Genomic DNA, 55,672 nt, shown 5'->3' with positions numbered 1-55,672 from the left:
CAGCACCTTGGGCTGGATGTGCTCCAGCATGTGGGTGGCGGTGATGTAGGCCATGTCGAAGGGCGGGTCCTGGCGCATCAGCACCACGTCCATGGTCGACAGGTCGACGATCCGCGGCTCGCCCAGCGTGTAGTGGGCGCCCTTCTGGCGGACCACGGTCATCTCGCGCAGGCGGGCGGTCAGGACGTTGCCGGTCAGGCTGAGGTCGCGCGGGTGGTAGTGGTAGAGCGTGTGCCCGCGCTTCTGCGCCTCAAGCGCCATCATGAAGCTCGAGTCGGTGTCGATGTTGATGGACTCGATGGGGTCCATCTGGAAGGCGACGGCGAGGCTCATCCTGCGGGTCTCCGAAACGGGCTTTTGAAGTGGGGTCAGTTCAGTTGGTTCTTGAGCTGCTGGATCAGCGCGGCGACCTGATGGCGGTGCCGTTCGCTGGCGGTCAGCTCCAGGAAGGTTTCCAGCGCGGCGATGGCGGCGGCGAGGTTGCCGTTGTGGGCCTCCAGAAGGCCGGTCTCCCGCCACAGCGACGCCTCGGCCGGGGCGAACAGCCGCATCGCCTCCAGCACCTCCAGCGCGCGCGGCACATCGCGGGCGGAGAGGTGGCGCAGCTTGATGTTGTTCTGCAGCCGCAGCAGGATCTCGCGGTTGGACACCGTCTGGTAATGGCCGGGCTCCAGCTCCGCGGCGCTGCCGGCGGTGGCCTTCAGCAGGTCACGCAGGTCCACGGCGGTGCGCACCTGCCCCTCGTTGAAGGGGTCGAGGATGGCGCGGGCGCCGTCGGCCTCCAGCCGCACCAGGAAATGGCCGGGGAAGTTCAGCCCCAGCATCGTCCAGCCCTGCGAGCGGGCGGCGTGCAGGTACAGGATGCCCAGCGCCACCGGCAGGCCGCGGCGGCGGTCGATGACGCGGAGCAGGTTGGCGTTCTGCAGGTCGTCGTAGGTCTCGTGGTCGCCGGCGTAGCCGTGGCGCTCCACGATGACCTCGTGCAGCCAGGAGACGCGGGCCTCCAGCCCGTCGAGGGTGGGCGAGACGCGCTCCGCCAGATCGTGGGCGATGTCGGCGAGGTGGCGGCGGTAGTCGGCCAGCGCGGCGCCCGGCACCTCCAGCGCGCCCAGCGCCAGGGCGGCTTCGGCCAGATCGATCTGCTCGTCCGGCTGCTGCCCCACGCGGCGCAGGATGTCACGGGCCTCGGCGCGGCTGGTCACGGGCGGCGTCCTTCCTCTTCTTCAGCCTTCGCGTCAGGCCCGCCACGCGTCCGGCACGTGGCGCGGCCAGGACCAAGGGGTAACGAGCATGACGTCGAAGCGCAAGACATAGCCCGCATACTGCGGGTTGGCCCCCAGATAGGCGTGGGCGGCGCGGGCGAGGCGGCCCCGCTGACGGGCGTTGACCGCCTCGTTCGCGGTGTCCCAGTCGCCGCGGGCCTTGACCTCGACGATCGCCAGAGTGTCGCCCCGCCGGGCCACGATGTCGATCTCTCCCATGGGTGTGCGCAGGCGGCTTTCCAGGATGCGGTAACCCTTCAGCCGCAGCGCCAGCCGGCAGAGCTGCTCGGCGTAGCGGCCGTAATTCTCCGCCCGGCGGCGCAGCGCACCCGGAGCGCTCATGGTTTCCCCTCCCGCGACAGCTCCAGCGCGCGGGCGTAGACGGCGCGCTTGTTCTGGCCGGTGCGGGCGGCCACGTCGGCGGCGGCGTCGCGGACCGACAGGCGGGTCAACGCCTCGCGCAGCAGGGCGTCCACGTCGGCCTCGCTCGGGGTGGCCTCCTCGCCGGGCGGACCGATCACCAGCACGACCTCGCCCTTCGGCGGCCCGGCCTCGGCGTAGTGGGCGGCCAGCTCCGGCAGGGTGCCGCGCCGCACCTCCTCGTAGAGCTTGGTCAGTTCCCGCGCCACCGCGGCCTCGCGCGCGCCGAGGATGTCGGCGAGGTCGGCCAGTGACTCGGGCAGGCGCTGCGGCGACTCGAAGAAGACCAGCGTGGCCGGAACGTTCTTCAGTTCCCCGGCGGTGGCGCGCCGCGCGCTGCTCTTGTTCGGCAGGAAGCCGGCGAACAGGAAGCGGTCGGTCGGCAGGCCGGACAGCACCAGCGCCACCAGCGGGGCGGAGGCGCCGGGCAGCGTGGTGACCGCCACCCCCTCCGCCACGCACTCGCGCACCAGCTTGTAGCCGGGGTCGGAGACCAGCGGCGTGCCGGCGTCGGTGACCAGCGCGATGGATTCGCCCGCTTTCATGCGGCCGATGAGGACCGGACGCATCTTCGCCGCGTTGTGTTCATGATAGGAGACGAAGGGCGTGTGGATGCCATGGATGCCCATCAGCTTCGCCGTCACCCGCGTGTCCTCGCAGGCGATGGCATCGGCGCGGCGCAGCGTGTCGAGCGCGCGCAGCGTGATGTCGGCGGCGTTGCCGATGGGGGTGGCGACCACATAAAGGCCGGCGCCGAGTTTACTTGCGGCCCTCGGCTCGCTACCTTCAGCGTCACCAGAGACGCCGGGCCCGGAAACGGGTTCGGGCGCCGGACCGGATGTGGAGATCGTTGGTGGCACGCTTGACGACACCTTTCTCGCGCGCTTGGGGGCAGCGGGCTGCCGCCGCCCTGTTGGTCGTTGGCACGCTTTCGGCCTGCTCGACTGTAAAGGCCCCGGCGCCGCCGACTCAAGCGCCGCAAGCGCCCGTCGCCGCCGTTCCGGCCGCCCCGCAGACCCTGAAGGTGGCGATCCTGCTGCCGCTGTCCGGGTCCAGCGCCGCCATCGGGCAGGCCATGCTGGAGTCGGCGCAGATGGCGCTGTTCGATCTGGCCGGTGACCGGTTCGAGCTGCTGCCCCGCGACACCAAGGGCACGCCCACCGGCGCCGCCGATGCGGCGCGGCAGGCGATCGCCGAGGGGGCGAGCCTGATCCTCGGCCCGCTGTTCGCCGCCGACGTGGCGGCGGTGAAGCCGGTCGCCCAGGCCGCGGGCGTGGACGTTCTGGCCTTCACCAACGATTGGACCCAGGCCGGCAACGGCACCTACGTGCTGGGCTTCGTGCCCGCCGATCAGGTCACCCGCGTGATCGGCTTCGCCCGCTCGCGCGGTGCGACGCGCTACGTCGCGCTGGCCCCGCGCACCGCCTATGGCGACGCCGTGGTCAACGCCGTGCAGGCCGCCTCGCGCCAGTTCGGCGGGCAGGTGGCGCAGGTCGAGCGCTACGACCCGGCGGTGACCGATCTCGCCCAGCCGGCGCGGCAGGTGACCCAGGCCGGCGTGCAGCCGCAGGCGGTCATGCTGGCCGAAGGCGGGCCGCGCGCCCAGGGCCTGGCGTCGGCGCTGTCGGCCAACGGGCTGAACACCCAGCAGGTCAAGCTGCTCGGCACCGGCCTGTGGGACGAACCCGGCCTGGGCCAGGAACCCGCTTTGGCCGGCGCCTGGTTCGCCGCCCCGTCCCCGCAGAGCCGCGCCGACTTCGAGGCGCGCTTCGAGAGGACCTATGGGCGCAAGCCGCCGCGCATCGCCACCCTGTCCTACGACGCAACGGCCATCGCCGCGGTGCTGGCCAAGATGCCCGACGCGTCGGGCCGCTTCGACCGCGCGGCGCTGAACAACCCCAACGGCTTCGAAGGCATGGACGGCGTCTTCCGCCTGCGCGCCGACGGCGTCGTGGAGCGCGGTCTGGCCGTTCTGGAGGTCACCCCCGGCGGCCCACGCGTGATCGATCCCGCCCCGTCCAGCTTCGAAGTGCTGGGGCAGTGATCGCAAAGCGCTGAAACAGAAAGTTCTTAACCTCGAAGGCACAAGAGCACGAAAAGTTCGTGTCTTTGTGCCTTCGTGGTGAACCGCAACCTTATCCGTGCTGCTTCGCCAGACGGCGGGCGTTGGCGCGGACGGTGCGGTAGGCAGGGGTCATGCCGGCCTGGGTCAGGGCCGTGGCCGACTCGACCATGTAGAGCGCGGCGTGGATCCCGGCCTCCACCGACTCGGTGACGGTGCGGCGCTGCAGTTCCATCAAGTCGGCGGGGTTGCGGCACTGGCCGAGGCCGGTCACCATCACCATGGCGACCTGAAGCTGGCCCTGCATGAGGGTCATCCAGGCCTGCTGCATTTCCCCGATGCCCTTGGCGACGGCGTGGGTGGCCTCCACCATCGCCTCCACCTTCTCGGAGCCCATGCGGACGAACTCCGGGTTGGCGAGGTCGATGGGGTTGTTCATGGCCGCCGCCATCATCGCGGTTCGGTAGCCGATCGTCTGGGCCGCCGCCACCCCCATCTCGCCCGTCTTGACGCCGGTCCGGGTCAGATCGCCCGCCACCGTCAGAAAGCGTTGCGTCGGTTCGCCGTTGCCGGCCTTGCGTCTCGCCATTCGCTCCACCTCACCAAAGGACCCGACCGGACCAAAAGCCCCGGCCGGGCCAAAAAAACCGTGACCCGGACGCCAACGCTGCACTGCAGCATTTGGTTCCGGGTCCAGTCTTTACAGGGAAGCGAGCGCGCGGTCGAGATCTTCAACGATGTCCTGGGCGTCCTCCAGCCCGACGGACAGGCGGAGCAGGTTCGGACGGATGTTCGCCGCCGCCTTCTCCTCGACCGTCAGCTTGGAATGGGTGGTGGTGTCGGGGTGGGTGATCAGGCTCTTGGAGTCGCCAAGGTTGTTGGAGATCATCACCATCCGCAGGTCATTCAGGGCGCGGAAGGCCTCCTCCTTGCCGCCCTTCAGGAAGATCGACAGCATGGTGCCGCCGCCGGTCATCTGGCTGCGGACAAGATCGTGCTGCGGGTGGCTGGGCAGGCCCGGGTAGAGCACCCGCTCCACCTTCGCGTGGCCTTCCAGGAACTCCGCCACGGTCAGGGCCGCCGCGCTCTGCGCCGAGACGCGCAGTTCCAGCGTCTCCAGCCCCTTCAGAAGCAGCCAGGCGTTGAAGGGCGAAATGGTCGGGCCGGTGTGGCGCAGGTAGGGATGGATCACATCCGACCCGTACTGCTTGTCGTTGGTCAGGATGATGCCGCCCAGACAGCGGCCCTGGCCATCGATGTGCTTGGTCGCCGAATAGATGACGACGTCGGCCCCCATCTCGAACGGGCGCTGCAGCACCGGCGTGGCGAAGGCGTTGTCCACCACCACCTTGGCCCCGGCCTTGTGGGCGAGAGCGCTGACGGCGCGCAGGTCGACGACCTCCAGCCCCGGGTTGCTGGGTGTCTCCAGGAAGACGACCTTGGTCGGCTTGGCCAGCGCCTCCTCCCACTGGGACAGGTCGGTGCCGTCGACGAAGACCGCCTCGACCCCGAAGCGGGCCGACAGCTCCTTGATCACCCAGTAGCAGGAGATGAACAGCGAGCGCGGCGCCACGATGCGGTCGCCGGTGCGCAGGTTCGACCACAGGGCGCCGTGCACCGCGGCCATGCCGCTGGTCGTGGCGTAGGCCCAGGCCGCCCCCTCATACTCGCACAGCCGGTCCTCGAACATCGCCGTGGTCGGGTTGCGGAAGCGCGAATAGACGTGGCGGGAGCCGTCGTTGACGAAGGCGCTCTCCGCCTCCTCGGCCGAGCCGTAGACGAAGCCGGAGGTCTGGTAGAGCGCCTCGCAGGTCTCGTCGAAGGACGAGCGGCGGACGCCGCCATGGACCAGACGGGAACGCGGGCGAAGCCCCGCGACGTTCGGATTGCGATGATCGGTGCGCGCCATGGCCGCTTTGTCTCCTCTGTCCGCCGGCGGGGCAGACCGGCAAAACAAAAAACGCCCCGACCGATCGGGTCGAGGCGCGGACGCGGCTCGGACCTTTTTAGCGGGTTGTTTTACGTGGCCCGCAAGCCGGTCGACCAAATCACCACGTGCCTCCGCTTGTAGGACCGCCGCGGCGCGGCGTCAAGGGACAAGGAGGCCGTGACAAAAAGAGGGCGACCTGCGTCAACATCGCGCAGGACCGCAGGCCGCCGCCCGCTTGCCCAGCGAAGGCCCGGACCGGATCATGGCCGCCGGACGTCAGGAAAGGGTGCGGACCGTGCAGTATCGCAAGGAGCAGGAGCGGCACTTCACCCGTCTGGTGTTCACCGGGCGCTTCACCAGCCAGGACGCCGGTCCGGTGCGGCAGGCCATCGCCGACGTGACGGGCGGACCGGAGCGCCGCCACCTCCTCGACCTGACCGGGCTGGAGTTCATCGACAGCACGGGCGTCGGCCTGTTGCTGGTGATGAATGGGGAGGCCCTGTCGGCGGGCAAGGCCCTGTCCCTGCTCTGCGCGTCCGGGCAGGTGCGCAAGGTGGTGGACCTGACCCGCATCGCCATGATCATCCCGGTGTATGAGACGGTGGCCGACTACATCGCCGCCAGCGTGCCCGAAGCCCTGCTGGTCGCCACCCATCCCTGCGCGCCGGGCGAGGACCCCATGGCCGTCGCCGCCCGCGCGCTGCACGCCAAGCCGCTCCTGCCACCCGCGAGCGCCCCACCGGACGCTTCCGATCGGGACGGCGCTTCGGGATAGGGCGCTCGCAGCGCGGGCACGGGCTTCCCATCTGAAGCATCGGACAGAGTCCGTTCCGCGTTGGGGGAGGCACCGAATGGTTCATCTGCACAAGTCGCTGGAATCCGAAGCGTCGAAGGCCGCCGAGCGGGAGGGCCGCTCGCTCGACCAATTCGTGAACGAGGCGGTGGAGGAGAAGCTGCGCCACGCGCAACGCCCCGCTACCCAACGCCACGTCACCCCTATCCATGACCGCGGCGCCCCGATGGACGAGGACGCCGTGGAACGGGCGTAGCGCCCATGGAATGACCCTGGGGATGGGATTGCGGCGGCTGTGGTTCAGCGCTATATTTCCCGTACCAGTGGTCAATAGACGACACCTCCGGTACCGCGCGCTCGGAAAGGCCGATGGCCGGAACGGCGTGCACACGAAAAGAGGGGCGGCGTTGCAGCGCCGCCCCTCCGTCGTCTGGGTTACAGCACGGCGACGAGCAGCGCGAGGATTGCGACGACCGTCTGGATGACCGTGCAGATCACCAGCACCTTACCAGGGGTCAATAAACACACCCCCTTCCCGCCGCTTGGATGACAACGCCCCTTGCCCATGGCCCGGGACGCTGCGGCGGCGGATTTTCATACAATGACGTGTGTTCCGTCGCAAATATTCCCGTTCAACGCATCAAACCCCTCAGGCGATACAACTCATCGAGCGCCTGCCGTGGCGTCAGGCTGTCCGGGTCGATGGACTTCAGCGCCTCCTCCACCCGCGATGGCTCCGGCGGGGCGGCGGGGGATGCCGCCGGGACCGGCGGCGGACGCTTCAGGGCGGCGCTGAACAGCGGCAGATCCTCGGCCAGGCGATGGATGGCGGCGTTCTGGTCCCCCGATTCCAGGATGGTCAGCACCTCCTCGGCGCGGCCCACCACGGCGCCGGGCAGGCCGGCCAGCTTCGCCACATGGATGCCGTAGCTGCGGTCCGCCGCCCCCGCCGTCACCTCGTGCAGGAAGACGACGTCGCCCTGCCATTCCTTGATGCGCATGGTGTGGCAGGACAGGCCCGGCAGCTTGCCGGCCAGCATGGTCAACTCGTGGTAGTGGGTGGCGAACAGCGCGCGGCAGCGGTTGACGTCGTGCAGATGCTCCACGCAGGCCCAGGCGATCGACAGGCCGTCGAAGGTCGCCGTGCCGCGCCCGATCTCGTCCAGGATGACCAGCGCGCGGTCGCCGGACTGGTTCAGGATGGCCGCGGTTTCCACCATTTCCACCATGAAGGTCGAGCGGCCGCGCGCCAGATCGTCGGCCGCACCCACGCGGCTGTAGAGCCGGTCCACCACCCCGATGTGCGCGCTCTCCGCCGGCACGAAGCCGCCCATCTGGGCCAGCACGGCGATCAGCGCGTTCTGCCGCAGGAAGGTCGATTTGCCGGCCATGTTCGGGCCGGTCAGCAGCCACAGCCGGTTGTCCGGGGCGAGGTCGCAGTCGTTGGCGACGAAAGGCCCGGCGTTGCCGGCGTCGAGCACCGCCTCCACCACCGGGTGTCGCCCGCCCTTGATCGAAAAGGCGAGGCTGCCGTCCACCACCGGCCGGCGGTAGCGCCGCTCCGCCGCCAGCTCGGCCAGCGAGGCGGCGACGTCGAGCGCGGCCAGCGCGTGGGCGGCCTGGGCGATGGCCTCGGCGCGGCTGGTCACCTCCTCCACGAGGTCGTTGAACAGTTCCAGCTCCACGGCCAGCGCCTTGTCGGCGGCCTCGGAGATGCGGCGCTCCAGGTCCGACAGCTCGACCGTGCCGAAGCGCACGGCGTTCGCCATGGTCTGGCGGTGCATGAAGACCTCGCGCCCCTTCTCGGACATCAGCTTGTCCGCGTGGGTCGCCGTCACCTCGATGTGATAGCCGAGCACGTTGTTGTGCTTGATCTTCAGCGCCGGCACCCCGGCGATGCCGGCGTATTTGACCTGAAGCCCGGCGATCAGCCGCCGGCTCTCGTCGCGCAGGGTCACCAGCTCGTCGAGCGCGTAGGAATAGTCGCGCGCGATGAAGCCGCCGTCGCGGGCGAGCAGCGGCAGCTCCGGCGCCAGCGCCTGGGTCAATTGCTGGACCAGCTCGCTGTGCTCGCCCAGCCCCTTGGCCACGGCGCCCAGCCCGTCGGGCAGCGGGCCGCCGGGATGGCCGTTGAGCAGCAGGCGGATGGCCGAGGCCTGGGCCAGACCGTCGCGCACGGCAGCGAGGTCGCGCGGACCGCCGCGCCCCAGCGTCAGGCGGGACAGGGCGCGCTCTAGGTCCGGGCAGCGGCGCAGCGCCTCGCGCAGGTCGCCGCGCAGCCGCTCCTCGTTCAGCGCGAATTCGACCATGTCCAGCCGCTTGGCGATGGCCGCGGGGTTGGTCAGCGGCGCCGAGAGCTGGGCGGCGAGCAGACGCGCCCCCGCCCCGGTCACCGTGCGGTCGATGGTGGCGAGCAGGCTACCGCGCCGGTCGCCCGTCAGGGTGCGGGTCAGCTCCAGGTTGCGGCGGGTCGCCGCGTCGATCTCCATGACGGCGCCGGGGCCGAGCCGGCGCGGCGGCGACAGGCGCGGCACGCGGCCCTTCTGCGTCAGCTCCACATAGGCGACCAGGGCGCCCGCCGCCGCCACCTCGGCGCGGGAGAACGGACCGTAGGCGTCCAGCGTGCCGACGCCGTAGAGGGTGAGCAGCCGCTGCCGCCCGTTCTCGCTGTCGAAGCGCGGGGTCGGCTGCACGGTCAGGCGGGACTTCCATTCGCCCCACAGCTCGTAGAGGTCGGGGCTCTGGCACAGCTTCTCGGAGACCAGAACCTCCTGCGGGTCGAGGCGGCCGAGCGCGGCGCCCAGCCCGGCGCGCTCCACCGGCTGCACGACCAGCTCGCCGGTGGACAGCTCCAGCCAGGCCAGCCCGAGGCCGCCCGCAGCTTCCGCCACCGCGGCCAGCCAGTTGGAGGCGCGGGAGTCGAGCAGGCTGTCCTCGGTCAGTGTGCCGGGGGTGACGATGCGGATGACGCCGCGCTTCACCACCGACTTGGAACCGCGCTTCTTGGCCTCCGCCGGGTCCTCCATCTGTTCGCAGATGGCGACGCGGAAGCCCTGGCGGATCAGGCGCTGCAGGTAGGATTCATGGCTGTGGACCGGGACGCCGCACATCGGGATGTCCTCGCCCAGATGCTGGCCGCGCTTGGTCAGCGCGATGTCCAGCGTCCGGGCGGCGTTCACCGCGTCCTCGAAGAACATCTCGTAGAAATCGCCCATCCGGTAGAACAGCAGACAGTCGGGATGGGCCTGCTTGATCTCCAGATACTGCGCCATCATCGGGGTGGCGTCGGGAGGAATGGCGGGGGGCGAAATGGCGGCGGGCGCGTCGGACACGGGTCTTCAACCGGTTGCGTTGTGTCGGGCAAGGTCGGGGCGGCACCCTAGCACGCCTGCGCTGGTGCCGCGATGACCGCTTCGTTAGACTGTTCGATGCCCGTAGAACGAGCAAGCCGAAGCTGAAGGAGACCGCCGTGACGCAAGCGCCCGACAACACTGATGGCCGGACCACGAACGGCCAGGACACCGTCCGGGAGGTGCGCGAGGTCGTCGCCCTGTTCAAGACCCGCGAGGCGTTCGACAAGGCCGTGGCCGCCCTTCTGGACGCCGGCTTCGACCGCGACGACCTGTCGGTGCTGGCCAGCCACACCTCGCTGGAGGTCGCCGACCAGCGCCCGCAGGCCCCGTCGGACGAGGCCCTGACCGGGCTGGTGGGCGAGCTGAAATACGCCTTTCCCCTGACCACCGCCGGGCTTCTCGCCATCGTCGGCGGCCCGATCGCCGCGCCGCTGGCGGCCATTGTCGCCGCCGGCCTGGGCGGCGTCGCCATCAAGGATTACCTGGACGAGCTGACCAGCCACCCCGACACCGACGAGTTCAGCCGCGCGCTGGAGGCCGGCGGCGTCATCCTGTGGGTGCGCACCGCCGAGGTGGAGGACGAGGTGGAGGCCGCCGAGATCCTCGAAAGCAACGGCGGCGCCAACATCCACCTGTCGGTGCGCGAGGAGTAGGCGGGGAAGGAAACGCCGTCCGTCAGGCGGCGCAGGCGCGCCTCTCGCCTCCGCCGCCGACCACGGTCAGCCCGCGCAGGCGGAACTGCGCCCGCACCACCGCGGCCCAGCCCTTGCGGATCTGGGCGATCTTGATGGCGTCGGAGGCCTTGGCGTCGGTGGCGGTGCCGCAGATCTCGAACAAAAGCGCGTCGCCGATGGAGCCGGGGCACAGCGCCAGGGCGTGCACCAGCCAGGCCATCAGCTCGGCCGGGGTGTGACGCGGCAGACCGCGCTCCGCCAGGGTCAGGGCGTTCCCGAGGTTCGCCAGCTCCCGCCGTGCCGTTCCGGGGTTCGGGATCATCAATGGCCTCCCTCGCGCGTGTCTCACGGACGACTCCTTACCTCTTTGGAATGGAGCGCGTCAGTGACGGCCATCACAGCACGACCGTTCCAGCACAGCCGTCGCAGCAGCGCTCCCAGTTGGATCATGCAGGAAACAGACGGCAGCCTCTTTTGGTGTGCCGCGTGCGAATTATCCTCTTTCCCGTTATAGTCGGGACGCCGCACGGTTCGTCGCACCCCTCGCATCCCTGGGAAGGCTCACGTTTTGTCGATGCTCTCCACCCGCGCCGCCTCCGCCGACGCGTCCGACGCCAAGGACGCCGGCACCGCCAACATCCCCAACAAGCGCGCGATCCTGTCCCGGCGCAAGCTGGCGGAGGACCTGGAGAAGCTGGTGGCGGAGCATGGGACCGGCGACAAGCTGCGCCCCGCCCTGATCGCCCGGCTGCGCGGCGCGCTGAACGACGGGCGGGCGGAGGTGCGCGCCCGCTTCGAGGCCAAGGGATCGGGTGAGGACTGCGTGCGGCAGAACTGCTACCTCGCCGACGGGGTGGTGCGTTCGCTGGCCGACCTCACGGTCACCCACATCTTCCCCTCGCCCAACCCGACCTCCGGCGAGGTGTTCGACATCGTCGCCACCGGCGGCTACGGCCGGGGCGAACTGGCGCCCTTCTCCGACATCGACCTGCTGTTCCTGCTGCCCTACAAGCGCACCCCGCGGGTGGAGCAGGTGGTGGAGTACATGCTCTACATCCTGTGGGACCTCGGGCTGAAGGTCGGCCACGCGGTGCGCAGCGTCGACGACTGCATCCGCCAGTCCAAGGCCGACGTGACCATCCGCACCGCCATTTTGGAATCCCGCTACCTCTGGGGCCCGCGCAAGCTGTTCACCGAACTGCGCCGCCGCTTCGACCGCGAGGTGGTGGCCGGCACCGGGCCGGAGTTCGTCGAGGCCAAGCTGGCCGAGCGCGACAACCGCCACCTGAAGCTGGGCGACAGCCGCTACGTGCTGGAACCCAACCTGAAGGACGGCAAGGGCGGCCTGCGCGACCTGCAGACCCTGTTCTGGATCGCCAAGTACCTCTACCGCGTGGAGGACGTCGACGATCTGGTCGGCAAGAAGGTGCTGCTGCCGGAGGAGGCGCAGCGCTTCGCCAAGGCGCAGAACTTCCTGTGGACCGCGCGCTGCCATCTGCACTACCTGACCGGTCGCATGGAGGACCGGATGACCTTCGACGTCCAGACGTCGATCGGCAACCGCATGGGCTACACCGACCACGCCGGGACCAAGGGCGTGGAGCGCTTCATGAAGCATTACTTCCTGGTCGCCAAGGACGTGGGCGACCTGACCCGCATCTTCTGCGCGGCGCTGGAGGCGGAATCGAAGCGCCCGCCCAAGTTCAACATCCTGCGGCTGGCCGCACTCGCCCGCCGCAAGGACGTGGACGGCTTCGTGGTGGACGGCGAGCGGCTGAACGTGCGCAGCGACCGCCAGTTCAAGGACGAGCCGCTGGACATGATCCGGCTGTTCCACACCGCCCAGCAGAATGACATCGACATCCACCCCAACGCGCTGCGCGCCATCACGCGCTCGCTGTCGGTGGTGGGGCCGAAGCTGCGCGCCGACCTGGAGGCCAACCGGCTGTTCCTGGAGATCCTGACCGGCCGCAAGGACCCGGAGATCACGCTGCGCCGCATGAACGAGGCCGGGGTGCTGGCCCGCTTCATCCCCGACTTCGGCCGGGTGGTCGCGCAGATGCAGTACGACATGTACCACGTCTACACGGTGGACGAGCACACGCTGTTCGCTCTCGGCATCCTGCACAAGATCGAGATGGGCGAGCTGACCGACGAGCTGCCGCTGTCGTCGGAGGTGATCCACAAGGTGGTGTCGCGACGCGCGCTCTACGTCGCCGTGCTGCTGCACGACATCGCCAAGGGCCGCGGCGGCGACCATTCCATCCTCGGCGCGCGGGTGGCGGAGAAGCTGTGCCCGCGGCTCGGCCTGACGGCGGAGGAGACGGAGACGGTGGCTTGGCTGGTGCGCTGGCACCTCGCCATGTCCTACACCGCCTTCAAGCGCGACCTGGAGGACGACAAGACGGTGCGCGATTTCGTCTCGCTCGTCCAGTCGCCGGAGCGGCTGCGCCTGCTGCTGGTTCTGACCGTGGCGGACATCCGGGCGGTCGGGCCGCAGCGCTGGAACAACTGGAAGGCCACGCTTCTGCGCGAGCTGTACAACCGCTCGGAGGAGGTGATGTCCGGCGGCCTGTCGGTCGAAGGGCGCGGGCGCCGCATCCAGGCCGCCCAGGCGGCGCTGCGGGCCGAGTTGTCCGACTTCGACGATGCCGATTTCGAACGGCATCTCGCGCTCGGCTACCCGGCCTACTGGCTGGCCTTCGACGCGGAGACGCTGGGCCGGCAGGCGCGGCTGGTCCGCGAGGCGCTGCGCGACGAACGGCCGCTGACCGTCAACACGCGCATCGACCGCGGCCGGGCGATCACCGAGGTGACGATCTTCGCCACCGACCACCACGGCCTGTTCTCCCGCCTCGCCGGGGCGCTGGCGGCGGCGGGGGCGGACATCGTCGACGCCCGCATCTTCACGATGACCAACGGCATGGCGCTGGACGTCTTCACCGTGCAGGACGCGGCGGGCGGCGGCGCCTTCGAGAGCGGCGACAAGCTCGCCAAGCTGTCGGTGATGATCGAGAAGGTGCTGTCCGGCCAGTTGAAGCCGCTGCACGACCTGACCAAGCGCAAGGCCCCGCACGCCAGCCGCACCCGCGTCTTCCACGTGCCGCCGCGCGTGCTGATCGACAACAACGCCTCCACCACCCACACGGTGATCGAGGTCAACGGGCGCGACCGCCCCGGCCTGCTCTACGACCTGACCCGCGCGCTGACCAACCTGACCCTGCAGATCTCCTCGGCGAAGATCTCGACCTACGGGGAGAAGGCCATCGACGTCTTCTATGTGAAGGACGTCTTCGGCCTGAAGGTCACCCACGAGAGCAAGCTGGCCCAGATCCGCGAACGGCTGCTGCACGCGCTCGCCGACCCGGCGGGGTGAGGACGGGGGTGACGCCCGTTCCTCAGGACAGTTGGTCCTCCACCCAGCCGTCGATCACTTCGGCGGCCAGACCGGCCAGCACGCCCGTCGCCATGCCGGCGGCATAGTCGGACGCCCAGTGCCGTTCGGTGGCGAGGCTCGACCAGCCCACCGCCGCGGCGAAGCCCAGGCTGACCATGGTCGCCGAGGACAGGCCGCGGTTCAGCCCGACCGCTGTGGTCAGCGCCGACACGTTGATGGCGTGGCCGGAGGGGAAGGAGGCGTGCTTGCCGTCGGCCTTGCCCCAGCGGCTGGGGTCGCGGCCCTCGTTCGGGCGGGCGCGGCAGACGACGCGCTTAATCCCCTTGCCGGCCACCGTCCCCAGCGCGATGGCGAGCAACCCCTGCCGGGCGAGGCGCGACCAGCCCGGCTTCTCCATGCCCAGCCCGGCGGCCCACAGCGCCCCCAGCGCCGGCATCAGCACCATGCGGGAGCTGGGCACCTGGAGCCCGTCACGCAGGGCCGGCACCTCCGCGCCCAGGGCGACGGCCTTGCGGCGGGCGGTTCCGTCCAGCCCGTTCACGCCGTCCAGAACGCGGTCCGTGAAACCCTCATCGCTCATCTCGCGGATCTCCCAAAGCACGCCCCCAATCACCGCGGAGGCCAAGCGTAAACAGCCGCGCTGGCGTTTCGTGCCCGCATGGCCCCGCAAGGCAGAAGTGCCCGGCGCGGAGGGGCGCCGCCTTGGCAATCGCCGACCATGCCGCTTCCCCTCACCCGCCGAGGAGAGGGAGGAGTCGGCGATTGCCAAACCGGCCCACCGTGGCGCCTTGGCAATCGCCGACCGCCGGTCCAGACACCGGCCAGACATCGCCAAGATCACCCCATGAAATCCCGAGTCGCGACTCGCCCGCTCCACCCCGCCTTGGCAATCGCCGACCAATGCCCGAGTCGCTTTAAGTCTGGGCCGAGTCTCCGATGATTCCCACACGGTCCCTTGGCGAACGCCGACGAGTCTTCTGGCAATCGCCGACGCACCCCCGAGTCGTCCCCAGGCAATCGCCGACCTAGCAAATAGACTCCAGCAATTAGGTCTCAATTAGCCTCGTCGGCGATCGCCAAATGGACTCTCCGGACGGTGCATGATCGACTGCAGGCAGAATGGACGGGGGGATCTATGGGCGACGTGCACCAACTCATCATGACGCATGGCCGGCGCGAGGCGCGGAACCTCGTGGACCCGAAGCGGGCCAGCGTCGTCGATGTCGCGGCGGCGGTGCTGGAGGACGAGTCCAACGCGCTGGGCATCACCTACTCCGGCTTCTGCCTGACCAGCCTGCCCCACCGGAAGCTGGCGCCGGACGCCGAATGGCGCCGCGACCAGGGCCGCGTCACCCTGCTGGTGGAACCGGGCAAGGAGCGCAAGCGCGACGGCAGCCTGATGCCGGTCGGCGTCCCCTACGGCGCCAAGGCGCGGCTGATCCTGCTCTATCTCCAGACCCGCGCCATCCAGGACAACAGCCGCGAGATCGAGCTGGGCCGCTCGATGAACGACTGGCTCGACCGCATGGGCGTCTCGGCCGGCGGGTCCACCTACAAGGCGGTGCAGGAGCAGGCAACCCGCATCAACCTGTGCCGCCTGACCTTCTTCTGGGACAAGGACGGGGCCGAGGGCTTCGCCAAGGAGAACATCGTCAACGGCGGCATCCGCCTGCGCGACGACGACGGCCAGGGCACCCTGTGGCGCGAGACGGTGCAACTGTCGGAAACCTTCTTCGCCGCGCTGAAGCGCTCCCCCGTCCCGATCTGGGAGCCGGCGATCCGCCACATCGGCGGCTGCTCGATGGCGATCGACGTCTATGTCTGGCTGGCCTACCGGCTGCATGTGCTGCGCGACCCGATTCCGGTGACCTGGAAGGCGCTCTTCACCCAGTTCGGCGGCGGCTACAAGGAGCTGAAGCACTTCAAGCCGGAGTTCCGCGTGGCGCTTGATCTGGCGCTGGCCGTCTACGAGGCGGCGCGGGTGGAGTTCTCCGACACCGGCGTCCTGCTCTACCCCTCGCCCCCGCCGATTCCGGAGCGCAAGATCCTCCCCGCCGCGCGCGGGTGAGTCGGCGGCGGGTCAGTCGGCGATTGCCAACCCACCCGGCTCCGGAATCGGAGTCGGCGATTGCCAGAGCCCCAGCGGCCGAGGCGACGCCTACCCCGCCTTGAAGGCCTGCACGTTGCCGCCTTCCCGCGTGTAGACCTGCATCGGGCGGCAGCTCTCGTCCATCTTGACGATGAGGACGCCGGCCTTGTCGCGCGGATAGAGCCACATCTCGTACTGCGACACCCGCGCGCTCGGCCCGGTGCGCGCTTCGCTGTAGATCGCGGTCCGGAACTGCCCGACCGGAATCCCCTCCCCGGCCAGAACGGAGGCGACGGGACGGTTGCAGGGTCCCTTCACCATGCCGTCCAGCGCCTCCACCGCTCCAGGCGCCGGCTCCGCGGTGCGCGGCGGCCCCAGCGAGGCGCAGGCGCCGAGGCCGAGAAAGCTGGCGCACAGGATGATCCCGGCGGTCCTGCGAGTGCGCAAACGGCGTCCGGCGTGGCGATGCATCGCGGCCTCCCTGCCCAATGACGGTGTGCAGTTACCTCTGCGCAAACACGGTGGCGGGGAAAAAGGTTCACACCGGTCCTTGGCAATCACCGACCCTCTGGAGAATCGGGCGGGCCGGGAATCAGGCGGACAGAAAAAAGGCGGGGCACCGCGGCCCCGCCTTCCTTTCCGAATCGGCCGGATGGACTCAGTCCACCTGGACCTTCTCGCCGTTCTTCCAGGCCCAGAACACATAGCCCGGCTGCTTCAGGTCGCCCTTGTCGTCGAAGGACAGCGACCCGACCACCGTGTCGAAGGACGGGCCGGCGCGCAGCGCCTTCGCCACGGCGTCGGACTTGGCGCTGTTGGCCTTCTGCACGGCCTCGGCGTAGGTCTGCACCGCGGCGTAGGCGAACAGGGTGAAGCCGTCGGTGCGGATGTTCTTGGCCTGCAGAGCCTCGACCACCGGCTTGGCGGCGGGGTTGCGCTGCGGGTCGGGCGAGAAGGTGAACAGCGTGCCTTCCGCCGTATCGCCGGCGATGTTCCAGTAGGACTGCGGCTGGATGCCGTCGGCGCCGATGATCTGCGGGCGGAACTGCTGGTCGGCGGCCTGGCGGGCGATCAGACCCAGCTCCTGGTCGTAGCCGCCGTAGTAGAGCACGTCCACCCCGTCCGACTTCAGCCGGGTGATGAGCGCGGAATAGTCCTTCTCGCCGGCGGTGATGCTGGTGAAGGCGGCCTCGGTGATGCCGGCGGCGTTCAGGCGGCGCTTCACGTCGTCGGCGAGGCCCTGGCCGTAGGCCTGCTTGTCGTGGACGATGGCGACCTTCTTGCCCTTGTAGCGGTCGGCGATCAGCTTGGCCGCCACCTCGCCCTGCTGGTCGTCGCGGCCGCAGACGCGGAAGACGTTCTTCAGGCCGCGGTCGGTGAGCTGCGGGCTGGTCGCGGTGGGGGAGATCATCACGATCCCCTCCTCGCCATAGACGTTGGAGGCGGCGATCGAGGCGCCGGAGCAGACATGGCCGATCACCGCGGCCACGTTCTGGCTCACCAGCTTGTTGGCGGCGGCCACCGCCTGCTTGGCGTCGCAGGCGTCGTCGGCGATGGTCAGGACCAGCTTCTGCCCGAGCAGCCCGCCCTTGGCGTTGATGTCGGCCACGGCGGCCTCGACGCCGGCACGGGTCTGCTCGCCATAGGCGGCGGCGGCGCCGGTCATCGGACCGGCCAGCGCGATGGTGATGTCGGCCTGGGCGGCCCCGGCCCACAGGCCGGCCCCCAAGGCGACGGCGGCGGCGGTCACAGCCAGCTTCGCACGGATCATGGGTGGATTCCTCTCTCCGGGAACAGGTTCTTTTTGTCGAACGCTTTCGGGTCGGAGACCGCGGACGCTGCCTCCGAAACAGGCAAACAAGCAAAGGGACGGGTTCGACGCAATGGGCAAACAGGCACGGGCTGCCGCACGCCCGGCGCATGACACGGCCTTTAGAATGGCAAAGGGCTGGTTCAGTCGACCAATTCGCGCGACGCCGCGCCGGACGGCGTGGCTGGCGCCGGTGGGGCCAGCGCGGCCGGGGCCAGGGCCAGCGCGATGGCCCGGCGCAGATCGTCGGCCAGGACGGGCTTGTGCAGGATGCTGAACTTGCCGGCCTCGGCCTCCGCCAGACGCTCCGGGGCGGTGTCGCCGGTCACCAGGATGCCGGGGATCGGGCGCTTCGACCGCCGCCGCACCTCGCGGATGGTTTCGGTGCCGGTGTGCCCCTCGCCCAGCCGGTAGTCGGCGACGATCACGTCGGGATCGGGGTGACGGCGCAACGCCTCAACCGCCTCGCCGAAGCTGGCGGCGGGAAACACCTCGTGCCCCCATTGCCGGATCATCGCGCACAGCCCCTCGCGGACGATGGGGTCGTCCTCGACCACCAGCACGCGGGCACCGGCCCGCATGCGGGCGGTCACGGGGAAGTCTCCCGGCAGCGTCTCGGCCGGGGCCGGAGCATCGGCGAGCGGCACCTCCACCCGGAAGACCGATCCGCGCCCCGGTTCGGAGCGCAGGCTGACCGGGTGGTTCAGCATGCCGGCCAGCCGGCGCACCACGGCGAGCCCGAGACCCAACCCCTGGTCGCGGTCGCGGCTGGCGTTCCCGACCTGCACGAACTCCTGGAAAATGTCCTCCTGCCGGTCGGTCGGGATGCCGATGCCGGTGTCCCACACCTCGATCCGCAGCACCGCGCCGCGCCGCCGGCAGCCGACCAGGATACGCCCGCGGTTGGTGTAGCGCAGCGCGTTCTCGACAAGGTTCTGCAGGATGCGGCCGAGCAGCATCGGGTCGCTGTCCACATGGGCGCCGCAGGGCATGATGTGCAGCAGCAACCCCTTGCGCACCGCCACCGGGCGGCTGTTGGCGGCGATGCGGTCCAGCAGCTCGGTCACCGGGAAGACCGCGCGCTTCGGCTCCACCGCCCCGGCCTCCAGCCGCGACACGTCCAGCAGCCCGTCGAGCAGCATCTTCAGGGCGCCCAGCGCGCGGTCCATGGTGGTCAGGATCTTGCGCATGGCGGGATCGGTGGCGCGGGCGGACAGCGCCTCCATCAGCAACATCAGCGACTGCACGGGCTGGCGCAGGTCGTGGCTGGCCGCCGCCAGGAACTTCGACTTGCCGATGTTGGCGCGGTCGGCCTCCCGCCGCGCCTCAGCCAGCGCGGCCTGGGCGGTCTTGTGCTCGGTGATGTCGCGGACGGTGGCGATCACGCTGACCAGCTTCCCCCCGGCGCCGCGCACCGGCGAGGCGCGCAGCTCCAGCCAGACCTCCGGCGCACCGGGACCCGCGGCGCCGCCGGGACGCAGGAACTCCGCGCTCATGTCCCCGGCGTCCTCGGCGCCGTCGCACAGCGGGCCCAGCCCCGCCTCGTCCCCCATCAGCCCGGCCAGCACCTCCCGCGCGGCGCGCCCGTCGGCGGCGCCGGGGCCGATCCCCATCAGCCGGGAAAAGGCGGGGTTGGTGTAGACCACCGGCACGCCAGGCCGGGTGGCGTCGGCGATCAGGATGCCGTCGCCGCTCCATTCCATCGCACGGTTGCGGATGCGCAGCGCCCGGTCGCCGTGGCGCCGCCGCTGAAGCTCCACCAGGAAGGCGGTTGTGAACAGCAGGATCACCGCGGTGGCGGCGGCGGCCCAGATGATGGAATAGAAGCGGTTCTGCCGCCACGCGCCGAACACCGTCTCCACCGACTCGCCGACCACCGTCATCAGCGGGTAGTCGGCGGAGGCGCGGAAGGCATAGATGCGCTCCACCCCGTCCACCGGGCTGACGACGCGATGGTGCCGGACCGTTCCGCTGCCGGCCTCCGGCCACAGGCCGGAGCCCCGGAAGCTGCGCCCGAACACCTGATCCTGAAGGGCCTGGCGGGCCAGCAGGGGCCCGTCTGCGCGGGCGATGGCGACCGAGCTGTCGCGCGGCAGGTCCAACCGGCCATAGAAGCGGGAGAAGATCTCCGCCGGGACGTCCACCACGGCGACGCCGCGGAACGTCCCGTCCGCCCCTTCCAGCCGGCGCGACACCGGGATGAACACATCCGACGTGCCCGGGCTGACGAAGGGCAGGCCGATGACGAAGCCCTTCTGATTTCCCTTCCGGTGGGCGTTCGACTTGTGCCGGGCGAACTCCTCCCACTCCAGCACCGGATTGCGGGTGGTGGTCCGCCCCAAGCCCATGGACAGCCAGCTGTTCGCGTCGTAAATCCGGATGGAGGCGGCCAAGCCTTCCTCGAACGACCGCCGGGTGGGAATCAGGAGCGGAATGTCCTTTTCGACATGGGAGGCGACGTCGATCAGAAGATCGTCCAGCCGGCGGAAGGTGGCGATGGCCTGTTCCTCGACCAGCTGCGCCATCGCCGCCGTGTGCTGGCGGGTCGTCTGGTCGAGGAAGCGTTCCTCACGGTCGATGCGGGTCAGCAGCGTCCACCAAAGCGCCGCGATGGCGACGGCGACCGCAACGGCGGGAAAAACGAGACGAGCCTCCATCCCCCGCGGAAAAGCGATCCATCGTCGCACTGCCGACCTCAAACACTGCCTAATGGTCATTATGCGCCAGCCGACTTCCCCCTTCAATGGACAAACCGGCGACCAATGATACAGGAAATAGAGATCAATCAAACTTTTGCGGGTTCTTTGGTACCGCCGCCGCAAGGATCGGCGCCGAACGGGATGGTCGGCGGATGAGTTTCGCCCGCGCCATCGCAACCGTCGGCAGCCTGACGCTGCTGAGCCGGCTGGCCGGCTTCGCCCGCGACATTCTGACCGCGGCGGTGCTCGGCGCCGGGCCGGTGGCCGACGCCTTCTTCGTGGCGCTGAAGCTGCCCAACTTCTTCCGCCGCCTGTTCGCGGAGGGGGCCTTCAGCGTCGCCTTCGTCCCGCTGTTCGCGGCGGAGCTTCAGCGCAACGGGCGCGCCGCCGCGGTGGCCTTCGCCGAGCAGGCGCTGGCGATCCTGCTGACGGTGCTGCTGCCCTTCACCGCCCTGGCCATCCTGGGGATGCCCGCGCTGATGCATGTCCTGGCGCCGGGCTTCGTCGACGAGCCGGCGAAGTTCGCGCTGGCCGTTGACATGGCGCGGCTGACCTTCCCCTATCTGACGCTGATTTCGCTGGTGGCGCTGCTGGGCGGCGTGCTGAACGCGCTGGACCGCTTCGGCCCCTTCGCCGCCGCCCCCATCGCCTTCAACCTGACGCTGATCGCCGCCTTGCTGACCGCGCCGCGGCTGGGGCTGGAGCCGGGGCGGGCGATGGCCGCGGCGGTGACGCTGTCCGGCGTGGTGCAGCTGGTCTGGATGGGCTGGGCCTGCCGGGCGGCGGGGGTGACGCTGCGCCTGAGCCGGCCGCGGATGACCGAGGGGATGCGCCGCCTGTTCCGGCTGGTCGGGCCGGGGGCCATCGGCGCCGGGGTCATGCAGATCAACCTGTTCCTGAATGTCGTTCTGGCCTCGCTGCTGCCGTCGGGCGCGGTGTCCTTCCTCTATTACGCCGACCGGCTGAACCAAATGCCGCTGGGCGTCATCGGCATCGCCATCGGCACCGCCCTGCTGCCCGTGCTCGCCCGCCACGCCGCGGCGGGGGACGAGCGGATGGTCCGCCATTACCTCAGCCGTGCTTTGGAGTTCAGCCTGCTGCTCGGCCTGCCGGCGGCGGTGGCCCTGGGTGTCGCCGGGGCGCCCATCGTGTCGGTGCTGTTCGAGCGCGGCGCCTTCGGCCCGGCGGAGGCGCAGGCGACGGCCTGGGCGCTGGCCGCCTACGCCATCGGCATTCCCGCCCATGTCATCGTCAAGGCGCTGAACGCCGCCTTCTTCGCCCGCCAGGACACGGCGACCCCGGTGCGCGTCGCCGTGGTGGTGACCGTCGCCAACCTGGCGCTGGGCATCGCGCTGATGCCGGTGTTGGGGCATGTGGGGATCGCGCTGGCGACGGGGCTGACCGCCTGGTTGAACCTCGCCCTGCTGGGCCACGCGCTGCGCCGCCGTGGCTTCCTGCAGCTCGACGGGCGCTTCCTCGGCCGCGCGCCGCGCATCGCCGCGGCGGCGCTGGGCATGGGGGCGGCGCTGCTGGCCGGCGCGGCGCTGCTGGCGCCGGGGCTGGAGGCCGCGTCCACGCTGGTCCGCTTCGGCGCGCTGGCCCTGCTGGTCGGCGGCGGCGTGGCGGTGTTCGCGGCTCTGGCGCAGCTGACCGGCGCCACCGATCTGGCCGACCTGAAGGGCTTCCTGCGCAAGGGGACTCCGGAATTGGAGCCGCCCGTGTCTTGACCCCGCCCGGTTCCGGGGCGATAACAGCCGCCTTCCAGAAGTTTCGAGCGAGAGTCCTCCCGTGAACCGCATCTTCTCCGGCATGCAGCCGACCCGGCAGCTTCACCTCGGCAACTATCTGGGGGCGCTGCGCAACTGGGTCGAGCTGCAGAACAGCTACGAGTGCATCTTCTGCGTCGTCGACCTGCACGCGCTGACCATCGATCAGGACGCGGAGGTCCTGCGCAACAACATCCGCGAGGTCACCGCGGCCTACATCGCCGCCGGCATCGACCCGGAGAAGAACATCCTTTTCAACCAGTCCTTCGTCCCGGCCCATTCGGAGCTGGCCTGGATCCTCTCCTGCCACACGCCGCTCGGCTGGCTGAACCGCATGACGCAGTTCAAGGAGAAGGCCGGCAAGCAGAAGGACATGGCGAACCTCGGCCTCTACTCCTACCCGGTGCTGATGGCCGCGGACATCCTGCTCTACAAGGCCACCCACGTCCCGGTGGGCGAGGACCAGAAGCAGCATCTGGAGCTGGCCCGCGACATCGCCGGCGCCTTCAACCGCCGCTACGACACCGAGTTCTTCCCGCTGCCCGAGCCGCAGATCCTCGGCGAGGCGACGCGCGTGATGTCCTTGCGCGACGGCACCAAGAAGATGAGCAAGTCGGACGAGTCCGAATATTCGCGCATCAACATGACCGACGACGCCGACACCATCGCGACCAAGATCCGCAAGGCCAAGACCGATCCGGAGCCGCTGCCGGACAATGTGGCCGACCTGGAGAAGCGTCCGGAGGCCGACAACCTCGTGACCATCTACGCCGCCCTGTCCAGCCAGACGCGCGAGCAGACGGTGCAGCAGTTCGCGGGCGCCCAGTTCTCCGGCTTCAAGGCGGCGCTGGTCGACCTGTCGGTCGCCAAGCTGGCCCCCATGACCACCCGCATGAAGGAGCTGCTGGACGACAAGGCGGAAATCGACCGCCTGCTGCGCCGCGGCGGCGAGCGCGCGGCGGCCATCGCCGAGACGAACCTGAACGGCGTGAAGGACATCATCGGCCTTCTGCGTCCTTGAGCTAAAATGATTGGGTTCAGCCTTCTTAGCCCTCTCCCCTCTGGGGAGAGGGTGGCCCGAAGGGCCGGTGAGGGGGTTGCGCTTTTGCCGGACATATCGACACGCTCAACCCCCTCACCCTAACCCTCTCCCCAGAGGGGAGAGGGGACTTGGAATGCCATAGCCGCAGTTCTTGACCACTCCGACCGAAAGGCGTCCGCCGTGACGGCTCCCATCCTGCTCACCGGGTTCCAGCCCTTCGGGGATCACGCCGTCAACCCGACGGCGCTCCTCATGGAGCGGCTGGCCGGCGAGCCGGGGATCGTCACCGCGGTCCTTCCCGTCGAATACGACGCCTGCGGCGCGGCCTTCGCCACCCTGCTGGAGGAACACCGGCCCGCCGCCGCCCTGTGCTTCGGGCTGGCCGCCGGGTCCGAATACATCAAGATCGAGCGGTTGGCCTGGAACCGCGACGAAAGCGAGCAGGCCGACAACGCCGGCGTGGTGCGCACCGACAACGTCATCGAGCCTGACGGGCCGACCGCCTACGGCTCCACCCTGCCCGTCCCCACGCTGATCCGCGAGCTGGCCATCGCCGGCCTGCCGGTGACCTTCAGCGACCACGCCGGCGGCTTCGTCTGCAACCACCTGTTCTACCGCGCCCGCCACGTGATCGAGACGGTGGACCTCGACATTCCTATGGGCTTCATCCACCTGCCGCCGCTGCCCGAGCAGGTCGCCGACCAGCCCGGCCGCTCCGGCCTGACGCTGGACCAGCAGGAACGGGCGCTGCGCGTGCTGGTCGGGCTGCTGCGCCAGGGGCTGGGAATCGCCGCCTGACCCGGCGGCGCCGCTGCGATCAGGGGGCCGCGATCAAGGGCGCTGCGCCAGCCGCTCCATCTCCTTGGCCCAGCCCGCGTAGTTCTTGTGGAACTCCGCCAGCGCCGGATCGGTCCGGGTGCGCTCGGCCATCGCCTGCATCAGCGGCGCCTGGGCCGCCGCCAGCTCCCGCGCGTCGGGCCGCCGCGTCGCGGTCAGGAAGGAGGACAGGCTGGTGACCAGTTTCCCCCCCGCCGGGGCCGTTGCCATCTTCGCCAGTTCGTTGACGATCCAGGGCATGTATTTCAGCATATAGTCGGCGTAGACGCGCATGACCGGCGCCTGCTCCAGCAGCTCGGCGCGCTCGCGGTCGAAGTCCGCACGGTCGAGGATGGCGTGGTTGCGGTAGACGACCGGCGCCTCCGCCGAGACGTCGCACTCCCAACCCTTGCGCGGAACCAGCAGGTCGGCTTGGTCCTTTTCCTCGCGGTAGGGGTAGAAGGGCATGGTCCGGCAGCGCGACGGCTTGTCGGCGTGGATGCCGCAGAGATTGTCCGGCTGGAGCGCCGGGCAGGGTAAATGGTTCGGCAGGTAGGCGGTGGGTTGGATCAGCACAGCCACCGTCTTGCGGTTGGGCAGGCGCACGGTGGTGCCCAACCGGGTGGCGAGGTCGTAGGATTTGGCGTTCGACCGCACCACCGTCCAGACCAGCGCCAGCGGAAAGCGGACGGCGTGGACCACCGCGTCCGTGAGCGTCAGCGGCAGCAGCCCGTGGCAGCATTTTCCGCAGGCGGTGCAGGCGAAGCGCGGTTCCATGATCCGGGTTCGCCCTCAGCGGCCGCAGCAGGCCTTGAACTTCTTCCCCGACCCGCAGGGGCAGGGCTCGTTGCGGCCGACCTTGACGACGCGGCGCGGCTCGCCCTTCGGGTTCACCTCGCCGGCGCTGTAGAGCCACTGGCCGTCCAGGCGGCGGAAGGACGCGCGCTCGTGATGGCGCATGTCCTGGCCGTCGCGGCGGAAATGGATGAGAAATTCGACGGTGCCCTCGTCGCCTTCCTCCGTCGCGCCCAGCACATCGAGCCGCTGCCAGTCGCACTCGTCGGCCACCCGCTCCGCCTCGGCGCGGTTGAAGTCCTCGCGGATCTCCGGCGCGTGGGTGCGCTCCACATGGTCGAGGTCGTGGCGCACGAAGGCGGTGTAGCGCGACCGCATCAGCGCCTCCGCGGTCGCGGCGGGCGCGCCGGCCAGGATCGGGCCGCAGCAGGTCTCGAAGGAAAGGCCCGAACAGCAGGGGCAGGCGGAGGAGGTCATGGCGCGCGGGTCCGTCGGTGGGTCCGGGGCTGGTGTGGCAGGATGGACCACCCCGGTCAAGCGCTGCGGACCGAACACAACGGATGGGCAGGTGGACTCAGGCCGAACGGGCGCGGCGCGGTTCGGACGGGGTGTGGACCGCCGGCTTCACGATGGCGCGCAGCTCCTCAAGGAAGGCGCGGCCGGTGTCGGTGAGCGTGACGATCTTGCGGCGGCGTTCGCGCGGGTCTTCCTGGGCCTGGACGAGGTCGAGTCCGGCCTTCCCGAAGCTGTGCCAGCGGCTGAGCGCCGCGACGTTGCGCGACGCGGAGGATTGGGCGATGCCCAGGCGTTCCGCAAGCTCGCCGATGGAAATCCCTTCGTTCTGCGCGATCGTCATGAAGGACAGCGCGTACTGGATCGGCAGGTCGGGATCGAGCTTGCGAAACGCCTCGAGCACATGGACGACGGTAGTCACCTCGTCAGGGCGAACGTGGGCCGGCATCAGCGACCCTCCCCGAGCGAGGACCCCATCGGGCCGGTGTGTAGATGATGTTCAGGCGTCCAAGCCATATCACGAATTCCCCGTTATCCCGCCGGGCGTCGAAAAAACGATCCGGAGAGGCCCAATGGGCGTGCTCAACGAAGACCGAACGACCGCAAAACCCCAAAAAGACACACATGGCTTCCTCTCGTTATCCGGAATTCGCGTTCCAATGCGCTGGGTTGAAGAAGGGAGCCGTTAGCTCGCTGGGTGGTATGGGCGGACCAATCGCCCTGTCGGCGATTCGGGGTGGTGGGTACGATGGCTTTCATCGTCGTCTCCGTGGGTTGAAGAAAGGCAGGGGTTGAAGGAAGGCGCGGCCCCGAAGGGAACCGCAGGATCGGGTATCGCCTGTCAGCGATACGCTTGCAACGTCAAAAATGACCGGGCATCCGAAAGGTTCCGCTCCCGGATGTGTTGGGCCGGAATATAGCCCGCTTCGGTTCCGTCCAGCCCGATATCGCGCCGCAAGTGGGCACTCAGCGTCTCCACGCCGGCATCGTCGCCGTCGCGGTCCAGCCACTGCCGCAGCAGGGCGTTCCACAAGGTTTGCATGACTCCTCTCCTTGGTGCAGAGGAGCAATTAATCCGCTATCGGATGATTTCCGTCAAGCCCGATTTCCGCGTGCCGGACCAAGCGGTTGGATGACAGGGGACGCTTCCCCGAAATCTCAGGTGGCCGGGTGGCCGCCGACGCGGGCGTCCCAGCCCAGCATCGCGACCTCGGCCACGGCCTCCAGCTCGGCGCGCTCCGCGCCGTCGCGGGCGAGGATCGACATGCCGGCCTGCACCGTCTGCACGAAACGGGCGAGCGCGTGGAGATCGACCGAGGCCGGAATCTCGCCCTCGGCCACGGCCCGCGCCATACGCTCCGTCAGGATATCGACCGCCGAGGCGCGCGCCGATCGCACCACCTCGCCCAGTTCGGCGTGCCCCTCGCTGCCGACCGCCGACAGCGTCACCATGCAGCCGCGCGGGATGTCGCCGCGGCAGCCGGTGAGCGCTGCGGCCGAGTCCATCAGCAGGCCCCTGACCGCCTCGCGGGCGGTGCCGGCGGTGAAGAAGCGCCCCCAGACCAGCCCCTCGTAGCTTTTGCGGTAATGGTTCACCGCCTCGACGTAGAGCGCCTCCTTGGAGCCGAAGGCGGCGTAGAGGCTGGGCGAGCCGATCCCCATGGCCTCCGTCAGGTCGGCGATGGAGGTCGCCTCGTAGCCCTTGGTCCAGAATAGGCGGGTCGCCTGGGTCAGGGCGGCCTCGCGGTCGAAGGCGCGCGGCCGGCCGCGCCCGCGGGCGGGTGGCGTGCCGTCCGTCTGGACGGTCCTGTCGTCGGTGGGCGGGGTCGGGCGTGATTTCTGCATCGATCACTATTTAATCCCGCCGACGCGTGGGGGCAATGACCTCGGACAGGGGCGTTCTATTGCGGCGTTCTATTTTTGTGTCGATCAATACAAAAAACATTGACCGCGGCACCGAACGGCTCTAGCTATTTTTGTATCGAACGACACAGAAAGTCCGGAACATGGTTGAGCCGAGTGGTGAGTTGGTTGGCAAGCGCGCCCTGGTGACGGGCGGTTCCCGGGGCATCGGCGCCGCCATCGCGCTGGCGCTCGCCGACAAGGGGGCGGATGTGGCGATCTCCTACGAGCGGTCGGCCGAGCGCGCCGCCGAGGTCGTCCGGGCGATCGAGGCGAAGGGCCGGCGCGCGGTCGCCATCCAGGCCGACAGCGCCGATCCGGCGGCCATGGCGGCCCTGGTCGGCCGGACGGTGGAAGCGCTCGGCGGCCTCGACATCCTGGTCAACAACGCCGGCATCGCCCGCCAGGGAATGGTCGCGGAGATGAGCCTCGCCGACATCGACGCGCTTCTGAACGTCAACGTGCGCGCGGCGGTGCTGGTGGCGCAGGCGGCCATCCCGCATCTCAAGGAGGGGGGGCGCATCGTCTTCATCGGGTCGTGCCTCGCCGACCGCATCACCGCCCCGGGCGTCACCGTCTATTCGATGACCAAGTCGGCGCAGATCGCCCTGACGCACGGCCTCGCCCGCGAGCTTGGCCCACGCGACATCACGGTCAATCTGGTCCAGCCGGGGGCGACCGACACCGACATGAATCCCGCCGACGGCGCCCATGCCGAAATCCTGCGCTCGCAGACGCCGCTCGGCCGTTACGGCCAGCCGGAGGATGTGGCGGCGGCGGTGGCCTTCCTGGCCAGCCCGGCGGCCCGCCAGATTTCCGGGGCCACCCTGACGGTGGACGGCGGCCTGAACGCCTGAGGCCTGAACGCCCGATGCTGGAACCGGTTCGGGGAAGCCTTTGTTCGAAAAGGCTCTCCCGGACGGCTTCGGCCAAGGATTAACGATCCGTTAACGCCGAATATGGGGCGACCCGAGGAGCGCCCACACCAGCGACGGAGACGCGACAGATGCGCCACGCACCGATGAAAACGGCCGTTTCCCCCACAACCCGGCCGCCGCGGCGGAGCGTTGCCCAATGAGCCGCTCCGCGACGCTCGACGGGTTGCGGGGGTATTTCCTCGTCTTCATGATGGTGAACCATGTGGTGCTGGCCGGCGGCGTGCTGCTCGCCAAGGTCAACCACGCCGAACTCGGCTATGTGCAGGACGCCCAGGGCTTCGTTCTGCTGTCGGGCATCGTCGCCGGGATGTACTACACCCGCGTCTGGACCCAGCGTTCACCCGAGGCGGCCCGGCGGCGCCTGTTCGCCCGCGCCCGCGAGCTGTACGTCTCGACCATGCTGGTGATCGCGCTGGTCACCGCCATGGTGGTGCTGGTCCCCGGCGCGCGGGAGCCGCTGGGCGGCTTCCTCGGGCATCTGGCCTGGCTGGAGCCCGGCACCCTGCTGGCGAGCGCGCTCCTTCTGCATTCCCCGACCTTCACTGATCTGCTGATCCAGTACATCCTCTACCTCGCGGCGACGCCGCTGCTGCTCCGCCTGATCCTCGACGGCCACGCCCGCAAGGTCGCGCTGGGCAGCGCCGCGCTGTGGGCCGCCGTGCAGATGGGCCTGCATGTGCCGGTGCTGACCGCTCTCGACGCTGGCCTGGGGCGGCTCAGCGACGGGCTGGCGGTGCGCGGGCCGTTCAACCCGCTCGCCTGGCAGGTGCTCTACGTCGCCGGGCTGCTGATCGGCAGCGCCGTGCAGCGGGGCCGCTTCGACACCGACCGCTGGTTCCCGGTCGAGCGGCCGCCCTGGCTGGTTCCGGCGCTGGTCACCGTGGTGGTCTGCGCGGCCTGGCACCTGTCCTTCGTCCATGAGCTGGTCAGCCCGATTGTCGGCGAGCGTTTCCTGCGCTACGTCGACCGCACCGAGTTCAGCCTCGTCTACCTCGCGAATTTCGCGGCGCTGGCCTATGCCGTGTCCTGGCTGCTCATCGCCGGGCCGCGGTCGTCCCACCCGGTCGCCGCCGGCACCGCCCGGCTGCTCACCGCGCTGTTCAACCTGCCCTTCCTCCGGCTGCTGGGACGGCACTCGCTGCAGGTCTACCTGTTCCACGTCCTGGTCGCCTACGCGATCCTGCTGATCGACCTGTTCGGCGGCCCCTTCAACCAGCTCACCAAGGCGGTCCTGCTGCTCGCCAGCGTCGCCAGCCTCGCCATCCCCGCCCTGTGGCGGGAGCGGAGCCGCGCCAAACCGGCGGAGCGGGGCGCCGTCCGGATGGGCCCGTCCCGGGGCTGAACGCGCCGGGGCCTGGACGGACGGAATTCCTCTTGTCCTGGACAAGCCCGCCCCGCTGGGTCAAAGAGATAGCATCAAAAGTGGTGGGACCGGTGGATGGGCCATCGCCCGGCCGATCCCCGCCCGCCCTTTCGCTGCTGAGGACGATCGACCCGCGTGACGAGACGCGCCCATCATCGGTGGTTGGGGACTCTCTCCGCCGCCCTGCTGGCGGTGGCGCTGGCGCCCGCGCTTGCTCCGGCGCCGGCCAAGGCCGACCCCCGCTTCGTGCCCGGCCCCTGCTGGTTCTCCGTGCCGGAGGGTGAGGCCGCGCTGTGCGGGACCGTCGGCGTGCCCGACCGGCGCGACCGTCCGGCGACGCGGGCCTTCCGTCTGCCGGTCGTCGTCCTGCTGTCCACCGCCAAGCAGCCGTCCCCCGACCCGGTCCTGTTTCTGGAGGGCGGCCCCGGCGCCTCCCCCTTCGGCAGCGGCGAGGCGGTGGAAGAGCGGATGGAGGTGTGGTGGTCGCTGACCGCCGGCTTCCGCCGGTCGCGCCACGTCGTGCTGTTCGACCCGCGCGGCGCCGGACGAGCGGAGCCGGACACCGACTGCCCGGAGCTGGACGTGCTGGGCGCCTCGCCCCGCCTGCGCCCGGTGTCGCGGGACCGCCGCGCCGCGCTGGAGCGCACCGCCATCGCCGCTTGCCGCGACCGCTTCACCGCCGCCGGACTGGACGGCGCCATGTTCACCACCCCCATCGCCGCCGACGACGCCATGGACGTCGCCGCGGCGCTGGGCGCGCAGCGGGTCAACCTGTTCGCCGTGTCCTACGGCACGCGGGTGGGGCTGGAGATCCTGCGGCGCCACGGCGGGCGGGTGCGCACGGCGGTGCTCGATTCCATCTACCCGCCGGACGTCAACGCGACGGAGGAGGCGCCCTGGCTGGCGCACCGGGCGTTCAAGCGGCTGTTCGACGATTGCGCGGCCAACCGCGTGTGCCGCGCCGCCTATCCGGACTTGGAGCGCCATCTGCTGGAGCTGGTGGAACGGCTGGGCAAGGCCCCGGTGGACGTGCCGGTGGGCGATCCGGAGATTCCGCGCTGGGCGCGGCTGGACAGCGGCGCCGCCCTATCGGCCCTGCTGGAGGCGATGGCCGAGGGCGAGAGCGTGCCCCGCCTGCCCGCCCTGATCGAACGGGCGTGGCGGGGGCGGTACGACCGCCTGTCCGACTGGGTGCCCGCCCCCTGGCTGGGCGACCCCGACTCGGCGGAGGGCATGGCCTTCTCCATCGAATGCCGGGAGACGGTGAACCCCGCCGACCCGCTGCGGCTGGCCGACGCCGCCCGCCGCTTCGCCCCCTACGGCGCCGTCACCGCCGACGATCCCGGCCGACGCGTCTGCGCCCAATGGCCCGCCGCCGCGCAGGAGGCGTCGGAACGGCTGCCGGTGGCCAGCCCGGTGCCGGTGCTCCTGCTGTCCGGCGCTTACGACCCGCTGACCCCACCGGAATGGGCGGAGCGCGCCGCGGCGACCCTGCCGAAAAGCCGGCATCTGGTCTTCCGCAGCGCCGGGCATCTGGTCACGGCGTCGGACGACTGCGCCGTGTCCGTCGCCGCACAGTTCGTGGATTCGGAAACCCTGCCTGCCAACGCCTGCCCGGCGGCGGCCAAGCCACCGGGGTTCCAGCCCCCCTGAGCCCTATTTCAATGAGCCCTACTTCAGCGCGTCCAGCATGAAGGCCGGAAGGGCGAAGCTAGCGACGTGGATGTCGGGCGTGTAGTAGCGGGTGGTCAGCCCCGCCGCCGCGAAGCGCGGGCGGATCGCCTCCGCCGTCTGGCGGCGCAGCGCCGCGTCGTCGGTGGCCCAGCCGAAGGCCATGAAGCCACCATAATAGCTGGGCACCGGCGCCACGAAGAAGCCGGCGTCGCCGAACAGCCGGCCGAGCCGCCGGTGACTGTCCTTCAGCTCGCCCGGCTGGAGGAACGGCACGCCGTTCTGGGTGACCAGCACACCGCCGGGGGTCAGCCGGGCCTTGCAGTCGGCGTAGAAGTCCTCGGTGAAGAGGACGGCGCCCGGCCCGTGGGGGTCGGTGGAATCGACGATGACGACGTCGAACCGCTCCGTGGTCTCCTTGACGAAGGCGCAACCGTCGGCGATCACCAGATCGGCGCGCGGGTCGTCGAAGGCCCCGGCGCTGATCGACGGCAGATGGGCGATGGACAGATCGACCACGGAACGGTCGATCTCCACCATCGTCACCCGCTCCACCGCCTTGTGCTCCAGGCAGCGGCGCAGCATGCCGCCGTCGCCGCCGCCGACGATCAACACGCGGCGGACGCGCCCATGCGCCAGGATCGGCACATGGGTCAGCATCTCGTGATAGACGAACTCGTCGCCTTCGGTGGTCTGGACGACGCCGTCGAGCGCCATCACGCGGCCCAGCACCGGGTTCTCGAAGATCACCAGGTCCTGGAGGCCGGTGCGGTCGCGGTGCAGGACGCGGCCCATGCGCAGGCGCTGGGCCACATCCGTATGCAACGTCTCGTCGTACCAGCCGGAGCCGGAGTCGCTCATGACCCGGTTTCGCCGCGCAGCAACTCGTCGCACTTCACGCCCGTGGGCTTGAAGGCGCGCTCCAGCACCGGGATGGCCTTCATGGGCTGGGCGTCGCCGCACATGAAGATGTCCAGCGCGGCGTAGCCGCGTTCCGGCCAGGTGTGGATGCTGATGTGCGACTCGGCGAGCACCGCCACGCCGGAAATGCCGCCGTTCGGCGTGAAATGATGCAGGTGGATGTGCAGGAGCGTCGCCCCCGCCACCTCCACGGACTCGATCAGCGTGGAACGGACATGGTCCAGCTCGTCCAGACGTTCGGCACCCCACAGATCGACGATCAGGTGGGTGCCGGCGCAGACCTTGCCATCGCGGACGATGAAATGGTCCTTGCGGTCGTCTTGAGATTCCCTCCAGGGACCAGAAGTCACGTTGGTCCGGTTGGAGATTTGACCTTCCGTTTGGGCTTTCCTTGGATCGCTTCCCAAGTCCATCCCCAATTGGAAGAGAGAAGCGGTCTTCGCCATCGTTCTCCCCCATCAGCAGATGTTCCGCGCAGATGGCGCGGAGGAGGGCGGCATATGGGACAAATTCGCATGCGAATCAACACAATTCTGTCCCCGCATCCCCTTTGTGCTTGGCGGCGGGCCTCTGGCGCGGCGCGCGGCGGCGGCGCATAATCGCCCGTCCGCCGCCTTCCGGAGCGGTCCGGAATCCTGTCTGGAGGTCCTCCCCGCCATGAACCGCAAGCCGCTGATCGGCGTTCCCGCCTGCACCCGCATGATGGGCGAGCATCCATTCCACGTCGTCGGCGACAAGTATGTGCGCGCGGTGTCGGACGGGGCCGGCGGCATGCCGCTGCTGATCCCGGCGCTGGGGACGGCGCTGGACATGGACGAGGTGGCCGGACGGCTCGACGGGCTGCTGGTCACCGGAAGCCCGTCGAACGTCGAGCCGCACCGCTACGGCGGGTCGCCCAGCGAGCCGGGCACCCTGCACGACCCGGAGCGCGACGACACCACCCTGCCGCTGATCCGCGCCGCGCTGGAGATGGGCGTCCCGCTGCTGGGCATCTGCCGCGGCTTCCAGGAGCTGAACGTGGCGCTGGGCGGCACGCTGCACCAGCGGGTGCACGAGGTGCCGGGCTACGCCAACCACCGCGAGGACAAGGAGGCGCCGCTGGCCGTGCAGTACGGGCCGTCGCACAGCGTGAGGCTGACCCCCGGTGGCGTGCTGGAAAGGCTGGCCGGCGGCGAGGCGGCGGTGACCGTCAACTCCCTGCACGGGCAGGGCGTCGACCGGCTGGCCGACGGGCTGATCGTGGAGGCGATGGCCGAGGACGGGCTGGTCGAGGCGGTGCGGGTGGCAGGGGCGCCGGCCTTCGCGCTGGCCGTGCAGTGGCACCCGGAATGGCGGTTCTGGGAGAACCCGCTGTCGGCGGCGATCCTGCGCGCCTTCGGAAGCGCCGCCGCCGACCGGGCGCGGCGGCGCCTTTCCTGAAAGATGGTTTCAGGACAATAGATTAGGTCAACAATCGGCGGGTGCCGCGTGCCCAAAACTTGGGCACGCCACTCTCAGCCCATCAGCTTCAGCCGGCCCGCGAGATGCGGCGGAGGAAGTCGATGAGCTGCGCCTGCTCCTCGGCCGAGAGATCCTTCACCATGGCCTTGTCATGGGCCTGGATGCGCGGAATCAGCTCGTCCAGCAGCTTCTCCCCTTCCGGGGACAAGCGGAGCGCGTAGGAGCGGCGGTCGTTGGGCGAGGGCGCCCGGATGACCAGGCCGCGCGACTCGAGCCGGTCGATGACCGCGACCATGGTCGAACGGTCGATGCCCACCGCCGAGCCCAGGTCGGACTGCGACAAGCCCTCGTTCTCCTTGATCATGATCAGGACGCCGAATTGCCCCGGCGTCATGTCGTGGGGCGCCACGGCGTTCTGGAAGCTCTGGAACACGGCCACCTGCGCCTTGCGCAGATTGTAGCCGACGAGCTCGGGCAGAGGGCCAAGGGCCATCTTTCCGGACTTGCTCGGACGCTGGCGGGTGCGCCGGTCCGAGGGGGTGGGGCGGTCGATGTCGGTCAACGTGAAAGCCGTCGTTTATTGACTAGTCTATTGGTCGTGTAAAATGCAGGCAGGTGCCGATTTTGTCAGCAAGAACCACACAATCCGCCTCGTATGCATAGCACCCATTCCCGTTACGCATTGGTTCCACCCGGAAGCGGCTCCACCTCTAGCCCTATGAAGTGATCGCGCTCCTGACCCCGGCCCCCCCGGAAACAGGCATGCCGGCGCGGTTGCCCGCCGACGGTTCATTCCCCTGCCGCAGACGGGTTCCGAAAACGGAGCTTCCGACGCCCGGTCCCCCCCAGGCCGGGCGTCTTCGCGCCAAAGCCCCGGCCCAACGGCTGGGGCTTTTTTCTGGTGCTCTTTCCGGTAGGGTGGTTGCCCAAACCGCACCCCTCCGAAAGAAAGGCGCGCCATGGCCTACGCCATTCCCCTGTGGCCCCAGCCCACCGTTCCGGTCGCCGGCGGCGATCCGTTCCCGGTCCGCCGCATCTACTGCGTCGGCCGCAACTACGCCGCCCACGCGCGCGAGATGGGCGCCGATCCGGACCGCGAGCCGCCGTTCTTCTTCATGAAGCCCGCCGACGCCATCGTCGCCGACGGCACCGCCATCCCCTACCCGCCCCGGACCGCCAACCTGCACCATGAGATCGAGCTGGTCGTGGCCATCGGCACCGGCGGGCGCGACATCCCGGTGGAGCGCGCGCTGGACCATGTCTACGGCTATGGCGTGGGGCTGGACATGACCCGCCGCGACCTGCAGAACGCGGCCAAGAAGGAAGGCAAGCCCTGGGACATGGGCAAGGGCTTCGACCAGTCCGCCCCCTGCGGCACTCTGCGTCGCGCCACCGACATCGGGCACCCCGACAAGGGGTCGGTGACGCTGTCGGTCAACGGAGAGCTGCGCCAGAAGGGCGATCTGGCCGACCTGATCTGGTCGGTGTCCGAAACGATTTCCTACCTGTCGGGTCTGGTCGAGTTGCAGCCGGGCGACCTGATCTACACCGGCACGCCGGAGGGCGTCGGCCCGGTGGTCGCGGGCGACCGGCTGGAAGGCGCGGTCGAAGGCGTCGGCTCCATCGCCGTCACCATCGCCTGACATCGGCAATACGGATCACCGGACGATGCGCATCGCCACCTGGAACATCAACTCCGTCCGCATGCGGATGGACCTGCTGCTGCGCCTCATCGACGAGGCGCAGCCGGACGTCATCTGCCTGCAGGAGACCAAGGTCGTCGACACCGACTTCCCGATGGCCCCGCTGGCCGGGAAGGGCTACGTCCACGCTCACATCCACGGGATGAAGAGCTACAACGGCGTCGCCATCCTGTCGAAGCTGCCCTTCGCGTCGCGCGACGTGCAGCACTGGTGCGGCAAGCAGGACTGCCGCCACGTCTTCGCCGAACTGCCCGGCGGGATCGAGCTGCACAGCGTCTACATCCCGGCGGGCGGGGACATTCCGGACCCGGAACAGAACGACAAGTTCGCCCACAAGCTTCAGTTCGTAGACGAAATGACCGAGTGGTGGACGACCCGGCGCAGCCCGGACCGCCGCATGGTCATGGTCGGCGACCTGAACATCGCGCCGCTGGAGAACGACGTCTGGAGCCACAAGGAGCTTCTGAAAATCGTCTCCCACACCCCGGTGGAGGTGGCGAAGCTGACGGCGATGCAGAAGTCCATCGGCTGGGTCGACGCGCTGCGCCATTTCGTTCCGCCCACGGAAAAGCTCTACACATGGTGGAGCTACCGCGCGAAGGACTGGGCGGCCTCCGACCGCGGCCGGCGGCTGGACCACATCTGGGTCACCCCGCCGCTGAAGGACGCGCTGACCGGCCACCGCGTCCTGCGCGAGGCCCGCGGCTGGGAGCCGAAGCCGTCCGACCATGTGCCGGTGATGGTCGATCTCGCCGTGTGATCTGGACTTATGATCCGCTGAGTCACCGCGCCGCCAGCGGCACGTTCATCGCCACGACCGACGGCGTCCCGTCCTCCGCCACCCGGAAACGGTGGGCGCAGCCGTCGGTCAGGCGGTGGGCGGGCTTGCCAACCATGTCCCAGCCGGTGGCCAGCGCGTAGAGCGCCCGCATCACCCCGTTGTGGGCCACCGCCCCGGTCGGCACGCCTCCGGCGCCCACCTCGGCCAGCCAGGGAATCAGCCGCGTCTGCACGTCGCGCGGGCTCTCCCCGCCCGGCGCCCGGAAGTCGAGGCCCATCCGCTCGCGGTCCGCGGTCAGGGCGCCGCTCGACCGCAGTTCCTCCAGCAGGCGGCCTTCCCACTCGCCCCAGCCCATCTCGACCAGACGCGGTTCCGGCACCGGGTCGAGGCCAAGCAGCCGGGCGGTCTCCCAGGCCCGCCGCTTCGGGCTGGCGACCCAGCGGTAGCCCAGAACGTCCGGCGGCAGCCTCCAAGTGGCGACTCGGGCGCGGCCCTCGTCGGACAGCGGCTCGTCGATGCCGCCCTGGAGACGGTGCGCGGCGTTCCAGGCGGTCGGCCCGTGGCGCAGGATGATGAGGTCGGTCATGGATTCCCTTTCCGCGCGGCGCGCCGGACGACGGTGTCCAAAACCTCCATCGCATTGCTCAGATCGTGCTCCGCAGCGGCGATGCGACGTGCGGCCTCGCCGAAACGGCGGCGTTTCCCCGGGTCGTCGAGCAGCACCCGGACGGCGGCGGCGAAGGCCTCCGCGTCGCCCACCGGCGGCAACAGGCCGGTCACCCCGTCGCTCACCACGTCCGGCACCCCCCCGGTCCGCCCCGCCACCACCGGCAGCCCGGCGGCCTGGGCCTCCAGCAGGGCCATGCCGTAGGCTTCGTTCACCGCCGGCCAGACCATCAGGTCAGCGGCGGCGTAGAGCGCGACGAGGTCCGAAGAGCCTTGCTGGCCGAGGATTAAGACTCCCTCCCCCGCCCAGCGGGGGAGGGTTGGGGTGGGGGTAAGTGCGCCTCCCCCGAACAGCGCCTCGATCCGGGAACGCGCGGGACCGTCGCCGGCGATCAGCAGATGCGGACTCGCCCCCACCCCGGCCCTCCCCCGCTGGGCGGGGGAGGGAGAGAGGGCTTCGGCCAGGATCTCGTAGGAGCGTTCCTTGTCGCCGCCGCGCATCATGCCGACGGCCAGCAGCCACGGAACGTCCGGGTTCAGGCCGTAACGCTCGGCCAGCTTCGCCCGGTGCCGGTCGCGCTCCGCAGCGGCGGCCGCGAAGGGGCGCGTGTCGAGGAAAGGCCGCAGCCGCACCAGCCGGTCCGGCGATTCGAGCAGCGGCAGCACCCCCTCCGCGTCGTGGCCGGCAAGGTTGACGACGGCGGCGGCTTGCCGGATCGCCGCCTCCGCGGCGCGGTGGCCGGCGGCGAAGGGGCCGGTGGCCCGCTTGGCCGCGAAGGACGCCTCCGCCACCACATAGGGGATGCCGAAACGGCGGCTGACCGCCGGGCCGATCCAGTCCGGCGCCTTGTGATACAGGTGATACGTGAACCAAAGATCTGGCGGGTCGTCCCGCCAGCGCGCCGTCAGGCGGTCGGCGCAGCGCGCCCCCAGCGCCGCCAGACGCTCCGCCCGGCCCGGACGGCGTCCGTCGTCCCAGCTGCGCAAGGTGCAGGCCAGCGTCACCCTGTGCCCGGCCGCCTCCAGCGCGGCCATCAGCAGCCGGGCCATGCGCCGGTCGCCCGAGGGCACCGGGTGGGTCGGGGATTTCAGCGGGGCATAAAAGGCGATGCGCATCGCGGCCCCGGTGTCATGGTGGAAAAAACGCTCAGAACGGGGTCGGTTCCCGCGCGCAGACGACCCGGTTCCGTCCGGCGGCCTTGGCGCGGTACAGCGCCTCGTCCGCGCTGGACAGCATGGCGTCCACGTCGCGCGTCCCGGCGGCGCAGCAGGCCACGCCGATCGACACGGTGAAACGCACGGTCTCGACTCCCGATGGGACCTTCAGTTCCGCCGTGCGGCGGCGGATGCGCTCCGCCACCATGCGCGCCCCGGCGATGTCGGTCTCCGGCAGCAGGATGGCGAACTCCTCGCCGCCGGTGCGGCCCAGCAGATCGTTCTCCCGCAGCAGGGCGCGGCAGGCGGCGGTGAAGGTCCGCAACGCCTCGTCCCCCACGGCGTGGCCGCGGCTGTCGTTGATGCTCTTGAAATGGTCCAGGTCGAGCATCAGCAGGGTGACCGGCCGGCCGTAGCGGCGGGCACGGGCCAGCTCCTGCTCCGCCGCTTCGACGAAATGGCGGCGGTTGGACACGCCGGTCAGCGAATCGGTGATCGAGAGCCGGCGCAGCCGCTCCTCCGACTCCTTCAGCGCCGTCACGTCGTTGATCAGCACGTAGATGACCGGCAAGCCGTCCCAGGGCAGGGGCGACATGCTGACCTGGACGCAGGTGCGCTGCCCGTCGGTGGACACCATCACCCCGTCCTGGCACCGCACCAGCTCCTGCTGGCGCAAGCAGCGCAGGAAGGCGTCCCGCTGGTCGTCGATGCCCGACTCCTCGACGAAATCCAGGAAATGGCGCCCGACCAGGGCGTCGCCGCTCTGGCCCAGGATGCGCGCCGCCTCCTGGTTGGCGAAGACGATGCCCATTTCCTGATGGATCAACAGCCCGGCGGGCAGCAGGTCGAGCATGTCGCCCAGCTTGCTGCGCGTCAGCGACAGCTCGTGGCTGGTGGCCACGGCATCGCTGTCGTCGTCGAAGTCGATGAAGGAAAGGACTTCCGGTTCGGGAAAGGCGGACAGAGTCGACATGACGTCGCAAAGGTGGAGCAAAGCCGCACTCTATCCCGTCATCAGCCGCCGTGCAATGCACAGCATCCCCCAAACGGCATAAAGGACGGTTGGCTATTTCCGGTTGTGAAACGATCGTGAAGCCGATCAATGCCTGAATCGCTGCCGAAGTCGCGGCGTACCCGCGCGGCACCCGCCGCCGCCAGCGCCGCGCGGCGGGCCGGGTCGCGAAGCAGCGACTCGAGCGCACCGGCCAGCGCGGCAGGGTTCTCGGGGGCCACCAGCGTGCCGGTGACCCCATCCTCGATCAGCTCGGCCACTGCGGCGGCGCGGGTGGACAGGCAGGCCAGCCCCTGGCTCTGCGCCTCCATCAGCACGTTGGGCAGCCCGTCACGGTCGCCGTCGCGCGCGGTGCGGCAGGGCAGGACGAACAGGTCGGCGCGGCGGTACTGGGCGATCACCGCGTCCTGGGCCTTCGCCCCCTGCCAGTCGATCCGCCCCTCCAGCCCCAGCGCCGCCGCCTGCGCCTTCAGCGCGGACAGCCGGTCGCCGCCGCCGATGTGGGTCCAGCGCCAGTGCAGCCCGGCGGGCAGGCGCGCCAGCGCGTCGAGCAGCAGGTCGAAGCCCTTCTTCTCCACCGCCCGCCCGACCGACAGCAGCCGCACCGGGTCGGCGGGGTCGGATCCGTCGCGCGCCGGGCGCGCGTCCGGCGGGGCGGGGAAGCGGCTGAAGTCCAGGCCGTGGTAGAGCAGGTCCACCCGCTCCGGCTCCGGCGCCAGTTCACACAGGCGGGCGAGGCCGAGCGCGGTGCAGGTGACGCCCCAGCGAGCCTCGGCCAGCTTGTCCCGCAGGTCCCAATCCGGCGAGGTCCAGATGTCCTTGGCGTGGGCGGAAAAGCTCCAGGGCAGGCCGGTCAGCAGCGCGGCGTAGCGCGCGACGCTGGCCGGGGTGTGCAGGAAATGGGTGTGCAGCCAAGTGACGTCCGCTGGCAGTTCCGCCGCCAGCACGCAGGCCTGGCCGAAGCGGCGCGCGCGGTTGCGGCTGGGGTCGCGCCGCAGGTCGGCCAGCCAGGCGGCCCGCGCCGCCGGCCAGCCGGGGCGCCGCCGCGCCGCGGCCAGCGCGCGCAGCACGCGGGCGGGCGCGTCGTGCAGATATTCGGGCAGATAGGTCACCGGGGCGGTGACGCGGCGGTTCAGTTCGTGCACCGCCTTGTCGGTCGGTTGACGCAGGCTGACGATCAGTTGACGCAACCCCCGCCGTTCCAGCCCCAGAATCTCCTGCGCGATGAAGGTTTCCGACAGGCGGGGCCAGCCCTTCACGATGACGGCAACGGTCACGCGGCGTCCCCGGCGGCCAGCTGGCGCTCCGAAACGCAGGGTTCGGAGGACGGTTCCGGCAGATAGCGGGCCGACAGGCGGTTGACGCTCTCCAACCCGCCGAGCAGGCCCGGCACCACGACCGAGGAGGGCGGCGCCTGCCAGGGCAGCCGGCGCAGCGCCGCCGCCATCGCCGCGGCGTCGCGCACCCCGTCGTCCATCAGGACGGAGACCAGACCCAGTTCCTGCGCGCGGGCGGCGCGGATGGTCTGCTCGCGCCGCGGCACCTCGCGCGGGACGATCAGCGCCTTCTTGTCGAAGGACAGGATCTCGCAGAAAGTGTTGTAGCCGCCCATGGCGACCACCCCCACCGCCCCCTGCATCAGCCGCTCGATCCGCGCCTCGAAAGCGGTGGCCTCGACGTTGGGCAGGGCTTCCGCCCGGGCCAGGAACTCGGCCTGGAGGTCCGGCTGCATGAAGGGGCCGAACACCAGCACGGCGCGGTAGGGGATGCCGGGATCGCTCTCGTAGGCGCGCAGCACCCAGTCGACCAGCGCCTCGCCGTCGCCGCCGCCGCCGGGGGTGACCAGGATGTAGGGTTCATCCGGCAGGCCGGGACCGTGCGGGACCGCCGGGGGCACGGTGCGGTGCAGGTAGCCGGTGTAGACCATCTTGTCGCGCACCGACTGCGGGACCTCGATCCCCTCCAGCGGGTCGCAGATCTGCGGCAGGCCGTAGGCCCAGATCTCGTCGTACAGGTTTTCCAGCGCCGGCAGGACCTTCTTGCGCTCCCACTCCGGGGCGAGCAGGGCCGGCTCGTCCATCACGTCGCGCAGGCCGAGCACCAGCGGCACGCCGCGGCCCTTCAAAAGCTCCAGCGTCTCCCGCACCTCGCCGCGCAGGCCGAGCGGTTCCTTGTCCACGATGAACAGGTCGGGCTGGTAGATCTCCGCCGTGTGGCGGATCAGCGAGGCCCGCATGGACAGGATCTCGTCGATGTCCAGATGCAGGTTCAGCGCCGTGTATTCGCCGTTGCGCAGCTTGATGACGCCGGGGATGCGCACGAAATCCACCCGCGTGCGGAAGTCGAAGCTGCCGACGATGGGCGAGCCGGACAGGATCAGCACGGACAGGTTGCTGTAGCGTTCCACCAGCGCATGGGCGATGGCCCGGCAGCGGCGCAGATGGCCGAGGCCGAACGTGTCATGGCTGTAGATGAGCACGCGGCCCGAGGTCGGACGTTCGCTCATGAAGTTCCTACCTCTCCCGATTGGCCTCTTGTGTCCGGCCGCGGCTTGGCCGATGAACGGGTGTGCGTCATGCCGCCGTCACAATGGCGGCAGACCGCGTGCAGGCAAACCATAGTCCCAGCGGCCAAGCGGCAGAGGGGGTAAGGTTTCTGCCTGCTCCCGGCACCGGCGTCCCCTTGCGTAGAATGGCGCTATGGAATCCAGCATTTTCCGATTCATCCTTCGGCACAGCGTCCGTCAGCAGATCGTGCTGACACTGATGACCCTGGCGTCCTTTCCCTTCCTCTACGCCTCGCTCGACCTTCCGAAGAGGATCGTCAACGAGGCGATCGCCGGGAAGAAGCTGCCGGAGTCCTTCCTAGGCTTCCATCTCGATCAGGTCAGCTATCTGTTCGTCCTATGCGGACTGTTCCTGACTTTGGTGCTGGTCAACGGCGCGTTCAAGTACGTCATCAACACCTACAAGGGCCGGCTGGGCGAGCGGATGCTGCGCCGCCTGCGCTACGAGCTGTACGTTCGCGTCCTGCGCTTCCCCCTGCCCCGCTTCCGCAAGATGTCGCCCGGGGAGATCATCCCCATGATCACGGCGGAGGTGGAGCCGCTGGGCGGCTTCATCGGGGACGCCATCGCCATCCCGGTGTTCCAGGGCGGCACCCTGCTGGTCTACATCGCCTTCATCTTCGTCCAGGACCCGGTTCTGGGGGCAGCGGCGGTGTCGCTGTACCCGTTCCAAGGCTGGCTCATCCCACGGCTGCAGCGCAAGGTCAATCAGCTTGGCAAACAGCGCGTACGTGCCATGCGCCAGATCGCCGACCGCATCGGCGAGACGGTGTCCGGCATCCAGGAGGTGCACACCCACAACACCGCGTCCTGGCATCTCGCCGATCTCAGTCACCGTCTGGGCGACGTGTACCGCATCCGTTTCGAGATTTACCAAAGAAAGTTTTTTGTCAAATTTCTGAACAATTTCATAAACCAGCTGACCCCGTTCTTCTTCTACTCGATCGGTGGTTATCTGGTGATCCATGGTCAGCTGTCCTTCGGCGCGCTGGTCGCGGTGCTGGCCGCCTACAAGGACTTGGCCGCTCCTTGGAAGGAGCTTCTCGACTGGTACCAGCAGAAGGAGGACAACCGAATCAAGTACGAGCAGGTGGTGGAGCAGTTCCACGTTCCCGACCTGCTGGCCGAACGCCTGCTGCGCGAGGAGGAGGACGTGCCGTTCAAGGGCAGCCTGTCCTTCCGCAACGTCGCGTTCGGGGAGGACGGCGGGTCGCCCATCCTGGAGGGGGTGACCTGCGACATCCCGCTGGACGGCCACACTGCGCTGATCGGCGTCGGCTCCGGGCGGGACGAGCTGGCGCAGCTCGCCGCGCGCGTGCTGCTGCCCTCGTCGGGCCAGATCCGGCTGGGCGAGCGCGACTATGCGGAGCTGCCCGAGAGCGTGACCGGGCGGCGCGCCGCCTATGTCGGCGCCACCCCCTACCTGTTCTCGGCCTCGCTCTACGACAACCTCGTCTACGGGCTGCGCCACCGGCCGCTGCGTGAGAACGGCGACGGTGAGGAAGCGGCGGAGCGGCGCAAGAGCCGGATGGCCGAGTCGGTGCTGTCCGGCAACGCCACCGACGACGTGGACGCCGACTGGATCGACTACGCCGCCGCCGGCTGCGACGGGCCGGAGGACCTGAAGGCCCGCATCCTGCGCGTGGTGACGATGGTCTCGCTTCAGGACGATGTGTACGGCATGGGCCTCAACCGCACCGTCGATCCGGAGCGGCGCCCCGACGTGGCCGCCCGCGTGCTGGAAGCGCGCGACGCCATGCGCGCCACGATGCTGAACAACCCGGACCTGGGGCGGCTGGTGGAGCGCTTCGACCCCGACCGCTACGCCGCGAACGCCACGCTGGCGGAGAATCTGCTGTTCGGCACGCCGGTCGGCCCGATCTTCCAGACCGACGCGCTGGCCTCCAACCCCTACATGCTGCATGTGCTGGACAAGGTGGGGCTGACCGACACTATCCTGGAGACCGGCCACAAGGTGGCGGAAACCATGGTCGAGCTGTTCGCCGGCCTGCCGCCCGGCCACGAGTTCTTCGAGCGCTTCTCCTTCATCGGCTTCGCCGAGCTGCCGGAGTATCAGGGCATCCTGGCGCGCACCGCGAAGGAGGGGCTGGGCGCGCTGCGGCCCGAGGAGCGGACTCGGCTGATGACCCTGCCCTTCAAGCTGATCGGCGCCCGCCACCGTCTGGGTCTGATGACCCCGGACCTGGAGAAGAAGCTCTTGCAGGCGCGGCACCTCTTCGCCAGCGACCTGCCGGCGGACCTGAAGCACGCCGTCGCCTTCTTCGACCCAAAGGCCTACAACGCCGCGGCCAGCATCCAGGACAACATCCTGTTCGGCAAGATGGTCTACGGGCAGGCGCAGGTGCAATCCAAGGTGGGCCGCATCGTGGCGGATCTGGTGGACCAGCTTCACCTGCGCGACACCATCGTCGAGGTCGGGCTGGACCATCCCGTGGGGGTCGCCGGGTCGCGCCTGTCCGCGGCGCAGCGCCAGAAGGCGGCGCTGGCCCGCGCCCTGCTGAAGCGGCCGGACCTGCTGGTGCTGAGCGAGGCGACCAGCGGCCTGGACACCAGCAGCCAGACCAAGGTGCATTCGGCCATCATGGGGGAACGCAAAGGATGTGGTCTTGTGTGGGTTCTGCACCGCGCCGGCTTGGCACGGGCGTTCGAGCGAGTCATTGTAATGAAGGACGGGCGAATCGCCGAACATGGGCGCTTCGACGAGTTGAACAGGCCCGGTACGTTGTTGCATGAATTGGTGTCCGCCGAATAAGGCCGGCGGCGTTGAGGAGGCAGACGGCATGAGCATCGCCGAAGAAGTCAATTGCCTGCGCAGGATTCCCCTGTTCGCCAACATCGACACTGCCAAGCTCAAGCTTCTCGCCTTCACCAGCGAACGGTTGAGCTTCCGGTCCGGCGACATCCTGTTCGAGCAGGACGAGATGGGCACCTGCGCCTACATCCTGCTGCGCGGGGAGGCGGAGGTGATCGTGACCGGCCCCGGCGGGCCGCTGGCCGTCGCGACGCTGGGGTCCAACGAGATCGTCGGCGAGATCGCCATCCTGTGCGACGTGCCGCGCACCGCCACCGTCCGTGCCAGCACCGACCTGGAAGCGCTGTGCGTGCCAAAGGACCATTTCCTTCAGATGATCGCCGACTTCCCGCAGATGGGGCTGGAGATCATGCGTTCCCTGGCCCACCGCCTGGAGCAGACGACGACGCGCCTGCGCGAGGTGCTGGCCGCCCGGGCGATCTGACAACTTATGCATGTTCTTTTCCACGTCCAGCATCTGCTGGGCATCGGCCACGACCGCCGCGCCGCGCTGATCACCCGGGGACTGGCCGAGGCGGGCGTCGCCGTCACCGTGCTGCGCGGCGGGCATCCGGTGCCGGGGATCGATTACGGCCCGGCGGCGGAGATCGTCCAGCTTCCCCCCGCCCGCGCCGCCGACAGCGGCTTCAAGACCCTGCTCGACGAGCACGACCGGCCCATCGACGACGCGTGGCGCGCCCGGCGCCGCGCCGCGGTTCTGGAAACCCATGAGCGGGTACGGCCCGACGCGCTGCTGATCGAATCCTTCCCCTTCGGGCGCCGCGCTTTCCGGTTCGAGCTTCTGCCGCTGCTGGAGGCCGCCAAGGCCGGCGGGGCGGTCACCGCCGCGTCGGTGCGCGACATCCTGGTGACCAAGGCCAAGCCGGAGCGGCTGGAGGAAACCGTTTCGACGGTGGAACGGCTGTTCGACCATGTGCTGGTCCATGGCGACCCGGAGCTGATCCCCTTCGCGGCGACCTTCCCAGCCGCCGCGCGGATCGCCGACCGCATCCGCTACACCGGTTACGTCGCGGCCTCGCAGGGCGGCGCTGCGACCGGCGCCGACGGCACCGGCGAGGTGATCGTGTCGGTGGGCGGCGGCGCGGTCGGCCTGCCGCTGCTGCGGGCGGCCCTGGCGGTGCGTGCGTCAACTCCCGCTGGACTTGACGCACCCTGGCGCCTGCTGGCCGGTCCGGACGTGCCGGAGGCGGATTTCCGCGCGCTCGCCGCCGCGGCACCGCCGGGCACCGTCGTGGAGCGGGCGCGGCCCGACTTCCCCGCCCTGCTCCGCCGCTGCCGCCTGTCGATCAGCCAGGCCGGCTACAACACCGCGCTCGACGTGCTCCAGGCCGGCTGCCGGGCGGTCGTCGTTCCCTTCGCCGCGGGCAGCGAGACGGAGCAGGCCACCCGTGCCCGCCTGCTGGAGGAGCGGGGCCGGCTGGCCGTGGTCGACGAAGCCACCCTGACCCCGGAAACCCTGGCCGCGGGCGTTGCCAGGGCGCTCGCCCTGCCCCCGGCGCCGGCCATCCCGCTGCGCCTGGACGGTGCCGCCGCCACCGCCCGGCTGCTGTTGGACGCGGTGGCCTACCGCCAAGGCAACAGTCGCTAAGCCAATCAAGACGCTTGGATTTTTCCGGTGCGGGGGCCATGCTGGGGCTGATCCCCTGCCTCGGCCCAGCCTTACGATGACCATGACCGCCCCTTCCGACAGCCCGCCGCGCGCCGGTTGGGACGCGTTGACCGCCGAGCTGGACGCCTGGGCCGCCGCCGGGCGCACCGCCACCCTCTGGTGGCGTGACGACGACGCCGTCGAGCCGACGCCAGCGCTCGACCGGATGGTCGCCCTGTCCGTCGAGACCGGGGCGCCGCTGGCCCTGGCCGTCATCCCCGCCGGGGTCACGGACGCCCTCGCCCCCGTTGTGGACGCGGCCCCCACCGTCACGGTGCTTCAGCATGGCTGGTCGCACACCAACCACGCCGCTCCCCCCGCGAAGAAGGCGGAACTTGGCGCGGACCGGCCCGCCGCCGCTGTGCTGGCGGAACTGGCCGAGGGGCGGAGCGTGCTGGACCGTCGGTTCGGGCCGCGCGCCCTGCCCGTTCTGGTGCCGCCCTGGAACCGCATCGCGCCCGGCGTGGCCGCGGGCCTGCCCGGTGCGGGCTTCGCCGGCCTGTCGGTGTTCGGGCCGAGACGTGTGTCAACCGTCAACATGATGTGTGTCAATACACACATCGATCCGGTGGCCTGGAAGGACGGCAAGCGCTTCCTGGGCGACGCGGAGTCGCTGGGCATGACGGTCGCCCATCTGCGCGCCCGGCGGCTGGGCGCGGTGGACGCGGCGGAGGCGACCGGCCTGCTGACGCATCATTTGGCGATGGACGGTGAAACCTGGGCCTTCACCGCGCGTTTCCTGACCGTGACCCGCCGCCACCCGGCGGCTCGTTGGCTGTCCGCTGATACCCTGTTCGCCACCCCATTCGCCGCAGAAGGACTTCGCTGAGACATGGCCGAGCTGCCCATGGCCAGACCCTCGACCGGAGAGACGCCGAGCGTCGCGGAGATGCGCTACCCCGCCGGGGCGCTCGCCGGCGACTACGCGCGGGCCGGGGCGGGGCTGGCGCTGACGGTGCTGCCGCTGGCCTTCCTGCCCGTCATCCCCTGGATCGCCGTGCCGCTGGCGGCCTGCGCGCTGCTGTTCGCGGTCTTCGCGGCGCGCACCCTGCAACGCCAGCTGACCCGCCTGACCATGGACGGCGAGGGCTTGCGGGCCGACGGGCCGCTGGGCGGCGCCATCCGCTGGGATGCGCTGTCCGGGCTGAAGCTGCGCTATTACGCGACCAGGCGGGGGCGCGACGACGGCTGGATGCAGGCGGCGCTGACCGGTGGCGGCAAGACCCTGCGCTTCGACAGCAACCTGGAGGGCTTCGACGCGGTGATCGAACAGGCCGCCCTCGCCGCCGGGCGCAACGGCGTGGCGCTGACCCCGGTGACGGTGGACAATCTGATCGCTCTCGGCATCGAGCCGCCGGAGGACCCCAACGAAAAGAGGCCGGCGCCATGAGCCGCACGCTGCTCCGGGTGGAGGACCTGAAGGTCGATTTCCAGGTGCCGGGCGGCGTGGTCCATGCGGTGCGCGGCGTGTCCTTCCGGGTGCGGGCGGGGTCCACCGTCGCCCTGGTCGGGGAATCCGGCTCGGGCAAGTCGGTGGCGGCGCAGTCGATCCTGCGCATCCTGCCCCGCAACGCCGCCATCGCAGGCGGGACAATCCTGTTCGACGACGGAATCGTCAGCGAGGGCCCAGTAAACAAGAGTGGTGGCCCTGTCGACATCGCCGGGCTGAAGGCCGACGGCACGGCGATGCGGGCGCTGCGCGGTGGCCGCATCTCGATCATCTTCCAGGAGCCGATGACCTCGCTGTCGCCCCTGCACACGGTGGGCGACCAGGTGGGCGAGGCGGTGCGGCTGCACCAGCGGGTGACCGCCCGGCAGGCCCGCGCGCAAGCCGAGGACATGCTGCGCCGGGTGCGTTTCCCCGACCCGAAGCGGGCGCTGGACACCTACCCGTTCGAGCTGTCGGGCGGCCTGCGCCAGCGCGCGATGATCGCCATGGCGCTGGTCTGCCGCCCTGCCCTGCTGATCGCCGACGAGCCGACGACCGCGCTGGACGTCACCATCCAGGCGCAGATCCTGAAGCTGATCAAGGACCTCCAGGCCGATCTCGGGATGGCCGTGCTGCTCATCACCCACGATCTGGGGGTGGTCGCCAACCTCGCTGACGAGGTGGTGGTGATGCACCGCGGGCGGATCATGGAATCCGGCACGCGCGAGGACATCTTCGCCGATCCCCGCCACCCCTATCTGAAGGCGCTGCTGCGCGCCGTTCCGCGCTTCCACATGGCGCCGGGGGAACGGCTGGTGCCGATCCGCTCGATTACGTCGCAGGGCGGCAGCCTGCTGGAGAAGGACCACCAGCCCTGGCCGCCCGGCGCCGACGCGGCGGGGCCGCTGCTGGCGGTCGAGGGGGTGCGCAAGCGCTACGGCGCGCGCAAGGCCGGCTGGTTCGGCGCCAAGGCCGGGGCCGGCACGCTGGCGGTGGACGATGTCAGCTTCGCCATCGCGCGCGGCGAATGCGTCGGGCTGGTCGGCGAGTCGGGCTGCGGCAAGACCACCCTGTCGAAGATCCTGATGCGCGCCCTGACTCCAGACGCCGGCGGAGTGCGCTTCAACGACCATGGCCGGATCGTCGACGTGCTGGGGCTGGAGGGCGCCGCGCTGACCGCCTTCCGCCGCAAGGTGCAGTTCGTCTTCCAGGACCCCTTCGGTTCCCTGAACCCGCGGATGACCGTCTTCGACATCATTGAAGAACCGCTGGTCATCCACGGCATCGGCGACGAGGCGGAGCGCGCCGCGCGGGTCAAGGAGCTGATGGGGCTGGTCGGGCTGGACGCGCGGCATCTGCGTCGCTACCCGCACAGCTTCTCCGGCGGCCAGCGCCAGCGCATCGGCATCGCCCGCGCGCTGGCCCTGCGGCCCGAACTTCTGCTGCTCGACGAGCCGGTGTCGGCGCTCGACGTGTCGATCCAGGCGCAGGTTCTCAATCTGCTGAAGGACCTGAAGGAACGGCTCGGCCTGACCTACCTGTTCGTCAGCCACAATCTGGCCGTGGTGGACTACATGGCCGACCGCATCCTGGTGATGTGCCGCGGCCGCATCGTCGAGTCGGCGCCGCGCGAGGCGCTGTTCCGCAACCCGGTCCACCCCTACACCCGCGCCCTGCTGGCCGCCGTGCCGGAACCGGACCCCAGCCGCCCGCTGTCGCTGACTGACCTGGAGGAAGGCCGCGCCTCCGACCCCGCGCGCTGGCCGGCCCCCTTCACCATCGACGAGGACCACCAGCCCCATCTGGTCGATCTCGGCGGCGGCCATTGCGTGCGCGCCGACGCCGCCATCCGCGTGCGGGAGGTGGCGTGATGAGGCTGGCCCGCCCCGCCCTGCTGCTGCTTGCCTTCCTCGGACTCAGCGCCTTCGACGCGGTCGAGACGCCGATGCTGGAGAACGCGGTCGGCGCCGGATCGCTGCCGCCGGTGGAGAAGCGGCTGCCGCTCACCCCCCTGGTCGAGCCGATGGACCGGCCCTGGCAATCGCCGGGGCGCCACGGCGGCGACCTGCGCCTGCTGATGGCGCGGACCAAGGACACGCGGCTGATCTACGTCTACAGCTACGCCCGGCTGGTCGCGCTGACCCCGAGCCTGCGCATCGTCCCCGACATCCTGGAGCGGGTGGATGTGGAGGAAGGGCGGATCTTCACCTTCACGCTGCGCCGCGGCCACCGCTGGTCGGACGGCCATCCCTTCACGGCGGAGGACTTCCGCTACTGGTGGGAGGACATGGCCAACAACCCCAAGCGCTCCCCCGGCGGGCCGCCGCCGGAGATGATGGTGGCCGGGGAGGCGCCCAAGTTCGAGGTGCTGGACGCCGCGGCGGTGCGCTACACGTGGACCCGCCCCAACCCCTTCTTCCTGCCGATGCTGGCCGGGGCCAAGCCGGTGGAGATCTACGCCCCGGCCCATTACCTGCGGCGCTTCCACCCCCGCTTCACCGAGCCGCTGGAGCTGAAGCAGCGCGTGGAGGCGGAGCGGCAGAAAAGCTGGCAGCAGCTTCACAACCGCAAGGACAATCTGACCGAGTTCGACAACCCGGACCTGCCCACCCTGCAGCCCTGGGTTCCGACAACCGCTCCGCCCGCGGAACGTTTCATTTTCGTAAGAAACCCCTATTTCCATCGGGTGGACCCGGCGGGGCGGCAGTTGCCCTACATCGACCGGGTCATCATGACGGTGGCCGACGCCAAGATCATCCCGGCCAAGACGGGGGCGGGCGAGAGCGACCTCCAGGCACGCTACCTGCGGTTCGACAACTACACCTTCCTGAAGCAGGGGGCGAAGCGCAACGACCAACGGGTCACGCTGTGGCGCACCGGCATCGGGGCGCAGGTGGCGCTGTTCCCCAACCTGAACTGCAACGACCCGGTGTGGCGCGCGCTGAACCGCGACGTGCGCTACCGCCGCGCCCTGTCGCTGGCCATCGACCGCGAAGAGATGAACCAGGTCATCTATTACGGCCTCGCCATCCCGTCCAACAACACGCTCTTGGAGGTCTCGCCCCTGTGGGTGCCGGCCTACCGCGACCGCTGGGCGCAGTTCGACGTCCGGCAGGCCAACCGGCTGCTCGACGAAATCGGCCTGACCAAGCGCGACGTCAACGGCGTCCGCCTGCTGCCCGACGGCCGCCCGCTGGAGATCGTCGTGGAGACGGCCGGGGAAAGCACGGAGGAGACCGACGCGCTGGAGTTGATCGCCGACGGCTGGCGGCGCGTCGGGGCGCGGCTCTACATCCGCTCCTCGCAGCTCGACGTCTTCCGCAACCGCATCTTCGCCGGCGACACCTGCATGTCCATCTCGCGCGGGCTGGACAACGCCATCGCCACCGCGGACATGAGCCCTGGCGAGCTGGTGCCGGTCGATCAGGCCAAGTACCAGTGGCCGAAATGGGGCCAGTTCTTCCAGACCATGGGCAAGGACGGCGAGCGCCCCGACATGCCCGAGGCGCGCGACCTTCTGGAGGCCTTCCGCGCTTGGCGCGATGCCCCGGACGAGGCAGGGCGGGCGGCGGCCTGGACGCGCATCCTGACGCTCAACGCCGATCAGGTCTTCACCATCGGCACGGTGGCCGGTGTGCCGCAGCCGGTGGTGGCGCGTCGCACCCTGCGCAACGTGCCGGAGGAGGGTCTGTTCAACTACGACCCCGGCGCGCATTTCGGGCTGTACCGTCCCGACGGCTTCTGGTTCGACGGAAAGGGGTGAGGCCATGCTGGGCTACGTGATCCGCCGCATCCTCATCATGATCCCGACGCTGCTGGCGATCAGCGTCATCACCTTCGTCATCATCCAGCTTCCCCCCGGCGACTATCTGACGACGTTGGTCAACGAGATGCAGAGCCGGGGCGAGAGCATAGACCAGGGACGGCTGGCCATGCTGCGCGAGACCTACGGGCTCGACCGGCCCATGTATGAGCAGTACGCGCTGTGGCTGGCCGGCATGCTGCGCGGCGACTTCGGCTATTCCTTCGAATACAACCTGCCGGTATCGGACGTGGTGGGCGACCGGCTGTCGCTGACCGCCATCGTGTCCTTCGCGACCATCCTGTTCATCTGGGTGGTGTCCTTCCCCATCGGCATCTATTCGGCGACGCGGCAGTACAGCTTGGGCGACTACGTCCTGACCTTCCTGGGCTTCCTGGGTCTCGCGACGCCCAGCTTCCTGCTGGCGCTGGTCATGCTGTACTTCGCCAACGTGTGGTTCGGCACCTCCATCGGCGGGCTGATGGACCCGCGCTACATCGGCCAGCCCTGGAGCTGGGGCAAGGCGATGAGCGTGTTCGAGCACATGTGGATTCCGGTGATCGTCATCGGCACCGCCGGCACCGCCGCGATGATCCGCCGCCTGCGCGCCAACCTGCTGGACGAGCTGCACAAGCCCTACGTCGTCACCGCCCGGGCCAAGGGCCTGCCGCCGGGGCGGGCGCTGGTGAAATACCCGCTGCGGGTCGCGCTGAACCCCTTCGTGTCGGACATCGGCAACCTGCTGCCGCAGGTCGTCTCCGGCGCCGCCATCGTGTCGGTGGTGATGTCGCTGCCGACGACGGGGCCGATGCTGCTCCAGGCGCTGCGCAGCCAGGACATGTATCTGGCCGGGTCCTTCCTGATGTTCCTGGCGGTGCTGACGGTGATCGGCGTCTTCCTGTCCGATCTGGCGCTGGCCGCGCTCGACCCGCGCATCCGCCTGAGCGGGGGAGCCAGCCGATGAGCGCGCTTCCGACCCAGACGCCCCTGCCCCACACCGTCGACACCGCCCCCTGGGACCCCGACGAGGTCGAGCGGCTGTCGCCCGAGCAGGAGCGCTTCACCACCGCCTCGCAATGGCGGATGGTCTGGTGGAAGCTGCGGCGGCACAAGCTGGCGGTGGCGTCGGGCATCGTGCTGCTGCTGCTCTACGCCTCGACCCTGGTCAGCGAGGTCCTGGCGCCCTACGCGGTGGACAGCCGCAATTCCCACTTCATCCACGCCCCGCCGCAGACCGTGCACCTGTTCCACGAGGGGCAGTTCGTCGGCCCCTTCGTCTACGGCTACACCTACCGCCTGGACATGGAGATCCTGAAACGGGACTACACGCCCGACCCCACGAAGGTGCAGCCGATCCGCTTCTTCTGCCGCGGCGACCGCTACGAGTTCTGGGGGCTGGTGGAGAGCGACTGGCACCTCGCCTGCCCGGCCGACGGCGGGACGCTGTTCCTGATGGGCACCGACCGGCTGGGGCGGGACCTGCTGTCGCGGATGATCTACGGGACGCGCATCTCGCTGACCATCGGGCTGATCGGCGTCGCGGTCAGCTTCGTGCTGGGCATCGTGATCGGCGGCATCGCCGGCTATTACGGCGGCTGGGTGGACAACCTGATCCAGCGGCTGATCGAGATCATCCGCTCCTTCCCCGAGCTGCCGCTGTGGATGGCCCTGTCCGCCGCCTTGCCCGTCACCTGGAACCCGATCTTCATCTATTTCGGGATCACGGTGATCCTGGGCCTTCTGGAATGGACGGGCCTCGCCCGCGCCGTGCGGTCCAAGCTGCTGGCCCTGCGCGAGGAGGACTTCACCACCGCCGCCCAGCTCATGGGGGCCAGCCCGGCACGCATCATCGGGCGGCACCTGCTGCCCAGCTTCATGAGCCACCTGATCGCCTCGGCGACGTTGGCGATTCCGGGCATGATCCTGGGCGAGACGGCGCTGAGCTTCCTCGGCCTCGGCCTGCGCCCGCCGATCACCAGCTGGGGGGTGCTGCTGACCGAGGCGCAGAACATCAACGTGGTGGCGCTGTACCCCTGGCTGATGTTGCCGGTGCTGCCGGTAATCGTGACCGTGCTGAGCTTCAACTTCCTCGGCGACGGACTGCGGGACGCCGCGGACCCGTATCGGTAAAGCTCAGGGCTTCTTCTTTGCCGCAGGCTCCGGCTGCTCCTTGAGGGAGGCCAGCACCATGCGGACACGGGCGAGGTCGGCGTCACCGCCCTTCGCGGGGGTGGAGGCGGGCGCGGCCTTGGCCGGAGTACGCTTCGGCGGGGTGGGCTCCGCCGCCGCGACCTGCGTCCGCGGGACGGTGGGAGCGGGCTTGGCGGCGGCCGCCTTGCCCGACGCGGCCTTCGCCGGGGTCGCCCTGGCCTCCAGGATGCGGGGATCGGCGCCCTTCGGGCTCCAGGTGCGGACCGGGCCGGTGTCCACATGGACGTGGCCGGTGTGGGGGTAGAGCGCGTAGCCGCCGCGCTGCAGGGCCGCGGCCTCGTCGGCGAGGCGGCGGGGCGGGACGCCGGGGATGGAGATGTCGGCGGCCTGCCCGCGCAGGTGATAGCTGTTCTCCGCCACATTCGGGTTGCTGCGGGCCAGCGTGACGTTGGTCAGCGGCGAGCGGTAGCCCGAGGTGATGTGGACCGGCGTGTCGGCGTCGGCGCCGCAGCGGTCCCGCAGGTCGGCCAGAAGCTCCACCAGGGTGGGATCGACGGGCACCGTCTCGCCGGTGCGGCGGTCGCGGAACAGGCTGGCGATGCGGTCCAGAGCTTGAGGATCATAGCCGTCGGCGTGGCGGTAGGTGACGCTGACCGTCTCGCCGCTGGCGGGATGGTGCAGGACGATCGAACGGGGGCCGCCCTCGAACGAGGCCTGGGAACCCGGAGTGGAGGCGCAGCCGGCGAGCGTTCCGCCGGCGAGCAGGCCCAGCAACGATAAGCGCAGAAGATGCCGCATGCGTCTCCCCAGAGTTCTCTCTGCGGTTGCAGGCGGCTTTCATACCATAATTGTCACACGATCCGGCAGTGACAACGGGCCACGGGACGCGAACGGAGGCTTGGCCGTGTCCTTGGCGCATCACTGTCCAAGGGGATAGTTGTCGATCAGAGGGGAAGCGCCATGCCTTCGCGGGCAACCAGCGTGCCGGGGCGCCGGGCTTCGGCGGCGGTGGCGATGACGTCCAGGTCGGCATCGCTGCGCCGGGGGTCGTGATGGAAGATGACCGCGCGCTTCACATCGGCCTCGTCGGCGATGCGCAGGCACTCCTCCCAGGTCGAATGGCCCCAGCCGATGCGGGCGGCGTATTCGTCGTCGGTGTAGGTGCAGTCGTAGATCAGCAGGTCGCTGCCGCGCACCAGCTCCATCACGGCGGGGTCGCGGCCCTCGGCGGGATGCTCGGTGTCGGTGACGTAGCACAGGCTGCGCCCGGCGAACTCCACGCGGTAACCGGTGGCCCCGTCCGGGTGGTTCAGCGCGGCGGTGCGCACGGTGACTCCCGGTTTCACCGCCAGCGTCTCGCCGCTGACGAAATCATGGAAGGTGCAGTCGGCCCGGAAGATCTCCACCGGTACCGGGAACAGCGGTGCCGACATCATGCATTCCAGGACGGAGCGCATCGTCCGCTCCCGCTCCAGATGACCGGCCCTGATCCGCACGCGGCTCGCCGCGTCGAAGGCCGGCGCGAAGAAGGGCAGGCCGCAGATGTGGTCGAGGTGGCTGTGGGTCAGCAGCAGATCGACGTCCACCGGCTCCCCCTGGCGCATCAGCGTTTCGCCCAGCGGGCGCAAGCCGGTGCCGGCGTCGAGGACCAGGAGAGCGTCCCCGCAGCGCAGCTCGACGCAGGGGGTGTTGCCGCCGTAGCGGACCGTGTCCGGCCCTGGGGAGGCGATGCTGCCGCGCACGCCCCAGAAGCGAACGGTGAAGTCCGGCGGGGTGTCAGGCGCACCGGAACAGGCGTCGGAAACGGTTCGTGCCGTCATGGTACCGACAATTTGGCGGTAGGACCCTCGCGAGTCGAGTGAAAAGGTTGTTTCACGAAACGACCCTCCGGCGCGTCCATAAGCCGGTCCGCCTCGATGGAAGGAGGGACGGCGCGAGACGGGGGTAGGAGGAAAAGGCGTGCCGCACCGCCGAGATGTGGAGATGCCCAATCCAATAAGATGTGGTAGTTTGCGCCCGTTCGCCCATCGACGCGAAAAATCGCCTCCGGACCCCGACCCCTCGGATGGACCCAGACAAACTCGCCAAAGTCCTTGCCATGGCCGAGTCGGAGCATCAGGGCGAGGCCCAGTCCGCTCTGCGCGCCGCGCGAATCATGCTGTCGAGGGCCGGCCTGTCGTTCCGCGATCTCGCCCGCGGCGCCCGTCCGGTCTCCACCGCCCCGCAACCGCTGTCTCTTATACACATCTGACGCTGCCGACGATTATACG

General features: G+C 69.8%; 52 protein-coding genes and 1 riboswitch (1 of these 53 cut by a window edge). Of the genes, 25 read left to right on the top strand and 27 right to left on the bottom strand.

The genetic code is table 11. From position 1 onward, the window contains the following. The 4 genes in view from gshB to rsmI are tightly spaced (at most 35 nt apart) and all read right to left on the bottom strand, a layout consistent with a single transcriptional unit that may run on beyond the window. On the bottom strand, positions 1–333 hold the beginning of the coding sequence (gene gshB / locus Q4I23_RS02050; protein ID WP_498525134.1) for a glutathione synthase. Its footprint begins 636 nt before the window's first position; 333 of the gene's 969 nt are visible here — the first part of the coding sequence; its start codon is at positions 331–333; the stop codon falls past the left edge of the window. Positions 334–368: 35 nt separating this feature from the next. Then, the gene (locus tag Q4I23_RS02045; RefSeq protein ID WP_498525133.1) at positions 369–1,202 is read right to left on the bottom strand and encodes a SirB1 family protein; all 834 of its coding nucleotides are present in this window, start codon (positions 1,200–1,202) and stop codon (positions 369–371) included. 33 nt (positions 1,203–1,235) lie between these two features. Then, positions 1,236–1,604: a YraN family protein gene (locus Q4I23_RS02040; RefSeq protein WP_114861151.1), complete on the bottom strand. Its 369-nt coding sequence runs from the start codon at positions 1,602–1,604 to the stop codon at positions 1,236–1,238. Continuing rightward, complete coding sequence (rsmI, locus tag Q4I23_RS02035) at positions 1,601–2,542, bottom strand: 16S rRNA (cytidine(1402)-2'-O)-methyltransferase (protein ID WP_498525132.1); 942 nt, start codon at positions 2,540–2,542, stop codon at positions 1,601–1,603. Before rsmI ends, Q4I23_RS02040 begins: the two co-directional genes overlap by 4 nt. Here rsmI and Q4I23_RS02030 point away from each other — a divergent pair. Then, entirely contained in the window at positions 2,536–3,726 is a 1,191-nt protein-coding gene (locus Q4I23_RS02030) for a penicillin-binding protein activator (protein ID WP_498525131.1), read from the top strand. The genes rsmI and Q4I23_RS02030 overlap by 7 nt on opposite strands. Positions 3,727–3,817: 91 nt before the next feature. Here Q4I23_RS02030 and Q4I23_RS02025 read toward each other — a convergent pair whose 3' ends face one another. Both Q4I23_RS02025 and metZ read right to left on the bottom strand, forming a co-directional pair. Next, positions 3,818–4,333, bottom strand: a complete 516-nt coding sequence (locus Q4I23_RS02025) for a phasin family protein (RefSeq protein ID WP_454020323.1) — start codon at positions 4,331–4,333, stop codon at positions 3,818–3,820. Positions 4,334–4,444: 111 nt separating this feature from the next. Then, complete coding sequence (gene metZ / locus Q4I23_RS02020; protein WP_237904502.1) at positions 4,445–5,653, bottom strand: O-succinylhomoserine sulfhydrylase; 1,209 nt, start codon at positions 5,651–5,653, stop codon at positions 4,445–4,447. A 76-nt stretch (positions 5,654–5,729) separates the two neighbouring features. Further along, positions 5,730–5,809, bottom strand: a riboswitch (SAM riboswitch). A gap of 127 nt (positions 5,810–5,936) precedes the next feature. Between metZ and Q4I23_RS02015 the strand changes: the two genes are divergently transcribed. Next, positions 5,937–6,449 carry an STAS domain-containing protein gene (locus Q4I23_RS02015; RefSeq protein ID WP_454020322.1) on the top strand — a complete coding sequence of 171 codons (513 nt, stop codon included), beginning with the start codon at positions 5,937–5,939 and terminating at the stop codon, positions 6,447–6,449. A 76-nt stretch (positions 6,450–6,525) separates the two neighbouring features. Beyond that, positions 6,526–6,723 carry a hypothetical protein gene (locus Q4I23_RS02010; RefSeq protein WP_014239005.1) on the top strand — a complete coding sequence of 66 codons (198 nt, stop codon included), beginning with the start codon at positions 6,526–6,528 and terminating at the stop codon, positions 6,721–6,723. Positions 6,724–7,099: 376 nt separating this feature from the next. On the opposite strand, the gene mutS is transcribed toward Q4I23_RS02010, so the two are convergent. After that, positions 7,100–9,742: a DNA mismatch repair protein MutS gene (gene mutS, locus Q4I23_RS02005; protein ID WP_498525140.1), complete on the bottom strand. Its 2,643-nt coding sequence runs from the start codon at positions 9,740–9,742 to the stop codon at positions 7,100–7,102. Positions 9,743–9,936: 194 nt separating this feature from the next. Between mutS and Q4I23_RS02000 the strand changes: the two genes are divergently transcribed. Continuing rightward, positions 9,937–10,473, top strand: a complete 537-nt coding sequence (locus Q4I23_RS02000; RefSeq protein WP_498525130.1) for a hypothetical protein — start codon at positions 9,937–9,939, stop codon at positions 10,471–10,473. Positions 10,474–10,495: 22 nt separating this feature from the next. On the opposite strand, the gene Q4I23_RS01995 is transcribed toward Q4I23_RS02000, so the two are convergent. Continuing rightward, positions 10,496–10,816, bottom strand: coding sequence for a hypothetical protein (locus Q4I23_RS01995; RefSeq protein WP_237904506.1), 321 nt, complete (start codon positions 10,814–10,816; stop codon positions 10,496–10,498). Positions 10,817–11,068: 252 nt separating this feature from the next. Here Q4I23_RS01995 and Q4I23_RS01990 point away from each other — a divergent pair, with 252 nt between their 5' ends. After that, on the top strand, positions 11,069–13,870 hold the full coding sequence (locus Q4I23_RS01990) for a [protein-PII] uridylyltransferase (protein WP_454020540.1): 2,802 nt from the start codon (positions 11,069–11,071) through the stop codon (positions 13,868–13,870). A gap of 22 nt (positions 13,871–13,892) precedes the next feature. On the opposite strand, the gene Q4I23_RS01985 is transcribed toward Q4I23_RS01990, so the two are convergent. Further along, positions 13,893–14,471, bottom strand: coding sequence for a phosphatase PAP2 family protein (locus Q4I23_RS01985; RefSeq protein WP_454020320.1), 579 nt, complete (start codon positions 14,469–14,471; stop codon positions 13,893–13,895). Positions 14,472–15,026: 555 nt separating this feature from the next. Between Q4I23_RS01985 and Q4I23_RS01980 the strand changes: the two genes are divergently transcribed. Then, on the top strand, positions 15,027–15,959 hold the full coding sequence (locus Q4I23_RS01980) for a replication protein RepA (protein ID WP_014238998.1): 933 nt from the start codon (positions 15,027–15,029) through the stop codon (positions 15,957–15,959). Positions 15,960–16,049: 90 nt separating this feature from the next. On the opposite strand, the gene Q4I23_RS01975 is transcribed toward Q4I23_RS01980, so the two are convergent. From Q4I23_RS01975 to Q4I23_RS01965, 3 genes are all read right to left on the bottom strand, one after another. Then, positions 16,050–16,427 (bottom strand): hypothetical protein, encoded by a 378-nt coding sequence (locus tag Q4I23_RS01975; RefSeq protein WP_498525129.1) that lies wholly within the window; start codon positions 16,425–16,427, stop codon positions 16,050–16,052. A gap of 211 nt (positions 16,428–16,638) precedes the next feature. Next, complete coding sequence (locus Q4I23_RS01970) at positions 16,639–17,751, bottom strand: ABC transporter substrate-binding protein (protein WP_035670548.1); 1,113 nt, start codon at positions 17,749–17,751, stop codon at positions 16,639–16,641. Positions 17,752–17,933: 182 nt separating this feature from the next. Then, positions 17,934–20,447 carry an ATP-binding protein gene (locus Q4I23_RS01965; protein ID WP_498525128.1) on the bottom strand — a complete coding sequence of 838 codons (2,514 nt, stop codon included), beginning with the start codon at positions 20,445–20,447 and terminating at the stop codon, positions 17,934–17,936. A gap of 194 nt (positions 20,448–20,641) precedes the next feature. Here Q4I23_RS01965 and murJ point away from each other — a divergent pair, with 194 nt between their 5' ends. From murJ to Q4I23_RS01950, 3 genes are all read left to right on the top strand, one after another. Continuing rightward, on the top strand, positions 20,642–22,216 hold the full coding sequence (gene murJ / locus Q4I23_RS01960) for a murein biosynthesis integral membrane protein MurJ (RefSeq protein ID WP_498525127.1): 1,575 nt from the start codon (positions 20,642–20,644) through the stop codon (positions 22,214–22,216). Between the two features lie 61 nt (positions 22,217–22,277). Continuing rightward, positions 22,278–23,276, top strand: coding sequence for a tryptophan--tRNA ligase (gene trpS / locus Q4I23_RS01955; protein WP_149165450.1), 999 nt, complete (start codon positions 22,278–22,280; stop codon positions 23,274–23,276). A gap of 201 nt (positions 23,277–23,477) precedes the next feature. Further along, positions 23,478–24,095 (top strand): pyroglutamyl-peptidase I, encoded by a 618-nt coding sequence (locus tag Q4I23_RS01950; RefSeq protein ID WP_498525126.1) that lies wholly within the window; start codon positions 23,478–23,480, stop codon positions 24,093–24,095. A 33-nt stretch (positions 24,096–24,128) separates the two neighbouring features. Here the strand turns inward: Q4I23_RS01950 and Q4I23_RS01945 are convergent, their stop codons facing one another. From Q4I23_RS01945 to Q4I23_RS01925, 5 genes are all read right to left on the bottom strand, one after another. Beyond that, the gene (locus Q4I23_RS01945) at positions 24,129–24,890 is read right to left on the bottom strand and encodes a YkgJ family cysteine cluster protein (RefSeq protein WP_498525125.1); all 762 of its coding nucleotides are present in this window, start codon (positions 24,888–24,890) and stop codon (positions 24,129–24,131) included. Between the two features lie 15 nt (positions 24,891–24,905). Further along, positions 24,906–25,385 (bottom strand): YchJ family protein, encoded by a 480-nt coding sequence (locus Q4I23_RS01940; RefSeq protein ID WP_498525124.1) that lies wholly within the window; start codon positions 25,383–25,385, stop codon positions 24,906–24,908. A gap of 97 nt (positions 25,386–25,482) precedes the next feature. Then, positions 25,483–25,869, bottom strand: a complete 387-nt coding sequence (locus Q4I23_RS01935) for a MarR family winged helix-turn-helix transcriptional regulator (RefSeq protein WP_014238989.1) — start codon at positions 25,867–25,869, stop codon at positions 25,483–25,485. A 393-nt stretch (positions 25,870–26,262) separates the two neighbouring features. Beyond that, a complete protein-coding gene (locus tag Q4I23_RS01930; RefSeq protein WP_014238988.1) occupies positions 26,263–26,463 on the bottom strand; it encodes a hypothetical protein in 201 nt (66 codons plus the stop codon). Between the two features lie 116 nt (positions 26,464–26,579). Next, positions 26,580–27,266, bottom strand: a complete 687-nt coding sequence (locus Q4I23_RS01925) for a TetR/AcrR family transcriptional regulator (protein ID WP_498525123.1) — start codon at positions 27,264–27,266, stop codon at positions 26,580–26,582. Between the two features lie 161 nt (positions 27,267–27,427). On the opposite strand from Q4I23_RS01925, the gene Q4I23_RS01920 reads away from it, so the two are divergent. From Q4I23_RS01920 to Q4I23_RS01910, 3 genes are all read left to right on the top strand, one after another. Continuing rightward, complete coding sequence (locus tag Q4I23_RS01920) at positions 27,428–28,180, top strand: SDR family NAD(P)-dependent oxidoreductase (protein WP_498525122.1); 753 nt, start codon at positions 27,428–27,430, stop codon at positions 28,178–28,180. A gap of 217 nt (positions 28,181–28,397) precedes the next feature. Then, positions 28,398–29,603: an OpgC family protein gene (locus Q4I23_RS01915; protein WP_454020311.1), complete on the top strand. Its 1,206-nt coding sequence runs from the start codon at positions 28,398–28,400 to the stop codon at positions 29,601–29,603. 156 nt (positions 29,604–29,759) lie between these two features. Beyond that, complete coding sequence (locus Q4I23_RS01910) at positions 29,760–31,277, top strand: alpha/beta hydrolase (protein WP_498525121.1); 1,518 nt, start codon at positions 29,760–29,762, stop codon at positions 31,275–31,277. A gap of 18 nt (positions 31,278–31,295) precedes the next feature. Here Q4I23_RS01910 and speE read toward each other — a convergent pair whose 3' ends face one another. Together speE and speD are read right to left on the bottom strand one after the other, a co-directional pair. Beyond that, positions 31,296–32,156 carry a polyamine aminopropyltransferase gene (gene speE / locus Q4I23_RS01905; RefSeq protein WP_145701615.1) on the bottom strand — a complete coding sequence of 287 codons (861 nt, stop codon included), beginning with the start codon at positions 32,154–32,156 and terminating at the stop codon, positions 31,296–31,298. Further along, complete coding sequence (gene speD / locus Q4I23_RS01900) at positions 32,153–32,566, bottom strand: adenosylmethionine decarboxylase (protein ID WP_236778146.1); 414 nt, start codon at positions 32,564–32,566, stop codon at positions 32,153–32,155. Before speD ends, speE begins: the two co-directional genes overlap by 4 nt. Positions 32,567–32,873: 307 nt before the next feature. On the opposite strand from speD, the gene Q4I23_RS01895 reads away from it, so the two are divergent. Continuing rightward, complete coding sequence (locus tag Q4I23_RS01895; RefSeq protein ID WP_498525120.1) at positions 32,874–33,635, top strand: gamma-glutamyl-gamma-aminobutyrate hydrolase family protein; 762 nt, start codon at positions 32,874–32,876, stop codon at positions 33,633–33,635. An 88-nt stretch (positions 33,636–33,723) separates the two neighbouring features. On the opposite strand, the gene Q4I23_RS01890 is transcribed toward Q4I23_RS01895, so the two are convergent. Continuing rightward, positions 33,724–34,218 (bottom strand): MarR family winged helix-turn-helix transcriptional regulator, encoded by a 495-nt coding sequence (locus Q4I23_RS01890; RefSeq protein WP_145676155.1) that lies wholly within the window; start codon positions 34,216–34,218, stop codon positions 33,724–33,726. A 397-nt stretch (positions 34,219–34,615) separates the two neighbouring features. Here Q4I23_RS01890 and Q4I23_RS01885 point away from each other — a divergent pair, with 397 nt between their 5' ends. Together Q4I23_RS01885 and xth are read left to right on the top strand one after the other, a co-directional pair. Next, the gene (locus Q4I23_RS01885) at positions 34,616–35,299 is read left to right on the top strand and encodes a fumarylacetoacetate hydrolase family protein (RefSeq protein ID WP_454020307.1); all 684 of its coding nucleotides are present in this window, start codon (positions 34,616–34,618) and stop codon (positions 35,297–35,299) included. A gap of 25 nt (positions 35,300–35,324) precedes the next feature. Then, positions 35,325–36,119 carry an exodeoxyribonuclease III gene (xth, locus tag Q4I23_RS01880; RefSeq protein WP_498525119.1) on the top strand — a complete coding sequence of 265 codons (795 nt, stop codon included), beginning with the start codon at positions 35,325–35,327 and terminating at the stop codon, positions 36,117–36,119. Positions 36,120–36,141: 22 nt separating this feature from the next. On the opposite strand, the gene Q4I23_RS01875 is transcribed toward xth, so the two are convergent. From Q4I23_RS01875 to Q4I23_RS01855, 5 genes are read right to left on the bottom strand one after another with little or no spacing between them, the layout of a single operon-like run. Then, on the bottom strand, positions 36,142–36,726 hold the full coding sequence (locus Q4I23_RS01875; RefSeq protein WP_498525118.1) for a histidine phosphatase family protein: 585 nt from the start codon (positions 36,724–36,726) through the stop codon (positions 36,142–36,144). Then, positions 36,723–37,922 (bottom strand): glycosyltransferase family 4 protein, encoded by a 1,200-nt coding sequence (locus Q4I23_RS01870; protein WP_498525117.1) that lies wholly within the window; start codon positions 37,920–37,922, stop codon positions 36,723–36,725. The genes Q4I23_RS01875 and Q4I23_RS01870 overlap by 4 nt, the downstream gene beginning before the upstream one ends. A gap of 31 nt (positions 37,923–37,953) precedes the next feature. Then, entirely contained in the window at positions 37,954–38,934 is a 981-nt protein-coding gene (locus Q4I23_RS01865) for a sensor domain-containing diguanylate cyclase (protein WP_498525116.1), read from the bottom strand. A 41-nt stretch (positions 38,935–38,975) separates the two neighbouring features. Then, on the bottom strand, positions 38,976–40,250 hold the full coding sequence (locus Q4I23_RS01860) for a glycosyltransferase (RefSeq protein ID WP_498525115.1): 1,275 nt from the start codon (positions 40,248–40,250) through the stop codon (positions 38,976–38,978). Continuing rightward, entirely contained in the window at positions 40,247–41,479 is a 1,233-nt protein-coding gene (locus tag Q4I23_RS01855) for a glycosyltransferase family protein (protein ID WP_498525114.1), read from the bottom strand. The genes Q4I23_RS01860 and Q4I23_RS01855 overlap by 4 nt, the downstream gene beginning before the upstream one ends. 193 nt (positions 41,480–41,672) lie before the next feature. Here Q4I23_RS01855 and Q4I23_RS01850 point away from each other — a divergent pair, with 193 nt between their 5' ends. The 9 genes from Q4I23_RS01850 (at position 41,673) to Q4I23_RS01810 (ending at position 53,381) form a co-directional block, all read left to right on the top strand. Then, positions 41,673–44,312, top strand: a complete 2,640-nt coding sequence (locus Q4I23_RS01850) for an ABC transporter transmembrane domain-containing protein (RefSeq protein WP_498525113.1) — start codon at positions 41,673–41,675, stop codon at positions 44,310–44,312. A gap of 28 nt (positions 44,313–44,340) precedes the next feature. After that, entirely contained in the window at positions 44,341–44,796 is a 456-nt protein-coding gene (locus tag Q4I23_RS01845; protein ID WP_454020301.1) for a cyclic nucleotide-binding domain-containing protein, read from the top strand. A 6-nt stretch (positions 44,797–44,802) separates the two neighbouring features. Then, positions 44,803–45,960 (top strand): glycosyltransferase family protein, encoded by a 1,158-nt coding sequence (locus Q4I23_RS01840; RefSeq protein ID WP_498525112.1) that lies wholly within the window; start codon positions 44,803–44,805, stop codon positions 45,958–45,960. 82 nt (positions 45,961–46,042) lie between these two features. Next, complete coding sequence (locus Q4I23_RS01835; RefSeq protein ID WP_498525111.1) at positions 46,043–46,849, top strand: polysaccharide deacetylase family protein; 807 nt, start codon at positions 46,043–46,045, stop codon at positions 46,847–46,849. A 3-nt stretch (positions 46,850–46,852) separates the two neighbouring features. After that, positions 46,853–47,410: a hypothetical protein gene (locus Q4I23_RS01830; RefSeq protein ID WP_454020298.1), complete on the top strand. Its 558-nt coding sequence runs from the start codon at positions 46,853–46,855 to the stop codon at positions 47,408–47,410. Then, positions 47,407–49,320, top strand: coding sequence for an ABC transporter ATP-binding protein (locus tag Q4I23_RS01825; RefSeq protein WP_498525110.1), 1,914 nt, complete (start codon positions 47,407–47,409; stop codon positions 49,318–49,320). The genes Q4I23_RS01830 and Q4I23_RS01825 overlap by 4 nt, the downstream gene beginning before the upstream one ends. Continuing rightward, on the top strand, positions 49,320–51,212 hold the full coding sequence (locus tag Q4I23_RS01820; RefSeq protein ID WP_498525109.1) for an ABC transporter substrate-binding protein: 1,893 nt from the start codon (positions 49,320–49,322) through the stop codon (positions 51,210–51,212). The genes Q4I23_RS01825 and Q4I23_RS01820 overlap by 1 nt, the downstream gene beginning before the upstream one ends. Before the next feature lie 4 nt (positions 51,213–51,216). Then, a complete protein-coding gene (locus Q4I23_RS01815; protein ID WP_498525108.1) occupies positions 51,217–52,215 on the top strand; it encodes an ABC transporter permease in 999 nt (332 codons plus the stop codon). Beyond that, positions 52,212–53,381, top strand: a complete 1,170-nt coding sequence (locus Q4I23_RS01810) for an ABC transporter permease (protein WP_498525107.1) — start codon at positions 52,212–52,214, stop codon at positions 53,379–53,381. The genes Q4I23_RS01815 and Q4I23_RS01810 overlap by 4 nt, the downstream gene beginning before the upstream one ends. 3 nt (positions 53,382–53,384) lie before the next feature. Here Q4I23_RS01810 and Q4I23_RS01805 read toward each other — a convergent pair whose 3' ends face one another. Beyond that, positions 53,385–54,200 carry a YcbK family protein gene (locus Q4I23_RS01805; RefSeq protein WP_498525106.1) on the bottom strand — a complete coding sequence of 272 codons (816 nt, stop codon included), beginning with the start codon at positions 54,198–54,200 and terminating at the stop codon, positions 53,385–53,387. Positions 54,201–54,346: 146 nt separating this feature from the next. Further along, positions 54,347–55,222 (bottom strand): MBL fold metallo-hydrolase, encoded by an 876-nt coding sequence (locus Q4I23_RS01800; RefSeq protein WP_498525105.1) that lies wholly within the window; start codon positions 55,220–55,222, stop codon positions 54,347–54,349. 245 nt (positions 55,223–55,467) lie between these two features. Between Q4I23_RS01800 and Q4I23_RS01795 the strand changes: the two genes are divergently transcribed. Beyond that, entirely contained in the window at positions 55,468–55,653 is a 186-nt protein-coding gene (locus Q4I23_RS01795) for a hypothetical protein (protein ID WP_498525104.1), read from the top strand. Positions 55,654–55,672 lie beyond the last annotated feature (19 nt).

It is taken from the genome of Azospirillum sp. UFLA03-27 (assembly GCF_059803775.1).
Note: the sequence above shows the minus strand (reverse complement) of the source record. Positions and strands in the feature narration are given on the sequence as shown.

Excerpts from the sequence above, each read along its gene's own strand:
- Q4I23_RS01985 (WP_454020320.1), bottom strand. The coding sequence starts at position 14,471 with ATGAGCGATGAGGGTTTCACGGACCGCGTTCTGGACGGCGTGAACGGG.
- Q4I23_RS01940 (WP_498525124.1), bottom strand. The coding sequence starts at position 25,385 with ATGACCTCCTCCGCCTGCCCCTGCTGTTCGGGCCTTTCCTTCGAGACC.
- Q4I23_RS01865 (WP_498525116.1), bottom strand. The coding sequence starts at position 38,934 with ATGTCGACTCTGTCCGCCTTTCCCGAACCGGAAGTCCTTTCCTTCATC.
- Q4I23_RS01895 (WP_498525120.1), top strand. The coding sequence starts at position 32,874 with ATGAACCGCAAGCCGCTGATCGGCGTTCCCGCCTGCACCCGCATGATG.
- Q4I23_RS01965 (WP_498525128.1), bottom strand. The coding sequence starts at position 20,447 with ATGGAGGCTCGTCTCGTTTTTCCCGCCGTTGCGGTCGCCGTCGCCATC.
- Q4I23_RS01885 (WP_454020307.1), top strand. The coding sequence starts at position 34,616 with ATGGCCTACGCCATTCCCCTGTGGCCCCAGCCCACCGTTCCGGTCGCC.
- speE (WP_145701615.1), bottom strand. The coding sequence starts at position 32,156 with ATGAGCGACTCCGGCTCCGGCTGGTACGACGAGACGTTGCATACGGAT.
- mutS (WP_498525140.1), bottom strand. The coding sequence starts at position 9,742 with ATGATGGCGCAGTATCTGGAGATCAAGCAGGCCCATCCCGACTGTCTG.
- Q4I23_RS01935 (WP_014238989.1), bottom strand. The coding sequence starts at position 25,869 with ATGCCGGCCCACGTTCGCCCTGACGAGGTGACTACCGTCGTCCATGTG.
- Q4I23_RS01915 (WP_454020311.1), top strand. The coding sequence starts at position 28,398 with ATGAGCCGCTCCGCGACGCTCGACGGGTTGCGGGGGTATTTCCTCGTC.
- Q4I23_RS01810 (WP_498525107.1), top strand. The coding sequence starts at position 52,212 with ATGAGCGCGCTTCCGACCCAGACGCCCCTGCCCCACACCGTCGACACC.
- Q4I23_RS01795 (WP_498525104.1), top strand. The coding sequence starts at position 55,468 with ATGGACCCAGACAAACTCGCCAAAGTCCTTGCCATGGCCGAGTCGGAG.
- Q4I23_RS01870 (WP_498525117.1), bottom strand. The coding sequence starts at position 37,922 with ATGCGCATCGCCTTTTATGCCCCGCTGAAATCCCCGACCCACCCGGTG.
- Q4I23_RS01925 (WP_498525123.1), bottom strand. The coding sequence starts at position 27,266 with ATGCAGAAATCACGCCCGACCCCGCCCACCGACGACAGGACCGTCCAG.
- xth (WP_498525119.1), top strand. The coding sequence starts at position 35,325 with ATGCGCATCGCCACCTGGAACATCAACTCCGTCCGCATGCGGATGGAC.
- Q4I23_RS01990 (WP_454020540.1), top strand. The coding sequence starts at position 11,069 with ATGCTCTCCACCCGCGCCGCCTCCGCCGACGCGTCCGACGCCAAGGAC.
- Q4I23_RS01820 (WP_498525109.1), top strand. The coding sequence starts at position 49,320 with ATGAGGCTGGCCCGCCCCGCCCTGCTGCTGCTTGCCTTCCTCGGACTC.
- Q4I23_RS01825 (WP_498525110.1), top strand. The coding sequence starts at position 47,407 with ATGAGCCGCACGCTGCTCCGGGTGGAGGACCTGAAGGTCGATTTCCAG.
- Q4I23_RS01835 (WP_498525111.1), top strand. The coding sequence starts at position 46,043 with ATGACCGCCCCTTCCGACAGCCCGCCGCGCGCCGGTTGGGACGCGTTG.
- Q4I23_RS01815 (WP_498525108.1), top strand. The coding sequence starts at position 51,217 with ATGCTGGGCTACGTGATCCGCCGCATCCTCATCATGATCCCGACGCTG.
- Q4I23_RS01845 (WP_454020301.1), top strand. The coding sequence starts at position 44,341 with ATGAGCATCGCCGAAGAAGTCAATTGCCTGCGCAGGATTCCCCTGTTC.
- Q4I23_RS02015 (WP_454020322.1), top strand. The coding sequence starts at position 5,937 with ATGGCCGCCGGACGTCAGGAAAGGGTGCGGACCGTGCAGTATCGCAAG.
- Q4I23_RS01855 (WP_498525114.1), bottom strand. The coding sequence starts at position 41,479 with ATGAGCGAACGTCCGACCTCGGGCCGCGTGCTCATCTACAGCCATGAC.
- Q4I23_RS02040 (WP_114861151.1), bottom strand. The coding sequence starts at position 1,604 with ATGAGCGCTCCGGGTGCGCTGCGCCGCCGGGCGGAGAATTACGGCCGC.
- Q4I23_RS01840 (WP_498525112.1), top strand. The coding sequence starts at position 44,803 with ATGCATGTTCTTTTCCACGTCCAGCATCTGCTGGGCATCGGCCACGAC.
- Q4I23_RS01930 (WP_014238988.1), bottom strand. The coding sequence starts at position 26,463 with ATGCAAACCTTGTGGAACGCCCTGCTGCGGCAGTGGCTGGACCGCGAC.
- Q4I23_RS01875 (WP_498525118.1), bottom strand. The coding sequence starts at position 36,726 with ATGACCGACCTCATCATCCTGCGCCACGGGCCGACCGCCTGGAACGCC.
- Q4I23_RS01805 (WP_498525106.1), bottom strand. The coding sequence starts at position 54,200 with ATGCGGCATCTTCTGCGCTTATCGTTGCTGGGCCTGCTCGCCGGCGGA.
- Q4I23_RS01970 (WP_035670548.1), bottom strand. The coding sequence starts at position 17,751 with ATGATCCGTGCGAAGCTGGCTGTGACCGCCGCCGCCGTCGCCTTGGGG.
- murJ (WP_498525127.1), top strand. The coding sequence starts at position 20,642 with ATGAGTTTCGCCCGCGCCATCGCAACCGTCGGCAGCCTGACGCTGCTG.
- Q4I23_RS01830 (WP_454020298.1), top strand. The coding sequence starts at position 46,853 with ATGGCCGAGCTGCCCATGGCCAGACCCTCGACCGGAGAGACGCCGAGC.
- Q4I23_RS01980 (WP_014238998.1), top strand. The coding sequence starts at position 15,027 with ATGGGCGACGTGCACCAACTCATCATGACGCATGGCCGGCGCGAGGCG.
- Q4I23_RS01920 (WP_498525122.1), top strand. The coding sequence starts at position 27,428 with ATGGTTGAGCCGAGTGGTGAGTTGGTTGGCAAGCGCGCCCTGGTGACG.
- Q4I23_RS02025 (WP_454020323.1), bottom strand. The coding sequence starts at position 4,333 with ATGGCGAGACGCAAGGCCGGCAACGGCGAACCGACGCAACGCTTTCTG.
- Q4I23_RS01850 (WP_498525113.1), top strand. The coding sequence starts at position 41,673 with ATGGAATCCAGCATTTTCCGATTCATCCTTCGGCACAGCGTCCGTCAG.
- Q4I23_RS01945 (WP_498525125.1), bottom strand. The coding sequence starts at position 24,890 with ATGGAACCGCGCTTCGCCTGCACCGCCTGCGGAAAATGCTGCCACGGG.
- Q4I23_RS01800 (WP_498525105.1), bottom strand. The coding sequence starts at position 55,222 with ATGACGGCACGAACCGTTTCCGACGCCTGTTCCGGTGCGCCTGACACC.
- Q4I23_RS02010 (WP_014239005.1), top strand. The coding sequence starts at position 6,526 with ATGGTTCATCTGCACAAGTCGCTGGAATCCGAAGCGTCGAAGGCCGCC.
- Q4I23_RS01995 (WP_237904506.1), bottom strand. The coding sequence starts at position 10,816 with ATGATCCCGAACCCCGGAACGGCACGGCGGGAGCTGGCGAACCTCGGG.
- metZ (WP_237904502.1), bottom strand. The coding sequence starts at position 5,653 with ATGGCGCGCACCGATCATCGCAATCCGAACGTCGCGGGGCTTCGCCCG.